This is a genomic window from Azotobacter armeniacus (assembly GCF_054779355.1).
This window is the reverse complement of sequence record NZ_BAAGYK010000050.1, coordinates 1-57,671: the sequence shown is the minus strand read 5'-3', so window position 1 is coordinate 57,671 and position 57,671 is coordinate 1. Positions and strand designations below refer to the sequence as shown.

Annotated in this window: 47 protein-coding genes, 3 tRNA genes and 2 pseudogenes; 29 read left to right on the top strand and 23 right to left on the bottom strand. The window is 61.1% G+C overall.

Annotated elements, in window-relative coordinates; translation table 11 throughout:
* Positions 1-12: 12 nt before the first annotated feature.
* Together ACYVD0_RS10885 and ACYVD0_RS10880 are read left to right on the top strand one after the other, a co-directional pair.
* Complete coding sequence (locus tag ACYVD0_RS10885) at positions 13-306, top strand: hypothetical protein (RefSeq protein ID WP_460426839.1); 294 nt, start codon at positions 13-15, stop codon at positions 304-306.
* A gap of 65 nt (positions 307-371) precedes the next feature.
* Positions 372-1,319 (top strand): L,D-transpeptidase family protein, encoded by a 948-nt coding sequence (locus ACYVD0_RS10880; protein WP_460426838.1) that lies wholly within the window; start codon positions 372-374, stop codon positions 1,317-1,319.
* Between the two features lie 111 nt (positions 1,320-1,430).
* On the opposite strand, the gene ACYVD0_RS10875 is transcribed toward ACYVD0_RS10880, so the two are convergent.
* A complete protein-coding gene (locus tag ACYVD0_RS10875) occupies positions 1,431-1,685 on the bottom strand; it encodes an Lpp/OprI family alanine-zipper lipoprotein (protein ID WP_460426837.1) in 255 nt (84 codons plus the stop codon).
* A 403-nt stretch (positions 1,686-2,088) separates the two neighbouring features.
* Between ACYVD0_RS10875 and ACYVD0_RS10870 the strand changes: the two genes are divergently transcribed.
* Positions 2,089-2,355: a GNAT family N-acetyltransferase gene (locus ACYVD0_RS10870; protein WP_460426836.1), complete on the top strand. Its 267-nt coding sequence runs from the start codon at positions 2,089-2,091 to the stop codon at positions 2,353-2,355.
* A 67-nt stretch (positions 2,356-2,422) separates the two neighbouring features.
* On the opposite strand, the gene ACYVD0_RS10865 is transcribed toward ACYVD0_RS10870, so the two are convergent.
* Positions 2,423-3,499: a 3-deoxy-7-phosphoheptulonate synthase gene (locus ACYVD0_RS10865; protein WP_460426835.1), complete on the bottom strand. Its 1,077-nt coding sequence runs from the start codon at positions 3,497-3,499 to the stop codon at positions 2,423-2,425.
* Positions 3,500-3,882: 383 nt separating this feature from the next.
* Between ACYVD0_RS10865 and cysB the strand changes: the two genes are divergently transcribed.
* Positions 3,883-4,857, top strand: a complete 975-nt coding sequence (cysB, locus tag ACYVD0_RS10860) for an HTH-type transcriptional regulator CysB (RefSeq protein WP_460426834.1) — start codon at positions 3,883-3,885, stop codon at positions 4,855-4,857.
* A gap of 19 nt (positions 4,858-4,876) precedes the next feature.
* On the opposite strand, the gene ACYVD0_RS10855 is transcribed toward cysB, so the two are convergent.
* From ACYVD0_RS10855 to rloA, 5 genes are all read right to left on the bottom strand, one after another.
* On the bottom strand, positions 4,877-5,611 hold the full coding sequence (locus ACYVD0_RS10855; protein ID WP_460426833.1) for a phosphoadenylyl-sulfate reductase: 735 nt from the start codon (positions 5,609-5,611) through the stop codon (positions 4,877-4,879).
* A 119-nt stretch (positions 5,612-5,730) separates the two neighbouring features.
* Positions 5,731-7,065, bottom strand: a complete 1,335-nt coding sequence (gene pabB / locus ACYVD0_RS10850) for an anthranilate synthase component I family protein (RefSeq protein WP_460426832.1) — start codon at positions 7,063-7,065, stop codon at positions 5,731-5,733.
* Between the two features lie 96 nt (positions 7,066-7,161).
* Positions 7,162-8,145 carry an alpha-L-glutamate ligase-like protein gene (locus tag ACYVD0_RS10845; protein WP_460426848.1) on the bottom strand — a complete coding sequence of 328 codons (984 nt, stop codon included), beginning with the start codon at positions 8,143-8,145 and terminating at the stop codon, positions 7,162-7,164.
* Positions 8,146-8,151: 6 nt separating this feature from the next.
* Entirely contained in the window at positions 8,152-9,678 is a 1,527-nt protein-coding gene (gene rloB, locus ACYVD0_RS10840; RefSeq protein ID WP_460426831.1) for an inactive transglutaminase family protein, read from the bottom strand.
* Positions 9,679-9,683: 5 nt separating this feature from the next.
* Positions 9,684-10,220 carry an ATP-dependent zinc protease family protein gene (gene rloA / locus ACYVD0_RS10835; protein ID WP_460426830.1) on the bottom strand — a complete coding sequence of 179 codons (537 nt, stop codon included), beginning with the start codon at positions 10,218-10,220 and terminating at the stop codon, positions 9,684-9,686.
* A 279-nt stretch (positions 10,221-10,499) separates the two neighbouring features.
* On the opposite strand from rloA, the gene ACYVD0_RS10830 reads away from it, so the two are divergent.
* From ACYVD0_RS10830 to prpD, 4 genes are all read left to right on the top strand, one after another.
* Entirely contained in the window at positions 10,500-11,222 is a 723-nt protein-coding gene (locus tag ACYVD0_RS10830; protein ID WP_460426829.1) for a GntR family transcriptional regulator, read from the top strand.
* On the top strand, positions 11,219-12,109 hold the full coding sequence (gene prpB, locus ACYVD0_RS10825; protein ID WP_460426828.1) for a methylisocitrate lyase: 891 nt from the start codon (positions 11,219-11,221) through the stop codon (positions 12,107-12,109). Before ACYVD0_RS10830 ends, prpB begins: the two co-directional genes overlap by 4 nt.
* A 43-nt stretch (positions 12,110-12,152) precedes the next feature.
* Entirely contained in the window at positions 12,153-13,280 is a 1,128-nt protein-coding gene (gene prpC, locus ACYVD0_RS10820) for a 2-methylcitrate synthase (RefSeq protein WP_460426827.1), read from the top strand.
* A 71-nt stretch (positions 13,281-13,351) separates the two neighbouring features.
* Positions 13,352-14,836, top strand: a complete 1,485-nt coding sequence (gene prpD / locus ACYVD0_RS10815) for an MmgE/PrpD family protein (RefSeq protein WP_460426826.1) — start codon at positions 13,352-13,354, stop codon at positions 14,834-14,836.
* 113 nt (positions 14,837-14,949) lie between these two features.
* On the opposite strand, the gene ppsR is transcribed toward prpD, so the two are convergent.
* Positions 14,950-15,768, bottom strand: a complete 819-nt coding sequence (gene ppsR, locus ACYVD0_RS10810) for a pyruvate, water dikinase regulatory protein (protein WP_460426825.1) — start codon at positions 15,766-15,768, stop codon at positions 14,950-14,952.
* A 160-nt stretch (positions 15,769-15,928) separates the two neighbouring features.
* On the opposite strand from ppsR, the gene ppsA reads away from it, so the two are divergent.
* The 6 genes from ppsA to ACYVD0_RS10780 all read left to right on the top strand — a co-directional run bounded on the left by ppsA (position 15,929) and on the right by ACYVD0_RS10780 (position 22,485).
* Positions 15,929-18,304, top strand: a complete 2,376-nt coding sequence (gene ppsA, locus ACYVD0_RS10805; RefSeq protein ID WP_460426824.1) for a phosphoenolpyruvate synthase — start codon at positions 15,929-15,931, stop codon at positions 18,302-18,304.
* Between the two features lie 589 nt (positions 18,305-18,893).
* Positions 18,894-19,382 (top strand): RraA family protein, encoded by a 489-nt coding sequence (rraA, locus tag ACYVD0_RS10800; protein ID WP_460426823.1) that lies wholly within the window; start codon positions 18,894-18,896, stop codon positions 19,380-19,382.
* A gap of 197 nt (positions 19,383-19,579) precedes the next feature.
* Positions 19,580-19,825 (top strand): CrfX protein, encoded by a 246-nt coding sequence (locus tag ACYVD0_RS10795; protein ID WP_460426822.1) that lies wholly within the window; start codon positions 19,580-19,582, stop codon positions 19,823-19,825.
* A 1-nt stretch (position 19,826) separates the two neighbouring features.
* Positions 19,827-20,651: a mechanosensitive ion channel family protein gene (locus ACYVD0_RS10790; RefSeq protein WP_460426821.1), complete on the top strand. Its 825-nt coding sequence runs from the start codon at positions 19,827-19,829 to the stop codon at positions 20,649-20,651.
* Positions 20,652-20,737: 86 nt separating this feature from the next.
* Positions 20,738-21,328, top strand: coding sequence for an RNA polymerase sigma factor SigX (gene sigX / locus ACYVD0_RS10785; protein WP_460426847.1), 591 nt, complete (start codon positions 20,738-20,740; stop codon positions 21,326-21,328).
* 101 nt (positions 21,329-21,429) lie between these two features.
* Complete coding sequence (locus ACYVD0_RS10780; RefSeq protein ID WP_460426820.1) at positions 21,430-22,485, top strand: OmpA family protein; 1,056 nt, start codon at positions 21,430-21,432, stop codon at positions 22,483-22,485.
* 151 nt (positions 22,486-22,636) lie between these two features.
* Here ACYVD0_RS10780 and cobA read toward each other — a convergent pair whose 3' ends face one another.
* The 6 genes from cobA to ACYVD0_RS10750 all read right to left on the bottom strand — a co-directional run bounded on the left by cobA (position 22,637) and on the right by ACYVD0_RS10750 (position 32,505).
* On the bottom strand, positions 22,637-23,374 hold the full coding sequence (gene cobA / locus ACYVD0_RS10775; protein WP_460426819.1) for a uroporphyrinogen-III C-methyltransferase: 738 nt from the start codon (positions 23,372-23,374) through the stop codon (positions 22,637-22,639).
* A 133-nt stretch (positions 23,375-23,507) separates the two neighbouring features.
* Entirely contained in the window at positions 23,508-26,219 is a 2,712-nt protein-coding gene (locus ACYVD0_RS10770) for a nitrate reductase (RefSeq protein ID WP_460426818.1), read from the bottom strand.
* 110 nt (positions 26,220-26,329) lie between these two features.
* Entirely contained in the window at positions 26,330-26,656 is a 327-nt protein-coding gene (gene nirD / locus ACYVD0_RS10765) for a nitrite reductase (NAD(P)H) small subunit (RefSeq protein WP_460426817.1), read from the bottom strand.
* Positions 26,657-26,757: 101 nt separating this feature from the next.
* Complete coding sequence (gene nirB / locus ACYVD0_RS10760) at positions 26,758-29,208, bottom strand: nitrite/sulfite reductase domain-containing protein (RefSeq protein WP_460426816.1); 2,451 nt, start codon at positions 29,206-29,208, stop codon at positions 26,758-26,760.
* Between the two features lie 271 nt (positions 29,209-29,479).
* Positions 29,480-31,153, bottom strand: coding sequence for a protein kinase domain-containing protein (locus tag ACYVD0_RS10755; protein WP_460426815.1), 1,674 nt, complete (start codon positions 31,151-31,153; stop codon positions 29,480-29,482).
* A 140-nt stretch (positions 31,154-31,293) separates the two neighbouring features.
* Complete coding sequence (locus ACYVD0_RS10750) at positions 31,294-32,505, bottom strand: MFS transporter (protein ID WP_460426814.1); 1,212 nt, start codon at positions 32,503-32,505, stop codon at positions 31,294-31,296.
* Between the two features lie 506 nt (positions 32,506-33,011).
* Here ACYVD0_RS10750 and ACYVD0_RS10745 point away from each other — a divergent pair.
* Complete coding sequence (locus ACYVD0_RS10745; protein WP_460426813.1) at positions 33,012-33,938, top strand: 1-phosphofructokinase family hexose kinase; 927 nt, start codon at positions 33,012-33,014, stop codon at positions 33,936-33,938.
* A gap of 132 nt (positions 33,939-34,070) precedes the next feature.
* Here the strand turns inward: ACYVD0_RS10745 and ACYVD0_RS10740 are convergent.
* Positions 34,071-34,217 (bottom strand): annotated as a pseudogene (locus ACYVD0_RS10740) (protein kinase); the annotation flags it as partial.
* A 109-nt stretch (positions 34,218-34,326) separates the two neighbouring features.
* Complete coding sequence (gene alaC, locus ACYVD0_RS10735) at positions 34,327-35,571, bottom strand: alanine transaminase (protein ID WP_460426812.1); 1,245 nt, start codon at positions 35,569-35,571, stop codon at positions 34,327-34,329.
* A 219-nt stretch (positions 35,572-35,790) separates the two neighbouring features.
* On the opposite strand from alaC, the gene ACYVD0_RS10730 reads away from it, so the two are divergent.
* On the top strand, positions 35,791-36,090 hold the full coding sequence (locus ACYVD0_RS10730) for a hypothetical protein (RefSeq protein WP_460426811.1): 300 nt from the start codon (positions 35,791-35,793) through the stop codon (positions 36,088-36,090).
* Between the two features lie 32 nt (positions 36,091-36,122).
* Here ACYVD0_RS10730 and ACYVD0_RS10725 read toward each other — a convergent pair whose 3' ends face one another.
* From ACYVD0_RS10725 to acnB, 3 genes are all read right to left on the bottom strand, one after another.
* A complete protein-coding gene (locus tag ACYVD0_RS10725; protein WP_460426810.1) occupies positions 36,123-36,701 on the bottom strand; it encodes an ANTAR domain-containing response regulator in 579 nt (192 codons plus the stop codon).
* On the bottom strand, positions 36,683-37,936 hold the full coding sequence (locus ACYVD0_RS10720) for a CmpA/NrtA family ABC transporter substrate-binding protein (RefSeq protein ID WP_460426809.1): 1,254 nt from the start codon (positions 37,934-37,936) through the stop codon (positions 36,683-36,685). The genes ACYVD0_RS10725 and ACYVD0_RS10720 overlap by 19 nt, the downstream gene beginning before the upstream one ends.
* 244 nt (positions 37,937-38,180) lie before the next feature.
* Positions 38,181-40,790, bottom strand: a complete 2,610-nt coding sequence (gene acnB, locus ACYVD0_RS10715; protein ID WP_460426808.1) for a bifunctional aconitate hydratase 2/2-methylisocitrate dehydratase — start codon at positions 40,788-40,790, stop codon at positions 38,181-38,183.
* Positions 40,791-41,172: 382 nt separating this feature from the next.
* On the opposite strand from acnB, the gene ACYVD0_RS10710 reads away from it, so the two are divergent.
* Entirely contained in the window at positions 41,173-41,649 is a 477-nt protein-coding gene (locus ACYVD0_RS10710) for a DUF1289 domain-containing protein (RefSeq protein WP_460426807.1), read from the top strand.
* Positions 41,650-41,724: 75 nt separating this feature from the next.
* Positions 41,725-42,327, top strand: a complete 603-nt coding sequence (locus tag ACYVD0_RS10705) for a MiaE family protein (protein ID WP_460426806.1) — start codon at positions 41,725-41,727, stop codon at positions 42,325-42,327.
* Positions 42,328-42,614: 287 nt separating this feature from the next.
* On the opposite strand, the gene lpxH is transcribed toward ACYVD0_RS10705, so the two are convergent.
* Positions 42,615-43,340, bottom strand: a complete 726-nt coding sequence (gene lpxH, locus ACYVD0_RS10700; RefSeq protein WP_460426805.1) for a UDP-2,3-diacylglucosamine diphosphatase — start codon at positions 43,338-43,340, stop codon at positions 42,615-42,617.
* Between the two features lie 5 nt (positions 43,341-43,345).
* On the bottom strand, positions 43,346-43,840 hold the full coding sequence (locus ACYVD0_RS10695) for a peptidylprolyl isomerase (protein WP_460426804.1): 495 nt from the start codon (positions 43,838-43,840) through the stop codon (positions 43,346-43,348).
* Between the two features lie 156 nt (positions 43,841-43,996).
* On the opposite strand from ACYVD0_RS10695, the gene ACYVD0_RS10690 reads away from it, so the two are divergent.
* On the top strand, positions 43,997-45,667 hold the full coding sequence (locus ACYVD0_RS10690) for a glutamine--tRNA ligase (protein WP_460426803.1): 1,671 nt from the start codon (positions 43,997-43,999) through the stop codon (positions 45,665-45,667).
* On the top strand, positions 45,667-47,052 hold the full coding sequence (gene cysS, locus ACYVD0_RS10685; protein WP_460426802.1) for a cysteine--tRNA ligase: 1,386 nt from the start codon (positions 45,667-45,669) through the stop codon (positions 47,050-47,052). The genes ACYVD0_RS10690 and cysS overlap by 1 nt, the downstream gene beginning before the upstream one ends.
* 76 nt (positions 47,053-47,128) lie before the next feature.
* Here the strand turns inward: cysS and folD are convergent, their stop codons facing one another.
* Positions 47,129-47,983 (bottom strand): bifunctional methylenetetrahydrofolate dehydrogenase/methenyltetrahydrofolate cyclohydrolase, encoded by an 855-nt coding sequence (gene folD, locus ACYVD0_RS10680; RefSeq protein WP_460426801.1) that lies wholly within the window; start codon positions 47,981-47,983, stop codon positions 47,129-47,131.
* Between the two features lie 269 nt (positions 47,984-48,252).
* On the opposite strand from folD, the gene ACYVD0_RS10675 reads away from it, so the two are divergent.
* From ACYVD0_RS10675 to ACYVD0_RS10635, 9 genes are all read left to right on the top strand, one after another.
* Positions 48,253-48,329 (top strand) — tRNA-Arg (locus ACYVD0_RS10675).
* A gap of 35 nt (positions 48,330-48,364) precedes the next feature.
* Positions 48,365-48,440, top strand: a tRNA-His gene (locus tag ACYVD0_RS10670).
* Between the two features lie 56 nt (positions 48,441-48,496).
* Positions 48,497-48,581: transfer RNA gene (locus ACYVD0_RS10665), tRNA-Leu, on the top strand.
* Positions 48,582-48,716: 135 nt separating this feature from the next.
* Positions 48,717-50,027, top strand: coding sequence for a trigger factor (tig, locus tag ACYVD0_RS10660; RefSeq protein ID WP_460426800.1), 1,311 nt, complete (start codon positions 48,717-48,719; stop codon positions 50,025-50,027).
* A gap of 103 nt (positions 50,028-50,130) precedes the next feature.
* Complete coding sequence (gene clpP, locus ACYVD0_RS10655; protein ID WP_090624747.1) at positions 50,131-50,751, top strand: ATP-dependent Clp endopeptidase proteolytic subunit ClpP; 621 nt, start codon at positions 50,131-50,133, stop codon at positions 50,749-50,751.
* Positions 50,752-50,853: 102 nt separating this feature from the next.
* Entirely contained in the window at positions 50,854-52,134 is a 1,281-nt protein-coding gene (gene clpX, locus ACYVD0_RS10650; protein WP_460426799.1) for an ATP-dependent Clp protease ATP-binding subunit ClpX, read from the top strand.
* A 129-nt stretch (positions 52,135-52,263) separates the two neighbouring features.
* Positions 52,264-54,657 carry an endopeptidase La gene (gene lon / locus ACYVD0_RS10645; RefSeq protein WP_460426798.1) on the top strand — a complete coding sequence of 798 codons (2,394 nt, stop codon included), beginning with the start codon at positions 52,264-52,266 and terminating at the stop codon, positions 54,655-54,657.
* A 134-nt stretch (positions 54,658-54,791) separates the two neighbouring features.
* Positions 54,792-55,064, top strand: coding sequence for a nucleoid-associated protein HU-beta (hupB, locus tag ACYVD0_RS10640; protein WP_012700946.1), 273 nt, complete (start codon positions 54,792-54,794; stop codon positions 55,062-55,064).
* A gap of 226 nt (positions 55,065-55,290) precedes the next feature.
* Positions 55,291-57,165 (top strand): peptidyl-prolyl isomerase family protein, encoded by a 1,875-nt coding sequence (locus ACYVD0_RS10635; RefSeq protein ID WP_460426797.1) that lies wholly within the window; start codon positions 55,291-55,293, stop codon positions 57,163-57,165.
* Positions 57,166-57,436: 271 nt separating this feature from the next.
* On the opposite strand, the pseudogene ACYVD0_RS10630 reads toward ACYVD0_RS10635, so the two are convergent.
* Positions 57,437-57,671: pseudogene (locus tag ACYVD0_RS10630) on the bottom strand (hypothetical protein); the annotation flags it as partial.

The following is a 57,671-nucleotide window of genomic DNA, read 5'->3' as shown; positions in this document are numbered from 1 at the left end:
CTGGAGCCCTCGATGCCTCGTCCCGCCTGGTCCTTGCATGCCTATTACCTGATCGAGCCGGATGAGCAACTCGATCTATTCGCCTGTCGCGAGGTACGTTTGCATCTGGCCGGCCGTCAGCTGGAGCTGGGCGGCCAGATCGATCGGACCCTGTGCGGCGGCCTGCTGCCAGCACAGCCACGCTGGCGCGGCCTGACCAAGCCGCTACTGCGCGATGACCGGCTTTGTCCGGCATGCCGGGCCGCCCTGGAGGCACAGCGCCGGGGTGATTGCGTGGGCTGGTCGATTCCCTGGGTCCTTGGCTAAACGGGCCGATGATGCTGTACAATCACGAATTCTCACTTGGGCTCCCCATGCCAAGGACTGTCCCGATGTTTGCGCGTGTTGCTGCTTCCCTATCTTTCTCGACGCTGCTGAGTGCTCCTCTGGCGGCCTTGGAGTTGCCGCTCCCTCCGCCTGGCGAGGATGTGGTCGGGCAGGTACAGGTCATCAAGGCCAAGTACGAGGACACCTTCGCCGATATCGGTCAGGCCAACGACATCGGCTACCTGGAAATGGTCGCGGCCAACCCAGGCGTGGATCCCTGGCTGCCGGGGGGGGGGACCGAGGTGCTCCTGCCGACGCGCTACATATTGCCGCCCGGTCCCAGGGAGGGAATCGTCATCAATTTGGCCGAGTACCGCATGTATTATTTTCCCAAGGATCAGAATGTGGTGCATACCTATCCTTTGGGAATCGGGCGTGAGGGTTGGGGTTCTCCTGTCGCCGAAGCTCGCATCACCGGCAAGATCAAGGACCCGGCATGGTATCCACCGAAATCGATTCGCGAGGAGCATGCCGCCGACGGCGATCCGCTGCCGGCCATAGTTCCAGCTGGTCCGGACAATCCGTTGGGGCCTTTCAAGTTCACCTTGAGCTTGTCTGGCTATCTGATCCATGGTTCGAACAAGAAATTCGGTATCGGCATGCGAGTCAGCCATGGCTGCTTCCGCATGCTGAACCACAACGTGCTGGAGCTGGCGAGCATGGTGCCGGTGGGCACCAAAGTGCGCATCATCAACGAGCCATACAAGTTCGGCATCTCGGGTGGCAAGGTTTACCTCGAGGCCCATGCTCCGCTAGAGGACGAGCCGGTGAAGTCTTCCGTGGTGGACAAGCATGCGGCGCTGGTTGACGAGTTGCTCAAGCGCAATGACTTGCTGGGCCAGTGGCGGCTGGATTGGGAAGTTGTACGAGAAGTCGTGGCGGCGGAAGATGGCTTGCCGGTTGAAATATCCGGGAAGTCGGGTCTGGTCAGCACTAATGGAATGGATATCTGAGAACTGCCCGTGGTTTGAGCGAGTTGACAGCGCAGCACCGATCTTATTTGAGGTCTTCAAATAAAAAGCCGACCCGCTTGTGGGTCGGCTTTCTTGTCTCTAAAGGAACAATTACTTGCGGCTGGCTTTTTCCAGCATGCGCAGGGCGCGCTCGTTGGCTTCGTCAGCGGTCTGTTGAGCGCGCTGAGCGGCTGACAGAGCTTCGTCGGCCTTGCGGTAGGCTTCGTCAGCACGAGCCTGGGCGCGAGCAGCTGCATCTTCGGTGGCGGTGATGCGAGCTTCACTTTCTTCTTTGGCGGCGCTGCTGCAACCTGCGGCCAGCAGGGCGGCCAGGGTCAGAGCGGAAATTTTCAGAGCGTTGTTCATTGTGTTCCCCTTTTGAGGTGGCTTTCATCTTAAAAGCAATTTCCCGTGCGAGGGAAATTCGCCGAGCAACATACTACCTATAACTTTTAGTAAGTAAACTGAGCATGCACAAGACCGCTATGTTTTTTTGAGGCGGCTTCAAGGAATTCATGAAATTGACTAAAAATTATCCAAAAATTGTGTATGCAAAAGGATCTATCGAGGCTTGAGGGCGCTTAATGGATTATTCTTGTACCATCACTGCTCATCGGATAAACAGGTGGCTCTCCTCGACGCGTGCTACACCGAAAACGAAAAGCAGTTGCCCACGTTCGTGCGAGGCCGGTGCAGGGTGTTTCTTCGGTGGGGAAAGAGCGTAAGGTACGAAGCGTACAAAAATAAGACAAGCTTAAGGGGAAACGGAATGAGCGAGGCATTATCCATTCACCATGATCAGGCCGGACATCAATTCGAGGCTATCATAGATGGGCATCGCGCCTATCTGGCCTATATGGACCTGGGGAAGAATACCTTGGATATCTACCGTACCTATGTTCCCACTTCCTTGCGCGGTCGCGGTATCGCGGCTGCCTTGACTGCCGAGGCGCTAGACTATGCCAAACGCATGGGTTACACGGTGATTCCGTCCTGCTCGTACGTCGAGCGCTACATGGAGCGCCAGCAGCATTAGCCTTGAAAGGGCTGGCACGAACAGCAAAACGCCGGGTGATCATCCCCGGCGTCGTTGTTTCTGGTGGTCAGGGGCGTTTCCGTTTCGACAGGACATCCTTGAGCTTGGTGTGCATGTCGCGCACTGCCGTGACCGTAGCTTCCCAGTCGATGCAGGCATCGGTGACAGAAATCCCGTACTTGAGGTCGCTCAAGTTTGCGGGGATCGACTGGCTGCCCCAGCCCAGATTGCTTTCCACCATCAGGCCGATAATGGATGAGTTGCCTTCGAGGATCTGGTTGGCGACGTTGGCCATTACCAGGGGCTGCAGGGCTGGATCCTTGTTCGAGTTGGCATGGCTGCAGTCCACCATGATATTCGGCAGGATGCCAGCCTTGTTCAGCTCCTGCTCGCAGATGGCAACGCTGACTGAGTCGTAGTTGGGCTTGCCGTTGCCTCCGCGCAGAACGACATGCCCGTAGGTATTGCCCTTGGTGGCAACGATGGAGACGCTGCCCAACTGGTTTATACCCAGGAAGCGGTGGGGCCTGGACACCGACTGAAGTGCATTAATCGCTACGGTCAGGCTGCCATCCGTGCCGTTCTTGAAGCCGACGGCAGACGACAGGCCGGAGGCCAGTTCGCGATGTGTCTGGGACTCCGTTGTGCGGGCGCCGATGGCCGACCAGCTGAACAGATCCTGCAGGTACTGCGGAGAGATCGGATCCAAAGCCTCGCCTGCGGTCGGCAGTCCCGTTTCGGCGATATCGAGTAGCAGCTGGCGAGCGATGTGCAGCCCCTCTTCGATCTTGAAAGTGTCGTCCAGATAGGGGTCATTGATCAGGCCTTTCCAGCCAACGGTGGTGCGGGGTTTCTCGAAGTAGACGCGCATCACCAGGAACAGGGTATCGGAGACCTCTGCGGCAAGGATCTTCAGCCGTTCCGCGTACTCATGCGCCGCCTTGACATCATGGATGGAGCATGGCCCGACAACCACGAACAGACGATGGTCCTTACCATCGAGAATGTTGCGGATGACTTCGCGACCGTGGGAGACGGTGTTCATGGCGGCGGCACTCAAGGGAATATCGGCCTTGAGCTGATCTGGGGTGATCAGGGGGTCGTTGGAGACAATATTTATGTCATTTATCGGTAAATCGGCCATTGGGTTACTCATCAGGTCACTGTGCCAGCCGCCAGCATCCCCGCGCGGCGGGGCACGGCATGTGAGGCAATGGGAAAGAAGGAACCTTAACGCGTTATGCGCAGCGTCGACAATGGGCTTTTGGAGAATACCGAGAGAGAATGAAAGGGAGGGCGTCGGTTTCCCCCTGCATGGGCAGAGCTGCCGTGATACGGATTCGGCTCCTGCCGTGCACCTGTTCCGTGCAGGTGCGCCCTCCGTGCGCTTGGCGGTGATTGGTCGATTGAGCGCAGGAAAGCTATTGAGGTGACGAGGCGTCTGGCTTTATTCGGTAAACTATCAATAATGGTTATAAAAATGCTGTCATTTTGCGGGCGTTCGTTATCTTGGTTTGAGGGACAGCCATGAAGCTTCAGCAACTGCGTTACATCTGGGAAGTTGCGCACCACGATCTCAACGTCTCAGCTACCGCCCAAAGCCTCTACACGTCGCAGCCCGGCATCAGCAAGCAGATCCGTCTCCTCGAGGACGAACTGGGGGTGGAGGTTTTCGCGCGTAGCGGCAAGCACCTGACGCGGGTGACACCGGCTGGCGAGCGGATCATCACCACCGCCGGGGAAATCCTGCGCAAGGTGGAAAGCATCAAGCAGATCGCTCAGGAATTCTCCAACGAGAAAAAGGGCACCCTGTCCATCGCAACGACGCATACACAGGCGCGCTATGCTTTGCCTCCGGTGATCAGTGCTTTCATCCAGCAGTACCCGGAAGTTTCTCTGCACATGCATCAGGGCACGCCGATGCAAATCGCTGAAATGGCGGCCGATGGAACCGTCGACTTCGCCATCGCCACCGAGGGACTGGAACTGTTCAGTGACCTGATCATGATGCCCTGCTACCGCTGGAACCGTTGTGTGGTGGTGCCTCACGGGCATCCACTGACCAAGTTGCCCAAGCTGACGCTGGAGGCGGTGGCCGAATATCCGATCGTCACCTATGTATTTGGCTTCACCGGGCGTTCCAAGCTGGATGAAGCCTTCCTCAGTCGCGGCCTGACCCCCAGGGTGGTATTTACCGCCGCCGACGCCGATGTCATCAAAACCTATGTGCGGCTCGGGCTTGGTGTGGGCATCGTGGCCCGGATGGCGATAGATGAGAAGCTCGACGGCGATCTGGTTGTTCTCGATGCCAGCGAGCTCTTCGAGTCCAGCGTGACCAAGATCGGTTTCCGCCGTGGTACTTTCCTGCGCGGGTTCATGTGCGACTTCATCGAGAAGTTCGCTCCGCACCTCACCCGATCGGTCTTGAGCAAGGCCATGCAATGCCACAACAGGGCCGAGCTGGACGAACTGTTCGAGGGGGTCGAGCTGCCAGTGTACTGACGGGGCGGACCGCCGCGGATCAGCTCTTGCCGGTCAAGTTGCCGGCGTGCAGTCCACATTCCTTGTGGGTGGCTTCCTCCCACCACCAGCGGCCCTCGCGCTCGTGCTGGTTGGGCAATACCGGACGGGTGCAGGGTTCGCAGCCGATGCTGATGTAGCCCCGCTCATGCAGAGGGTTGTAGGGGACCTCGAGCATGCGGATATAGCCCCAGACCTCTTCGCTGCTCATCTGTGCCAGCGGATTGAACTTGTACAGGGGGCTGTCCGCCGAGGAGAAGGCGCCATCCACCTCGAATTCGGCCACCAGGCTGCGGGTGCCAGGGCTCTGGTCGCGGCGCTGCCCAGTGGCCCAGGCGCTTACCGTGGCCAGTTTGCGCCTGAGTGGCTTGATCTTGCGGATGCCGCAGCATTCGCCATGACCGTCCTTGTAGAAGCTGAATAGCCCCTTTTCCCTGACCAGGGGTTCAAGCAGGTGGGCCTCGGGCGAGAGTACTTCGATGGCAATGCCATAGTGCTCGCGCACCTGCTCGATGAAACGGTAGGTCTCGGGGTGCAGGCGGCCGGTATCCAGGGTGAAGACCCTGACATTCTTGTTGAGCTTCCAGGCCATATCGACCAGCACGACGTCCTCGGCGCCACTGAAGGAGATCCACAGCTCTTCGCCGAAATGATCGAAGGCAGTCTGCAGGATTTCCTGGGGCGATTTGCCGGCGCAGGCAGCGGCCAGCTCGGCGGTATTCACGGCTTGCTTCATCAGGCGGTTTTCCTAGTATCGTGAGCGGCTGGGGATTGTGCGTCGCAAATACTAGCAAAGGGAAGTTTTCCCCCTAAATAATCGATCTCGAGTGGCGAATTCATTTTCGTTATGAGCGATTACAACTCGCGGAGGGTTTCCAGCAGCGTCCGCACTTTGGTGATGGACTCCTGATATTCCGCTTCCCAGTCCGAGTCGGCAACGATGCCGCCGCCGCCCCAGCAACTGATCCGTCCATTCCGGGCCAGCAGGGTGCGGATGATGATCGAGCTGTCGAGCTCGCCGCGCACATCCAGATAGAACAGTGAGCCGCAGTAGGCCGAGCGGCGCTTGCCTTCCAGTTCCTCGATGATCTGCATGGCACGGATTTTTGGCGCGCCGGTGATGGATCCCCCCGGAAAGCTGCCGGCGAGCAGGTCCAGGGCATCCTTCCCGAGAGCCAGTTCACCGCAGACACAGCTGACCAGATGGTGCACGTTCGGATAGCTCTCCAGGACGAACAGTTCGGGAACGCGCACCGAGCCGGGCTGGCAGCTGCGGCTCAGGTCATTGCGCAGCAGGTCGACGATCATCAGGTTTTCGGCGCGGTCCTTGGGGCTGTTGCGGAGCTCGTCGGCGAACAGCCGATCTTCCTCGGCGTTGCGACCGCGCGGTCGGGTGCCTTTGATCGGCCGGGTTTCTACCTGTCCATGCGTGATTCGCAAAAAGCGTTCCGGCGAGAAGCTGAGAATGGCGCCACCCTCACCCAGGGACTGGTATCCAGCGAAGGGCGTCGGGCAGGCTTGACGCAGGGCCTTGTAGGCTGCCCAGGGATCGCCACGGAAGGATGCTTGGAAGCGCTGGGCGAAGTTCACCTGATAACAGTCCCCGGCCTGGATGTAGGCGAGAATGCGCTCGATGGCCAGGCGGTAGTCGTCGGAGGTCAAGTCTGGTGTGAAATCCGCATCGAGGTGGAATTCTGCTGCTTGGATTTTGGCTGGTACAACAAATAACTGCTGCAGACGCTCGCATTCGGTGCTGTCCAGGCTGGGATGACAGACCAGTTCGGTAGTTCTCGAATGATGATCGCTGATCAGCGCCCAGGCATATAGGCCGAGCTCGGCATCGGGAAGCTCCTGATCATCGTGGGCCGTAGCGGGCAGACGCTCCAGGCGACGGGCAAAGTCGTAGGACAGGTAGCCCATCAGGCCGCCGGCAAAAGGAAGCCCGCGTACCTTTGCGTAGCCCAGGCTCGCAGTCGCCTGGCGCAGGCGGTGGAGGAAGTCGCTGCCGGTTTCGCCGGGCTCGGGGCTGAGCCGGGCCAGGGGCCAGGCGCTGAGCAGGTCGTAGCGCCCCCGCTGCGACGCCGGCTGGCCACTGTCGAACAGCACGGCGCCGGGTGCCTGGCGGATTCTCTCGAAGTAGATGGCTGGATCGGCACTATAGGGAAGAGCATGGGTACGGCAACTGGGCATGCGGGTGCGTCGATTGTGGCAAAGTCTGATTGTAGCGCCAGAGGGGCCAGACTGCCGGCCTCCCAAGGTAATCCGCCCCCGTAAGGGGGCGGGGGATCAGACGGCGGTGGCAGAGACGTGGCCGAACAGCTCCTGGGAAAAGCGCACACGCTCTTCGGGCGTCTCCTGGATGTCGTGCTCCTTCAATTCGGCCAGGCGGGCCTCAATCGCGTGAGTGCGAAGAGCCAGACCACCATCATTGGCTATCTGGATGTTTAGCCCGGGACGAGCGTTGAGTTCGAGGATCAGCGGCCCCTTGATCTCGTCTAGCACCATGTCCACGCCGATGTAGCCGAGACCGCAGAGCTCGTAGCAACCGGCTGCCAGCTTCATGAAGCCGCCCCAGTCGGGCAATTGCACGCCGTCCACCGGATTGGTGGTGTCCGGATGCTTGGCGATCTTGTTGTTCAGCCAAGTGCCGCGCAAGGTGATGCCTGTGGCCAGATCGACACCGACGCCGATGGCGCCCTGGTGCAGGTTGGCCTTGCCGCTGGACTGGCGGGTCGGCAAGCGCAACATGGCCATCACCGGGTAGCCCATCAGCACAATGATACGGATGTCCGGTACGCCCTCGTAGCTGATGCTCTTGAAGATCGGATCCGGCTTGACCCGGTACTCGATTAGCGCCCGGTCCCGGTGTCCGCCGAGGGAGTAGAGGCCGGTGAGGATGCTGGAGATGTGATGTTCGAGCTCGTCATGGGTGACGATCTTGCCGGAAACCGTCTTGTAGCGGCCTTCGAAGCGGTCGGCGATGACCATGATGCCGTCGCCGCCGGCCCCCTGGGCCGGCTTGATCACGAAGTCGCTGTGCTCGCCAATGATTTGATCGAGCGTCTCGATTTCCTTCTCGGTCTCGATGATCCCGTAGAGCTCGGGTACATGAATGCCGGCTTCGATGGCGCGATGCTTGGTGATGATCTTGTCGTCGACGATGGGATACAGGCTGCGCTTGTTGTACTTCAGCACATAGTCCGCATTGCGCCGGTTGATGCCCATGATGCCCTTGGCTTCCAGGGCCTTCCATCTCTTCCACAGGTTGATCATGACTCAGTCCTTCAGGAAGGCCTTGAAGCGGAACAGCTCCGTCAGGCGGTAGCCACGGTAGCGCCCCATCGCCAGCATGAAGCCAACCAAGATCAGCAGCACCGTCGGGAAGGTGAAGATGAAGTAGGTCAGCTGCGGAATGTTCATCAGCAGGTGGGCCAGCGAGGCGGCGATGATGGTGCCGAGGGCGACCTTGAAGGCATGGCCGCCGCCGCGCTCTTCCCAGGTGATCGACAAGCGCTCGATGGTCATGGTCAGGATCACCATTGGGAACAGTGACACCGACAGGCCGCGCTCGAGACCGAGCTTGTGGCTGAACAGGCTGATGATGGCGATCAGCACCACCACGAAGGTCAATACCACCGACAGGCGTGGAAGCATCTGCAGCTTGAGGTGTTCGAGGTAGGAGCGCAGAGACAGGCCGAGGGCGGTGATCAGGGTGAACAGGATGATGCCGAAGCCCACCTGGGTTTCGCGGAAGGCCAAGGCAATCAGGACTGGAGTGAAGGTGCCAAGGGTCTGGATGCCGATCAGGTTGCGCAAGATCAGGATTAACAGCACGCCGATCGGAATCATGACTATGATCTGGTAGGTCTGCTGGGTTTCCAGCGGCAGGCCGTACAGGGTGTATTCGAGGAAGTCGGCGTCGGTATTCTGGTCGGTCATCTTGGCCAGGCCGATGGCGTTCAGCTCGCTATTGTTCAGGGTGAAGTTGACCTGGGCCTGCTTGCCGCCATCCACGCTGATCAGGGGCTCGTCGCCGGTCCACCAGATCAGGCGGTCAGCCGGCAGGCCCTGTTCGCCGCTGTCCGGGTTGAAGTACAGCCATTTCTTGCCATTGAAGCTGCGAATCCAGAGTTCGGGGCTGATCGCCTGGTCGGCGATCAGGCGCAGGGTATGTACGCGCTCCATCGGCACGTGGGCGAAGGACAGCAGGAGCTCAACAATGCGGACCCGATTCGAAGTCGAAGTATTGCCGGCAGAGAGCAGCTTGACATTGTCGTCGTTGAGGTTGTTGACCCGTTTGATGGTCTCGCCGATGAAAGTTTCAACGTCGGCCGAATGCTCGCGGATGGGTGCCAGTAGGGCTTCGGCGGCAATCTTTTCGGCACCCTCCAGTGGGATGCTATCGCGGAAAATCGGCCCCTTGGGCTTGGGCAAGTCGCCCGTATAGCGCTTAGTGAGGGCCAGGCGATAGTAGAGGGTCTGCTTGCCGCTGGCGCGCCGCGCCGACCAGGTCACCCGGCGGTTGTTGTCGACCTGGTTGACGCTCACCCCATAGTTGTTGGAGATGAAGCTCTCATTGAGGCTGACGTAGTCCTGGTTGAGTGGCGGAGCGAACATCTGCACTTTCACTGGCTCGCGGGGATTGGCCTGAAATTCGACGCGAGCATCGATGTTCCACAGGTCGTCGGTCTCGTCTTCGGTCACCGGGATGCCCAAGACGAAGATCTGATGCGCCGTGACCAGAACTCCGATCGATACCAACAGGACGATCAGTATTTTCAAATGCAGGTTGAGAGCGCGCATGCATATTACTCGGCGGAATTTGCAACAGTGGTGCAGCCGGGCTTGCCGGTTGCATATTTAATGCCCGGATCGACCAGAGCGCCGAAGCGTGCGAGTGCGTCGGAGCCGATCAGCAGCGGATATTGAAATGCACTCCGGTCGGTCAGGTTTACCTCTATGGTGCGCAGGCTATCGCCCATGCAGAAGTCCAGCTCGACGACCGGACGAGCTGTGTAGGTCTTGCTTTCTTCCTGGTCATAGTCGCCAGATCGGCGCTTGATCTTGCTGATTCGTGCCAGCGGCCGCTCGATGGGATGTGCGTGGCTATCGTCGATGGCCAGGTAGAAGCGTACCCAGGTTTCGCCGTTGCGCTTGAAGCGGCTGATATCGCGGGCACTGAGCGACGCTGTCTCGGCCCCCGTGTCCAGCTTGGCCACGACCTCCAGCTTGAGTTCAGGCAGCAACACGTATTCGTTCAGACCAAAGATGGTCTTCTCGGCGGCAGAGAGCAGGCCGGGAATGAGCAGCAGACAAGACAGAAGGGCAAGGGGCTGGAATCTCATAGGTCCTATAGACGGAAGCAATCAACGATTCAGGCATCGGCTTGGCGAGTGGATCCAACATGCCTATGTGCAGCGTGCGGATGTGGGCAAGGCCCCGGCCGCACGCGGCGCGCATTCTAGCACGGGTTTCCCACATCGACAGATCCGTTACCCCGGGTCTGCGAGAGGTGCGGAGAGAAGCACGCCTTGCAACTATTGTCGACAATGGTATGTTTTTATTTGACATATAGATCTGTGCAGCCTATTTTCTGCACAATAAAAACACAAAGTGTCGACAATATGCTAGATGCTACTTACTCATCCCAAAGTATCCCGAACGACTCCGAGACGCTCTCCGAGCATGTCTTCCGGCGCATCCAGGCGGCGATCGTGAAGGGCGAGATCGCCCCGGGCAGCAAGATCTCCGAGCCCGAGTTGGCGCGGACCTACGGCATCAGTCGTGGTCCCCTGCGCGAGGCCATCCATCGCCTGGAAGGGCAGAAGCTGCTGGTTCGGGTGCCCCATGTGGGGGCCAGAGTGGTTTCGCTCAGCCACCAGGAACTGATCGAGCTCTATGAAATCCGCGAATCCCTAGAGGGTATGGCCTGCCGGCTGGCGGCCGAGCGCATGACCCAGGCCGGGGTCGATGAGCTGCGCCGGGTGCTGGATACCCATGAGCGCGATGCAGCCTTCCAGGCCGGTGTCGGCTACTACCAGCAGGAGGGCGATTTCGATTTCCACTATCGGATTATCCAGGGTAGCGGCAACCAGACGCTGATGCGCATGCTCTGCGGGGAGATGTATCAGCTGGTGCGTATGTACCGCATCCAGTTCTCCTCCACGCCCAACCGGCCGCGCCAGGCCTTCAACGAACACCACCGGATTCTCGATGCCATTGCCGATCACGACGGCGAACTGGCCGAGCTGCTGATGCGCCGGCACATTGCTGCATCCCGGCGCAACATGGAGCGTCACTATGAGGACGCTCAGGTGAATACAGCCAATAAAAGGGGTAAGTCATGACTCAGACGTCTGCCGGGCAACGTTTCCGCGATGCCGTCGCCAGCGAGCACCCGCTGCAGGTGGTTGGTGCCATCAATGCCAACCATGCGCTGCTGGCCAAGCGCGCCGGCTTCAAGGCCATCTACCTGTCAGGTGGCGGGGTGGCGGCCGGTTCTCTGGGCTTGCCGGACCTGGGCATCACCGGCCTGGACGACGTGCTGACCGATGTACGCCGTATCACCGACGTGTGCGACCTGCCGCTGCTGGTCGACGTCGATACCGGCTTCGGCTCCTCGGCCTTCAATGTTGCCCGCACCGTCAAGTCGATGATCAAGTTCGGTGCCGCCGCCATCCATATCGAGGATCAGGTGGGGGCCAAGCGCTGCGGTCACCGGCCGAACAAGGAAATCGTCTCCCTGCAGGAGATGGTCGACCGGATCAAGGCGGCGGTGGATGCCCGTACCGACGACAGCTTCGTGATCATGGCACGCACCGACGCGCTGGCAGTGGAAGGCCTGGAGGCGGCATTGGATCGCGCCGAAGCCTGCATCGAGGCGGGTGCCGACATGATCTTCCCCGAGGCCATCACCGAACTGGCGATGTACAAGACCTTCGCCGACCGAGCCAGGGCACCGATCCTGGCCAATATCACCGAATTCGGTGCCACGCCGCTGTATACCACAGAGGAGCTGGCCTTGGTCGACGTGTCCCTGGTGCTCTACCCGCTGTCGGCGTTCCGCGCCATGAACAAGGCGGCCGAGAACGTCTATATCGCGATTCGCCGCGACGGTAGCCAGAGGAATGTGGTCGACACCATGCAGACCCGCATGGAGCTCTACGATCGCATCGACTATCACACCTACGAGCAGAAGCTCGACGTGCTGTTCGCTCAGAAGAAGAACGGCTGAAACCTTGTTGTCGCATCCAGAATAAATTCAAGAGGAGAGAGCAATGGCTGAAGCAAAAGTATTGAGTGGTGCCGGTCTGCGTGGCCAGGTCGCCGGCCAGACTGCATTGTCCACCGTCGGTCAGGCGGGAGCTGGATTGACCTACCGTGGTTATGATGTGCGTGAACTGGCCAAGGACGCGCTGTTCGAGGAGGTGGCCTACCTGCTGCTGTACGGCGAGTTGCCGACCCATGCCCAGCTGGATGCCTACCTGACAAAACTGCAGGGCCTGCGTGACCTGCCCCAGGCGCTGAGGGAAGTGCTCGAGCGCATTCCGGCCAACGCTCATCCCATGGATGTGATGCGCACCGGTGCTTCCGTTCTCGGGACCCTGGAGCCGGAGCTCGACTTCGATCAGCAGCACGATGTCGCCGATCGCCTGCTGGGCGCCTTCCCGGCCATCATGACCTACTGGTATCGCTTCACCCATGAGGGTGTGCGCATCGACTGCGTCACCGATGAGGTGACCATCGGCGGTCACTTGCTGGCCTTGCTACATGGCAAGAAGCCCTGCGATCTGCATGCCAAGGTGATGAACGTGTCGCTGATCCTCTACGCCGAGCACGAGTTCAATGCCTCCACCTTCACTGCCCGGGTCTGCGCCTCGACCCTGTCCGACCTATACTCCTGCGTCACCGGCGCCATCGGCTCGCTGCGCGGCCCGCTGCACGGCGGCGCCAACGAGGCGGCCATGGAGCTGATCGAGCGCTTCGGCTCACCCGGTGAGGCAGTGGCTGAGCTGCTCAAGATGCTCGAGCGTAAGGACAAGATCATGGGCTTCGGCCATGCCATCTATAAGGATTCCGATCCGCGCAACGAGGTGATCAAAGGCTGGTCGAAGAAGCTCGCCGAGCACGTAGGTGACAAGGTCTTGTACCCGATTTCTGAAGCCATCGAGCGGACCATGTGGGAGCAGAAGAAGCTGTTCCCCAACGCCGATTTCTTCCATGCCTCGGCCTACCACTTCATGGGCATCCCCACCAAGCTATTCACCCCGATCTTCGTCTGCTCGCGGGTTTCCGGCTGGACCGCCCACGTATTCGAGCAGCGCGCCAACAACCGCATCATCCGCCCGAGCGCCGAGTACATCGGGGTCGCCGAGCGTCCCTACGTTCCTCTGGACAAGCGCTGACTCTATCTCAGGGGCCGGCCTGCTACGGGCTGGCCCTGACAACTCTTTCCCTGCAATCTCTAGGAAAAACCATGAGCGCCAACGTCGACCTCAACAACCGCCCTGATTACGACAAGGTTCTGCAGGACATCGCCGATTATGTCCTGAACTACAAGATCACTTCGAAGGAAGCCCTGAACACCGCCCGCAACTGCCTGATCGACACCCTCGGTTGCGGCCTGCTGGCCCTGCGCTTCCCCGAGTGTACCAAGCACCTAGGCCCGATCGTCGAGGGCACCGTGGTGCCGAATGGCGCTCGCGTGCCGGGCACCAGCTTTCGTCTCGATCCGGTCAAGGCGGCCTGGGACATCGGCTGCATCGTGCGCTGGCTGGACTACAACGACACTTGGCTGGCGGCCGAGTGGGGGCATCCGTCCGACAACCTCGGCGGCATCCTGGCTGTAGCCGACCATCTCTCGCAGAGGCGCGTGGCCCAGGGCGAGGCGCCACTGACCATGCGCGCCGTACTGGAAGCCATGATCATGGCTCACGAGATTCAGGGCGTGATCGCACTGGAAAACTCCTTCAACCGCGTCGGCCTGGACCACGTCATGCTGGTCAAGGTAGCTTCTACCGCCGTCTGCGCCAAGCTGATGGGCGCCCATCGCGAGCAGTTGCTGTCCGCGCTGTCCCATGCCTTCGTCGACGGCCAGGCACTGCGCACCTACCGTCACGCGCCGAACGCCGGCTCCCGCAAGTCCTGGGCTGCCGGTGACGCCTCCAGCCGCGGTGTGCGCCTGGCCGACATCGCCATCCGTGGCGAAATGGGCATCCCGGGCGTGTTGACCGCTCCGCAGTGGGGCTTCTATGACGTGCTGTTCAGCCATACCAATAAGGATCTGGCGACCAAGCCGGAAGACAAGCGCCACTTCAGCTTCCTGCAGGGCTTTGGCTCCTACGTGATGGAGAATGTGCTCTTCAAGATCAGCTTCCCGGCCGAGTTCCATGCCCAGACTGCCGCCGAAGCTGCGGTGAAGCTGCATCCGCTGGTCAAGAACAAGCTGGATCAAATCGAGAAGATTGTCATTACCACTCATGAGTCGGCGATCCGCATCATCTCCAAGGTCGGTCCGCTGGCCAATGCCGCCGACCGTGACCACTGCATCCAGTACATGACCGCCGTGCCGCTGGCTTTCGGTAACCTGGTGGCCGAGCAGTACGAGGATGACTTCCACGCCGCAAACCCAATCATCGACGAGCTGCGCGAGAAGATGGTGATTGTCGAGGACGAGCGCTATAGCCGCGAGTATCTGGAAGCCGACAAGCGTTCCATCGCCAACGCCATTCAAGTGTTCTTCAAGGATGGCAGCAGCACCGAGCAGGTCGCTGTCGAATACCCAATCGGCCACCGCCGCCGCCGAGAGGAGGGTATCCCGCTGCTGGAGGAGAAGTTCAAGGCCAACCTGGCAACCCGTTTCCCGAGTCAGCGCTGCGTGCAGCTCTTCGAGCTGTGCAAGGACCAGGCTGCGCTGGAAAGCACCCCGGTCAACCGCTTCGTCGATCTGTTCATGATCTGATCTTCAGAGCACAGGCGGTAGTGACACGAAAAAGCCGGGGCCTGATGGCTCCGGCTTTTTTCAGATTTGTTGTGGCGAGGGTTTGCCGCACGGTATCCCGTTTTGGCGTGCAGCTATTTCAGGCGCCGCTCCACACCCTTCTCGACAAGAATTTTTGCCGAGATCTCTTCTACCGAGAACTGGGTGGAATTGATGTGGGGAATATTTTCGCGACGCAGTAGTTTTTCCGCCTCACGTACCTCGAACTCGCACTGGGCGAAGCTGGAGTAGCGACTGTTGGGTTTGCGCTCGTTGCGAATAGCGGCCAGGCGTTCGGTGTCGATGGTCAGGCCGAACAGCTTGTCCCGATAGGCTTTGAGGGCTGTCGGCAGCTGCAGGCGCTCCATGTCTTCTTCCGTGAGTGGGTAATTGGCGGCACGGATGCCATACTGCATGGCCATGTACAGGCAGGTTGGAGTCTTGCCGCTACGGGAGACGCCCAGCAGGATCAGATCGGCCTTGTCGTAGTAGTGGGTACGGGCGCCGTCGTCATTGTCGAGGGCGAAGTTCACCGCCTCGATGCGCTCCATGTAGTGAGTGTTGTGGCCGATGGAGTGTGATTTGCCTACGGAGTAGGAGGAGTGGGAAACCAGCTCATGCTCCAGTGGAGCGAGAAAGGTCGAGAAGATATCGATCATGAATCCGTTGGATTTGGCCAGAATGTCACGGATCTCTTGGTTGACGACGGTGTCGAAAATGATCGGCCGGGCGCCATCCTTCTCTGCCGCAGTATTGATCTGCTGCACCATGCCGCGTGCTTTTTCCGTCGTGTCGATGTAGGGGCGCGTGAGTTTGGTGAAGGAGATGTTCTCGAACTGCGCCAACAGGCTCTGGCCAAGGGTTTCCGCGGTGATGCCAGTGCCGTCGGAGATGAAGAAAGCGGTTCGTTTCATTGCACCCTTGGCCTTAAGGATATGACGATAGTTAGGCTATGATAAGCCCCAGCATTGCTAGGTATTCCTTGCCCGACATTGTCACTTATTTCCCTGGGTCAAGCCAGAATTGTGCGGAAAGATCCCCCTGAGCTTCCCAACCCTTAGTGGAGAATTCATCTTGGTAGAATACGTAGTTTCCCTTGATAAGCTCAGCGTCCACGATGTGGAGCGAGTAGGGGGCAAAAACGCATCCCTGGGCGAAATGATCAGCAACCTGTCCGGCGCCAGCGTATCGGTTCCCGGGGGCTTCGCCACTACCGCCCAGGCCTACCGTGACTTCCTCGAGCAAAGCGGTCTGAACGAGCGTATCCATGCAGCACTCGACGCGCTGGATGTGGATGATGTGAATGCACTGGCCAAGACCGGCGCGCAGATACGCCAGTGGGTGATGGAAGCCGATCTGCCTGCCCTGCTCGATGCCGATATTCGCAAGGCCTTCGCTGAAATGGCGGGCGGCAACGATCATCTGGCCGTGGCAGTGCGTTCCTCCGCTACTGCGGAAGACCTGCCTGACGCCTCCTTTGCCGGTCAGCAGGAAACCTTCCTCAACATTCGGGGCGTGGACAACGTGATCCGCGCGGCGAAGGAAGTCTTCGCCTCCCTGTTCAACGACCGTGCTATCGCGTACCGGGTACACCAGGGTTTCGACCACAAGCTGGTTGCCCTGTCTGCCGGCGTGCAGCGCATGGTGCGTTCGGAAACCGGCACCGCCGGGGTGATGTTCACTCTGGATACCGAATCCGGTTTCCGTGATGTGGTATTTATCACGGGTGCCTACGGTCTCGGCGAAACCGTGGTACAGGGCGCGGTGAACCCTGACGAGTTCTACGTGCACAAGCCGACCCTGGAAGCCGGTCGCCCCGCCATTCTGCGCCGCAACCTGGGCAGCAAGGCGATCAAGATGGTCTACGGCGAAGAGGCGAAGGCCGGCAAGTCGGTGAAGACTGTCGAGGTGAGTGGCGAGGATCGTGCCCGCTTCTGCATCAGCGACGCCGAAGTCACCGAGCTGGCCAAGCAGGCGCTGATCATCGAGAAGCACTATGGTCGTCCGATGGACATCGAATGGGCCAAGGATGGTGATGATGGCAAGCTCTATGTCGTCCAGGCCCGTCCGGAAACCGTGAAGAGTCGAGGCAGCGCCACCGTGATGGAGCGCTACCTGCTGAAGGAAACGGGCAACATCCTGGTCGAGGGGCGTGCTATCGGCCAGCGCATCGGTTCCGGCCCGGTCAAGGTGATCCACGATATCGCCGAAATGGACAAGATTCAGCCGGGCGACGTGCTGGTCTCCGACATGACCGACCCGGACTGGGAGCCAATCATGAAGCGCGCCAGCGCCATCGTCACCAACCGTGGCGGGCGTACCTGTCATGCAGCGATCATCGCTCGCGAGCTGGGCATCCCGGCGGTCGTTGGTTGCGGCAACGCCACCAGCGTGCTGCAGGATGGCCAGGGCGTGACCGTCTCCTGCGCCGAGGGCGATACCGGTTACATTTTCGAAGGCGAACTCGGTTTTGATATCCGCAAGAACTCCATCGATGCCATGCCGCAGCTGCCGTTCAAGATCATGATGAACGTCGGCAATCCGGACCGGGCCTTCGATTTCGCCCAGCTGCCGAACGAGGGCGTTGGTCTAGCCCGCCTGGAGTTCATCATCAACCGCATGATTGGCGTGCATCCCAAGGCGCTGCTGAACTTCGTCAGCCTGCCGCCGGAAATCAAGGCCAGCGTCGAGAAGCGCATCGCCGGCTATGACGACCCGGTCGGCTTCTATGTTGCGAAGCTGGTCGAGGGCATCAGTACCCTGGCCGCGGCTTTCTGGCCGAAGAAGGTCATCGTGCGCATGTCCGATTTCAAGTCCAACGAATACGCCAACCTGATCGGCGGCAAACTCTACGAGCCGGAAGAAGAGAACCCAATGCTTGGCTTTCGTGGTGCCTCGCGCTACATCAGCGAATCCTTCCGCGATTGCTTTGAACTGGAATGCCAGGCGATCAAGAAGGTGCGCAACGAGATGGGGCTGAGCAACGTCGAGATCATGATCCCCTTCGTGCGCACTGTGGGCGAGGCCAGTCAGGTCATCGACCTGCTCGGCAGCCATGACCTCAGGCGTGGAGAGAATGGTCTGCGCGTAATCATGATGTGCGAGCTGCCGTCCAACGCGCTGCTGGCCGAGGAGTTCCTCGAGCACTTCGATGGTTTCTCCATCGGCTCCAACGATCTCACCCAGCTGACCTTGGGCCTGGACCGCGATTCAGGCATCGTCGCTCACCTGTTCGATGAGCGGAACGCCGCTGTGAAGAAGTTGCTGTCCAGCGCCATCCAGGCCTGCAACAAGGCCGGCAAATACATTGGCATCTGCGGCCAGGGGCCGTCGGATCACCCGGATTTGGCCAAGTGGCTGATGGAGCAGGGAATCGACAGTGTATCGTTGAACCCGGACTCGGTGCTCGATACCTGGTTCTTCCTGGCCGAGGGCCAATTGGCGAGCTGATTCCAGATGCTGTGCGGTGATCGAAAAAAGGGTGGGCTGGTTCCCGCCCTTTTTTCGCTTGTGGATTTGTATATTCGACGTATGTCGTTTCCATTTGCATCTTTATCCTTCGTTCCGGCATTTCATCTCGTGAAGCTCACCGCTAAGATATGCCGCCAAATGCGCCCGCAATCATGCCACTATCGATGGAGGCGTCATGTCCGTTGCACTCGAGCAGTTGCTGAACCTGCACGGCGGTTGTCGGCGAGCCTTCGGATCGCCGAACGCAATCTTTTGCCGCTGATCGTCGACGATCACCCCTGTTGTTGGCGAACTGCTGCCCGCATCCGGGTGCGGACTGTAGGATGCAACCCTGGGCGGCTGGGCGGCTGGGCGGCTGGGCGGCTGGGCGCTGCGCTGTCGCCGGCGCGGCATCGAGTTCGACTTGGCCAGCGGCCGGGCTCTGTCCGGGGCTGGTATTGTTCAAGCTGGGTTACGAAGGAGATCGCATCGGCGTCGGTCTCTGAGCTTTTCTGGCTTACCCAGGCCCTTGGGCAATGGCCAATGGGCGGTCATCTACCCTGTTGTAATTCTTCAGAGGAGTTTCGCCATGCAATATATTACCCCGGATCTGTGCGACGCTTATCCCGAGTTGGTGCAGGTAGTCGAGCCGATGTTCAATAATTTCGGTGGTCGCGATTCCTTTGGTGGCGAAATCGTCACAATCAAGTGCTTCGAGGATAACTCGCTGGTCAAGGATCAGGTCGATACCGATGGCAAGGGCAAGGTGCTCGTGGTAGATGGTGGCGGTTCACTTCGCCGTGCCTTGCTGGGCGACATGCTCGCTGAAAAGGCAGCTCGCAACGGCTGGGAAGGACTGGTCGTTTACGGTTGCATTCGCGACGTGGACGTGATTGCCCAGACTGAGCTTGGTGTCCAGGCGCTGGCCACCCACCCAATGAAAACCGACAAGCGCGGCATTGGCGATTTGAACGTTCCGGTGACCTTCGGTGGCGTTACCTTCCGACCGGGCGAGTACCTGTATGCCGACAACAACGGCATCATCGTCTCCCCGCAGTCTTTGAAAATGCCGGAGTAATTGCCTCTCGAGCCTGCCGCCCACCCCTTGGCCGGGTGGGTCCGTTCCTGCGCGCAGGGAGCGTGTAAGCCTCCCGCTTTCCCTGCTGTTGAGGTCCGTCGCCGCCCGGCGATGTAGATTGTTCGATATTTGGGTGGATTCGGATGTGACCTGCCGGCGGGCGACCTCGTCTAGGCGTTACATCCAGAGAGGTGCGCATGCACGATCCATTCGAAGAGTCCTTACGCGACCTGCTCAAGTCTTCGGCGTTCACCCATGATGACAACGCAGCATTGGGGCGTGTCCTGAAAATGGCTAACCGTCAGGCGGGTGCGGGCGATCTGTTCGCCCTCATGGGGCACTGGTTCGAGGCACTGATGCTCGGGCTGAACAGCGGATCGCCCCATATCATGCCTGTCTCTCGTCGTAGCACTCTAGATTCTTCTGCAGACAAGGCTGACTGAAATGGAACTCGACCCCTGGACTCAAAGCCTGGTTGCTGCAATGAAAGCGCTTTGGACTAAGGTAGCCAACTTCATTCCCACGTTGTTCGTTGCCCTGATTGTGGTGTTGCTCGGCTTCATCGTGGCCAAGCTGCTCGATACGCTGCTGTCCAAGCTGCTGGCGAAGGTGGGGCTGGATCGTCTGATGTCGGGTACCGGACTGACCCGGCTGCTGGTCAGGATCGGCATTCAGGTGCCGGTCTCGACCCTGATCGGCAGAATCGTCTATTGGTTCGTGTTGCTTGTGTTCATGGTCTCGGCTGCTGAATCCCTCGGCCTGGCGCGAGTCTCCGCGACCTTGGACGTACTGGCTCTCTATCTACCCAAGGTTTTCGGCGCGGCACTGATTCTGCTCGCCGGATTGCTGCTGGCGCAGCTGGTCAACGGTCTGGTGCGTGGCGCGGCAGAAGGCGTCGGGCTCGACTATGCCAGCGGGCTCGGGCGCGTTGTGCAGGGTCTGGTCATCATTATCAGCATTTCCGTAGCGATCGGCCAGCTGGAGATCAAGACCGACCTGCTCAATACGGTCGTAGCCATCGTGCTGATCTCCGTGGGCGTGGCGGTTGCCCTTGCGCTGGGCCTGGGTAGCAGAGAGGTTGCCGGCCAGATCATCGCCGGTATCTATGTCCGCGAGCTCTATCGGGTAGGGCAGGCGGTCAGGATCGGCGATCTCGAGGGGCAAATCGAGGAGATCGGCACGGTCAAGACGATTCTGCTGACCACCCACGGCGAACTGGTTTCGCTGGCCAACCGTTCTCTGCTGGATGAACGGGTTAGCAGTCGCTAACGCGAAGATCTGGTAATCTATGCCGCCAATTTGAACCTGAGGTCTGCGCTTTGGTGGCCGTGACCCGACTGCCAGCCTTTCTTGTCTTGAACACAGACCAATCACTTTCTTCGCGATACGATCCTAAGGAACTGTCCGACGAGGAGTTGGTTGAGCGTGCACATGCCGAGCTTTTCCACGTTACCCGGGCCTATGCAGAATTGATGCAGCGCTATCAGCGCACGCTGTTCAATGTCTGTGCCAGATACTTGGGTAATGAGCGGGATGCCGATGATGTTTGTCAAGAAGTTATGCTCAAGGTTCTCTATGGTTTGAAGAACTTCGAAGGCAAGTCGAAATTCAAAACTTGGCTTTATAGTATCACGTACAACGAATGCATCACCCAATACCGGAAAGAGCGAAGAAAGCGACGCCTGATGGACGCTCTGAGTCTCGATCCGCTGGAAGAAGCTTCGGAAGAAAAGGCGCCGAAACTGGAGGAGCGTGGCGGTCTTGACCGCTGGTTGGTACATGTCAATCCGATCGACCGGGAAATATTAGTGCTTCGATTTGTCGCAGAGCTGGAATTCCAGGAGATTGCCGACATCATGCATATGGGATTGAGTGCCACTAAAATGCGCTACAAGCGGGCTCTAGACCGGTTGCGGGAAAAATTTTCGGGGCTTGCTGAACCTTAGCTTGACAGCTAGCCTCTTAACGAATAGCGATCTCAGCCATCTAGTTGAAAATAAACTTCGAGATTGTCTTGACCGTCAAACACCACGATGGGGAAAAACGGATGAAACTGAAAAACACCTTAGGTGTCATAATTGGCTCAGCGGTCGCCGCATCTTCATTCAGCGTGCTGGCTCAAGGCCGGGGCGCAGTTGAGGTGGAAGCTTTCGCCAAGCATTACTTCAGCGACGAAAGCTCTCGTGACTTCGAGAATAGCGAGGCCGAGCTGTATGGAGCATCCATTGGTTACTTTTTGACCGATGATGTGGAGTTGGCCCTGTCGCATGGCGTCTACAGGGATGTGACCACCGATGATCCGGTGGGTAATCGGGGTCACAAGGATATCAAGGGTGAGCTGACTTCCCTCGATGCCATCTATCACTTCGGCGAGCCAGGTGTAGGCCTGCGTCCCTACGTTTCCGGCGGTTTCGCCCATCAAAGCATTGGTCAGGCCCGCGGTGGGCGCAACGAGAGCACTTACGCCAACCTCGGTGCCGGTCTGAAGTGGTACTTGACCGATATGCTTTATGCCCGGGCCGGTGTAGACGGCATGTATAACTTCGACGACGACCAAACCGAATGGCAGGCCGGCGTGGGCATCGGCCTGAACTTCGGCGGCAGTGCCGGCAAGCAAGAGCCGGCTCCGGAGCCGGTGGCTGAAGTCTGTCCCGACGCCGACAACGACGGTGTCTGCGATAATGTCGATCGTTGCCCGGATACCCCCGCCAACGCCACCGTCGATGCCGATGGCTGCACCGCTGTCGCAGAAGTGGTTCGTGTCGAACTGGACGTCAAGTTCGACTTCGACAAGACGCAGGTCAAGGAAGAAAGTTACGCCGATATCAAGAACCTGGCTGACTTCATGAACCAGTACCCGCAGACCATCACCACCGTGGAAGGTCACACCGACTCCGTCGGTCCGGACGCCTACAACCAGAAGCTGTCCGAACGTCGCGCCAATGCAGTGCGTGACGTTCTGGTCAACGAGTACGGCGTGCAAGGTAACCGCGTGGACTCCGTGGGCTACGGCGAATCCCGCCCGGTGGCCGACAACGCTACCGAGTCCGGCCGTGCGATCAACCGCCGAGTGGAAGCGGAAGTGGAAGCTCAAGCCCAGTAATTCCGCCAGAGCTTCAAAAAACCCGGCATTGCCGGGTTTTTTTTCTACGAAAAAGAAGGGGGACAAGCTAGCCCTTTGGTTTTAGCGTCAACCGAGCATCAGGCCTGAGCCCAAGAGGGGCTCAATCTGGCTTTCGACGGGCTCGAGACGCTCAGGCACTTCGAGCCGTGAGTAAAGGCTGGGCGACTGCGGCGACCTCGCCGATCACCAGTATCGCCGGGCTTTTCAGGCGGAAAGTGGCGGCATCCTGTTGCATGGCGCCGAGGCTGCTGCGGCATTCGCGCTGCTGCGGCAGGGAAGCATTCTCGATCATTGCTACCGGCATGTCGGAGCGCATACCGCCAGCCAACAGGCCGTCGCGGATGTCGGCTAGCTTGGCTACGCCCATGTAGATGACCAGAGTAGTGCCGCCTTGGGCCAAAGCCTGCCAGTTGAGGCTGTTGTCGTCCTGGGTGTGGGCGGTGACCAAAGTCACACCACGGGCGACGCCGCGCAGGGTCAGGGGAATGCCGCACTGGGTGGCGCCAGCCAGACCCGCAGTGATGCCGTTGACGATTTCCGTGGTGATGCCGTGTCTGGCCAGCCAGTCGGCTTCCTCGCTGCCTCGACCGAAGATGCACGGGTCGCCGCCCTTCAGGCGTGCCACGCTCTTGCCCTGGCGGGCATAGCGCAGCATCAGGCGGTGGATGAAGTCCTGCGGCGTGGAGCGGCAGCCGCCGCGCTTGCCGACGCGGATGACGCGGGCCTGCGAGCAGTGTTCGAGCACATCCGGATTGACCAGGTCGTCGATCAGCACCACTTCGGCCTCGCCGAGGGCACGCACGGCCTTGAGGGTCAGCAGTTCCGGGTCGCCGGGGCCGGCACCGATCAGCCAGACTTTTGCGCTCATGTTCCACCTCTCTTGTATCGCTCTTGCAGGGTGAGTCAGACCGAGGGTCGCAACCCGCCAACCGGCTGTGAGGCCGGCAATGGCGATGCCTGTCGGCATCGTTGGTGGATTACGCCGCACCCTACGGTTTGTGTCAGGCCTTGGCCGCCACCGGCTGCGCCAGCAGCCGCTTGATTTCCGGTACACAGGAGCCGCAGCTGGTGCCGCAGCGCAGTTCCTGCTTGAGGCCGTCGAGGTCGAGGCCGCTTTCGATGCCAGCGCGGATTGCCGCTTCGCTGACGTTCATGCAGCTGCACATCGTCTTGCCTTTGCTCGCGCCGGCATTGCCCGGCGCCGTGCTGAGCGGGGCGAGCAGCCAGCGACGCAGTTCGGCATCGGCCTTGCCCTCGCTCCACAGCGCCTTGAGCCAGTCGCGCGCCGCGGTTTCACCGGCCAGGCGGAGGGCAGTGATGCGGCCGTCCTCGATGCGCACGCGCTTGCCCACGGTGCGGCGGGGGTCGTCGTAGGCCAGTACCGGGCCCTGGTCCAGACCGAGCAGCACGTCGATTCTGGCCAGCAGGGCAGCTTCGGGCGGCACGGCGCTGGCGGCCTTGACCAACAGGGCCGGGCGCTCGCGGCCGGTAAGAGTCAGGCTGGCGTAGGCGAAGTCCTCCAGCAGTGGACGCAGCTCGGCGAAGCGCTGCTGCACATCGCCCTCGACCAGGGCGAACAGCTGCCACGGCAGTTCGGCCCTCTCCACCTCGACCCCGGCGTGCTTGAGTTCGGGCTGCCTGGACAGCGGGTCCAGTGCGGGCAGGGTCAGCACGTTGGTGCCCAGGCCCTTGAGGAAGCGGTCGCCCCAGTGCATCGGTAGGAAGGCCTGGCCGGGACGCACGGACTCGTCGGCCTGTACCGGCAGGATCAGGCTGCCGCGGCGGCTGCGCAACTTGATCAGGTCGCCGCTGGCGAGGCGCCGGCGGCGCAGCTCGTCCGGATGCAGGCTGAGCGTGGCCTCCTCGACGTGACCGAACAACTGGGCGACGGTGCCGGTGCGGCTCATGCCGTGCCAGTGGTCGCGCAGGCGGCCGGTGTTGAGGATCAGGGGATAGCGCGCCTCGCGCTTTTCCTGGGGGGCACGAAACGGATCGGCATGGAAGCGGGCGCGACCGCTGGCAGTGGGGAACACCCCGTCGGTATACAGGCGCGGCGTGCCGCCGGTGGCGCCGGCCGGGAACGGCCACTGCTGCGGGCCGAGGTCGTCGATCAGGGCATGGCTGAGGCCGGACAGGTCGAGGTCGCGGCCGGCGGTGAGCTGCTTGTATTCCTCGAACAGTGCGGCGGGGTTGGCGAAGTCGAACAGGCTGGGCTGACCCGGGCGCAGATGCTGTTCCAGGCGGCGGGCGAAGTCGCAGGTGATCGCCCAGTCCGCTCGCGCCTCGCTCGGTGCCGGCACGGCGCGGCGCACATGGCTGACGCGCCGCTCGGAATTGGTCACGCTGCCTTCCTTCTCGCCCCAGCCGGCGGCGGGGAGCAGCAGGTCGGCATAGCGGCAGGTCTCGGTGGTGGCGTAGGCCTCCTGCAGCACCACGAAGGGGCAGGTGGCCAGCGCCTCATGAATCCGGCTCTGATCCGGCAGGGACTGTGCCGGGTTGGTGCAGGCGATCCACAGTGCCTTGATCTTGCCTTCGCGCACCGCCTCGAACAGCTCGATGGCAGTCAGGCCGGGAGTCTCCGGCAGGTTGTCGACGCGCCAGTAGTCGGCGACCTCCATGCGGTGCTCGGCATTGCCGGCCTCGCGGTGGCCGGGCAGCAGGTTGGACAAACTGCCGGTCTCGCGCCCGCCCATGGCGTTGGGCTGGCCGGTGAGGGAGAAGGGGCCGGCGCCGGGCTTGCCGATCTGCCCGGTGGCCAAGTGCAGGTTGATCAGCGCACTGTTCTTGGCGCTGCCGCTGCTGGACTGGTTAAGGCCCATGCACCATAGCGACAGGAAACTGGGCGCCTTGCCGATCAGTTCGGCGCAAGCCTGCAGGCTGTCCACGGAAATGCCGCAGATGTCCGCCACTGCCGCCGGGCTGTAGTCGCGCACCAGCTTCTTCAGTTCGTCGAAGCCTTCGGTGTGGGCGTCAATGTAGGCGCGGTCGATCCAGTCCTCCCACAGCAGGATGTGCAGGATGCCGTGGAGCAGCGCCACGTCGGTGCCCGGCAGGATCGCCAGGTGCAGATCGGCCAGCTCGCAGGTGTCGGTGCGCCGCGGGTCGATCACGATGATCTGCATTTCCGGGCGGCGTGCCTTGGCTGCTTCCAGGCGGCGGAACAGCACCGGGTGGGCATAGGCCATGTTGCTGCCGGCGATCAGCAGGCAGTCGCTTTGTTCCATGTCCTCGTAGGAGCAGGGCGGGGCGTCAGCGCCCAAGCTGCGCTTGTAGCCGACCACTGCCGAGGACATGCACAGTCGCGAATTGCTGTCGATGTTGTTGGTGCCCACCAACGCCCGCGCCAGCTTGTTGAAGGCGTAGTAGTCCTCGGTCAGCAACTGCCCGGAGATGTAGAAGGCCACGCTGTCCGGACCATGCTCGCGGATGGTTTCGGCGAACACTGAGGCCGCATGATCCAGTGCGCTGTCCCAGTCGGTGCGCGCACGGACCAGGTCCTTGCCCAGGCGCAGCTCCGGATGGAGCGCACGGGCGGCCAGGTCGCCGGTCAGGTGCAGGGTCGAGCCCTTGCTGCACAGCCGGCCGAAGTTGGCCGGGTGCTGCGGGTCGCCCTGCACGCTGCTGATGCGCTCGCCGTCGTGCTCGATCAGCACGCCGCAGCCGACGCCGCAGTAGCAGCAGGTGGAGGCGGTGGTCTGGGTCGGCCGGGTCATGGCAGTCGCTCCGTGTTGTTTGGGGTCGTAGGGTGGACAATGCTTTGCTTGCCCAGCGGTTCAGTGGTGTCGTTGCTGGAAAAGCCTGCGGCGTTTTCCACCCTACGGGGTCAGGCGCAGTCTTTCAGGGACTTCAGGGCCAGCAGCACGCGGCCATCCTCGACCTTGACCGGGTGCTTGTGCGAGCAGCCTACATCCGGCTCCAGGGCCTCGCCGCTTGCCAGGTCGATCTGCCAGTTGTGCAGCGGGCAGGCGACGCGCTTGCCATAGATCAGTCCCTGCGACAGCGGCCCGCCCTTGTGCGGGCAGCGGTCGTCGAGGGCGAACACCTCGTCGCTTGCGGTACGGAAGATGGCGATGTCGCCCTTGGGGCCGGCGACGATGCGTGCGCCGAGCACGTTGATCTCTTCCAGTGCGCAGATATCCAGCCAATTCATCGGTATTCCTCGCTCAATTCATTGCAGGTTTGCTGCAGGAGCGGATCCATCGGCGCCTGGCGCAGCACTCGCAATTCGCTCCGGCGGATGGGCCTCGCCCGTCAGACGGTTTCCAGTTCCCTGACCGGGATGCGCTCGAATTCCTTCTTCAGCGCAGGGGTTTCGATCTGTTGCTGCCACGGGTCCTGCTCGAAGGACAGGGCGAACAGCAGGCGCTGGTGCAGGGCCTTGCGCCGCTCCTCGTCTTCCAGTACGGCCTGTTTGATGTGTTCCAGGCCGACGCGGTGCATGTAGTGCACGGTGCGCTCCAGGTAGAAGGCCTCCTCGCGGTAGAGCTGAAGGAAGGCCAGGCTGTATTCCATGACTTCCTCGGCGGTCCTGACCTTGACGAAGAACTCGCCGGCCTCGGTCTTGATGCCGCCGTTGCCGCCGATGTACAGCTCCCAGCCCGAATCCACGCCGATGATGCCGACGTCCTTGATCCCCGATTCGGCGCAGTTGCGCGGGCAGCCGGAAACCGCCAGCTTGACCTTGTGCGGCGACCACATGCCGAACAGTGCGTGCTCCAGGTCGATGCCCATCTGCGTCGAGTTCTGGGTGCCGAAGCGGCAGAACTCGCTGCCGACGCAGGTCTTCACGGTGCGGATGGACTTGCCATAGGCGTGGCCGGAGGGCATGTCCAGGTCCTTCCAGACGCTCGGCAAATCTTCCTTCTTCACGCCCAGCAGGTCGATGCGCTGGCCGCCGGTGACCTTGACCATGGGCACGCTGTACTTCTCGGCCACGTCGGCAATGCGGCGTAGCTCGGAGGGGGTGGTCACGCCGCCCCACATACGTGGCACCACCGAGAAGGTGCCGTCCTTCTGGATGTTGGCGTGGGCGCGCTCGTTGATCAGACGCGACTGTGGATCGTCCTTGGCCTCGCCCGGCCAGGTGGAGATCAGGTAGTAGTTCAGTGCCGGGCGGCAGGTGGCGCAGCCGTTGGGGGTGCGCCATTCCAAGGCCTTCATGGCCTCACCCAGGCCGGTCAGGTGCTGCTCGCGAATCGCCTGGCGTACTTGGCCGTGGTTGAGATCGGTGCAGCCGCACACCGGCTTCTCGCTCTTGGGCTTGACATCCGCGGCGCCGCCGACGGTGTTGATCAGGATCTGCTCGACCAGACCGGCACAGGAGCCGCAGGAGCTGGCCGCCTTGGTGTGCTTCTTCACCTCGTCCACGGAAAGCAGTCCGTTTTCCTGGATCGCCTTGACGATGGTGCTCTTGCACACGCCGTTGCAGCCACAGACCTCCAGCTCGTCGCTCATCGCCATGGCCTTGTCCTGGCCCTGATGGCCGGCATCGCCGAGGGCGTTCTCGCCGAACATCAGGAGGTCGCGGATCTCGGCGACGTTGTGGTTCTCGCGGATCTGGCGGAAGTACCAGCCGCCGTCGGCGGTGTCGCCGTACAGGCAGGCGCCGACCAGCACGTCGTCCTTGACCACCAGTTTCTTGTAGACGCCACCGATGGGGTCGGAGAGGGTGATGGTCTCGGTGCCTTCCTCGCCCATGAAGTCGCCGGCGGAGAACAGATCGATGCCGGTGACCTTGAGCTTGGTGGAGGTCACCGAGCCTTCGTAGCAGGCGTTGCCGAGCTGGGCCAGGTGGTCGGCGCAGACTCGAGCCTGTTCGAACAGCGGCGCCACCAGACCATAGGCGATGCCTCGGTGGTTGGCGCATTCGCCGACGGCATAAATGGCCGGGTCGGAGGTCTGCAGGCTGTCGTCGACCTGGATGCCGCGGTTGCAGGCCAGGCCCGCGCGCTCGGCCAGTTCGGCGTTGGGACGGATGCCGGCGGCCATCACCACCAGGTCGGCGGGAGTCTCCTCGCCGTCGCTGAAGCGTGCAGCGGCGACCCGGCCCTGGTCGTCGTCGAGCAGGGCAGCGGTGTTGGTGTTCAGACGGAACTTGATGCCGCGTGCTTCCAGGGCACGCTGCAGCAGCTTGCCGGCGGTCTTGTCCAACTGGCGGTCGAGCAGCCAGTCGCCGAGGTGCACCACGGTCACCTCCATGCCGCGCAGCTTGAGGCCGTTGGCCGCTTCCAGGCCGAGCAGGCCGCCGCCGATCACCAGCGCGTGGCGGTGGGTCCGGGCGGTTTTCATCATCATCTGGGTGTCGGCGATGTCGCGGTAGCCGATCACGCCCTGCAGATCCTTGCCGGGGATCGGCAGGATGAAGGGGGTGGAGCCGGTGGCGACGAGCAGGCGATCGTACTCGGTCACGCTGCCGTCTTCGGCGATTACCTGGCGATTCTGCCGGTCGATGTCGACCACTTTGCAGCCAATGCGCAAGTCGATGCCGTTGTCCCGGTACCAGTCCAGATCGTTGAGGATGATCTCCTCGAAGGTCTGTTCGCCGGCCAGCACCGGAGAGAGCAGGATGCGGTTGTAGTTCGGGTGTGGTTCGGCGCCGAACACCGTGATCTCGTAGAGATCGGGGGCGAGCTTGAGCAATTCTTCCAGAGTGCGTACGCCGGCCATGCCGTTGCCGATCATCACCAGCTTGAGTTTTTCCATCGCTCTTCTCCGTTACGGAAAGCGGAAAACAAAAAAGGCGTCCCGCCGGTTATCCAGCGAGGACGCCTTTGTCCATTCCCGTTCTGTCGGGAAGCACTGCCCTCCACGTTGAAGGCAGTGCCATGTAATCTGTTGAGCATTTTCAAAGCAGGAAATATGCCAATTCCATGTGCTGCTGATTTACAAGGGGTTTTCCGAGTTCAAGTCTGGTTTGATCCATTTGATCGTGCATGTTTTTGGGGCATTTTGCTCGCTTTTAGTGCTTTAAGGGTTAGCGGGTGGCGACCAGCAGGGCGAACAGCGCCAGATTGAGCAGCAGGGAGAGCAGGGCGATGCCGCGCCAGACCTTCAGCGGCTCGCACTCCAGCCAGGGACGGAGACGCAGCTCCTGGGGTCGCCGCTCGCCCTGTTCCAGCTCGAGCAGCCATTCCTCGGCGGTTTCGAAGCGTTGCTGTGGATCGGCAACCAGCGCCCGGCGCAGGCTTTCGTCGAGCCAGGCGGGCAGGTCCGGACGGTAGCGGCTGGCCGGGGTCGGCGTGCCGAAGCGCGGATGCTGGAAGGCTTCGATCTCACCGTAGGGATAGTGGCCGGTGAGCAGGACATAGAGGGTAACGCCGGCGGCATAGAGATCCTGGCGGGCGTCGGGCGCGGCGCCGGCAAAGGCTTCCGGAGCAATGTAGCTGGGCGTGCCGGGCAGGCTGTGGGCCTCGTCGCGGGACAGACCCGGACAGTAGGCCAGGCCGAAGTCGAGCAGACGCAGCTCGCCGTCCTCGCCCCACAGCAGGTTCTCCGGCTTGATGTCGCGGTGCAGGATGTTGCGCCGATGCAGCATGCCGAGGGCACGCAGCAGGCGGGGTGCGAGGTCCAGCCACTGGGCCAGCGCCAGCGGGCCGTGCGCGTTCAGGTGCTCGGCCAGGGTGCGGCCGGGATATTCCCGCTGCACGTAATAGAGGTGCTGGCGCTGTGATAACAGGGCGACCTCGGGAAAATAGCGGCCCGCTACCCGGCGCAGGAACCATTCCTCCTGCAGTAGGGCCTGGCCGGCCTCGACCTCGTTACTCCGGGCTGGCGGCAGGGTCTTCAGCAGCCAGCGGCGGTCATGGCTGTCGTGTACCCGGTAGACCAGGGACTGGCGCGACTCGGCCAGCAGGCCGTCGACCCGCCAGCCCTCGAACAGTTGGCCCTCGCGCAGCGCGGGTGGCGGTGGCCAGTGCTGCAGCTGCGCTAGGTTATCGGCCAGCGAGCCTTCCGGTAGGCGCTCGACGCGCAGCAGCAGGGCACTGGCATTGTCCGGGCTGCCGGCCAGGTGGGCAGCGCGCACCAGCGCCCGGGCCGCGGCCGGCAGATCGTGCTCATCGGCGAGAAGGCGGCGAATGCCCGGATCGCCGAGGGCTGCCCAGACACCATCGCTGACCAGCAGGAAGGCGTCGCCCTCCTGCAGGTCGCCATCCCGATAGTCGACCAGCAGATGCTGGTCCAGGCCCAAGGCGCGCTTGAGCACATGGCGCATCTCGGGCTGTTCCCAGACATGCTCTTCGGTCAGCCGTTCCAACTGCCCGTCGCGCCAGCGATAGGCCCGGCAGTCGCCGACATGGGCGAGGGTGAAACGCCGCCCGCGCAGGACTAGCGCGGTGAGGGTGGTGAGCAGCGGCTGACCGCCGCCGTTGGCCTGCAGCCAGCGGTTCTGCGCCAGCAGCAGGCGATCCAGCGCCTGTGCCACCGCCCAGGTTTCCGGGGTGGCGTAGTAGTCCATGGCCAGGGCCTGCAGGGTGGTACGCGCCGCCAGACCACCGTCGGCGCATTGGCTGACGCCGTCGGCCAGGGCGAACAGGTAGCCCTTGCTCGCCGCCAGGGTCGGCGCCGGGGTGACCACGCGGAGGGCGTCCTGGTTTTCCGGGCGGGGGCCGGCGGCGCTTGCTTCGCCGATGCTGAGTTGCAGGGGCATGGGCGACCTCCTGGGCTGGTATCGAAGTGCAAGGCGGCCGGATGCGAAAAAGGCTCCCACGCGGGGGAGCGTAGGAGCCATCGGTCCGTAGGGTGGTGTTGAGCGCAGCGATATTCATCGTTCGCTGCGCCCTGGCCAGATCAGACCCGTGCGGCGGTCACCGCGGCGCTGCCCCAGGTGGTGCGCCAGCGCTTCTTCACCCCGTGCAGGCCGAACCAGGCGACCACAGCCAGGCCGGCGAACAGCCACAGGCCGAGCTGGTAATCGCCGGTGGACTGCTTGATGGTGCCGAGCCCGGCAGTCAGAGCGAAGCCGCCGATGCCACCGGCCATGCCGATCAGCCCAGTCATCACCCCAATTTCCTTGCGAAAGCGCTGCGGCACCAGCTGGAATACCGCGCCGTTGCCGGCGCCCAGGCTGAGCATGGCGACCACGAACAGGGCCAGCGCGGCAGTCGAGCTGGGCAGGTTGAAGCCGACTACGGCAATGCACAGGGCGGCCAGGGTGTACATCATCAGCAGCGAGCGGATACCGCCGATGCGGTCGGCCAGGGCGCCGCCGAGTGGGCGCAGCAGGCTGCCGGCGAACACGCAGGCAGCGGTATAGTAGCCGGCCTTTACCGGGTCGAAGCCGTACTGATCGTGGAAGTAGCCGGGCAGGGTGCTGGCCAGGCCGAGGAAGCCGCCGAAGGTCACGCTGTAGAACAGCATGAACCACCAACTGTCGCGGTCGGCGAGGGCCTTCAGGTAGTCGGCGACGGCCTTGGGCTGCGGGCGTTCCGGAGCGTTCTTGGCACAGGCGGCGAAGATGATCAGGGTCAGCACCAGCGGGATCAGTGCCAGGCCGAACACGTTGTTCCAGCCGAAGGCAGCAGCCAGTCCGGGGGCGAACAGGGCGGCGAGCACCGTGCCGGAGTTGCCGGCGCCGGCGATGCCCATGGCTTTGCCCTGGTGTTGCGGCGGATACCACTGCGAGGCCAGCGGCAGGGCCACGGCGAAGGAGGCACCGGCGATGCCGAGGAACAGGCCGAGCAGCAGGGCCTGCGCGTAGCTGTGGATGCCCATGATCCAGGCCACCGCCAGGGCGACGATGACGATCACCTGACCGAGGATGCCGGCGCTCTTCGGCGAGCTGCGGTCGGCCAGCAGGCCCATCAGGAAGCGCAGCACGGCGCCGGAGAGGATCGGCGTGGCGACCATCAGGGCGCGCTGCTGGGTGGTCAGCCCGAGGTCGGTGGCGATCTGCACGCCCAGCGGGCCGAGCACGTACCAGATCATGAAGCTCAGGTCGAAATAGAGGAATGCGGCGAACAGCGTGGGGGTGTGGCCGGCCTTCCAGAAACTCGTATTCATCGAACACCTCATCGGTGGCAAGAAACTCCGGTGGGTTGGCAGGCGAGGCGCATGCCTGGACCGGAGCCACAACAGGTTGAAAAGGGGCGGGCCACGAGGGCCTTCGTTCACCGCCCCAGGCGCTGGGGCCGAAACGCAAAAGGCGCCACACCACTACTCGCCTGAGCGAGGTGATGCGACGCCTTTGTCGTTCAACAGGCAACCGCCGTTGGCTGCCCTGTGGAAATTGTGAAAGCAGGGAGTGTGCCAAAATCCGGAAAGCCCTGTCGTTCCTGCGCCGGGGAGCGCCAAAGCCCCTTTTGCTGTGGGGGTTTTTTGAGTCAAAAGAGGGCGTATTCGAGTTTGGATGCGCCGCAATGGGGCGAGCCTGGTCTTGTGGAGCGTCTGCATTCGGGCCATCCACCACAGCTCCCCCCTCAAGATTCGACGAAATTTTGAGAGTTGTCGGAAAAGAGCTGTGCTCTGGTTAAATATACGGTCCGCCGAATTCTCTGTTGGAGCGCTTCATGCCGCGCATCGCCACCCTGACCCTCAACCCCGCGGTGGATGTCTCCACGAGCATCGCGCGCCTTGCGCCGACCAGCAAGCTGCGCTGCAGCCTGCCGCGCTATGAGCCGGGCGGCGGCGGTATCAATGTGGCACGGGTGGTCCAGAACCTTGGCGGCGACACTGTGGCGGTCTATCCGGCCGGCGGTCCGTTCGGCGAGATGCTGCAGCGTGCGCTGGAGGGGCTAGGCCTACCTCAGCTACGGGTACCGATCATCGGCGATACCCGCGAAAGCTTCAGTGTGGATGAGGGCGAAACCGGCCTGCAGTACCGCTTCGTCCTGCCCGGACCGGTCCTGACCCTGGCGGAGCGGCAAAGTTGCCTGGAGGCCATCGCTGCGCTCGCACCGGCGCCGTCCTATGTGGTCGTCAGTGGCAGCTTTCCACCCGGCATGGAGCTGGCCTTCCACAACGAGATCACGGACTTGGCGCGGCGCATGGGCGCGAAGCTAGTGCTCGACTACTCGGGAGAGGCCCTGCACCATGCGGTGGAGTGCGGCGGCATCCATCTGCTCAAGCCGAGCCTGAACGAGCTTTCCACGCTGGTGGGCCGGCAGCTGGACAATGAAGCCGAACAGGAGTCGGCGGTGCGCGGGCTGGTCGAGCAGGGCGCCGTGGAGATCGTCGTTCTGTCCCGCGGTGCCGCAGGCGCGCTGCTGGCGAGCCGGGAGGGGGTGGAGCGCTTCCACGCCTTCGAGGTGCCGTTGTGCAGCGCGGTGGGCGCCGGCGACAGCGTGGTCGGCGCCACGGTGCTCGCCCTGAGCCACGGCTGGAGCCTGCATGATGCGGTGCGCTACGGGATGGCCGCCGCTGCCGCGACCCTCATGCGTCCGGGGACCGGGTTGTGCCGGGCGGAGGATGTGGAAAGGCTGTTCCGGGAGGAGTGAGCCGAGCCCAAGCCTTTTTCATCGGATGGCAAGACAGGCGCTCAGGGTCGCGAAGTCCGATCGCCGATCCACCTGCGCGGTCATGCACTGCTCTTGCAGCTGCCGCAGGCACTGCTGGCGCACGGGCTGCTCGTCCGCCGGCAGGCTGGTCAGGCGGTTGCCCGAGAGATTGAGGATTTCCAGACTGTCCGCCAGAGCGAAGATTTCGTCGGGGAGTTCATGCAGGTCGGCGGAGAGATCCAGGCGCGTGCTGCCGGCCAGTTGTTCGAGGATGGACATGGGCAGTTGGACATTTGGTTTTTGGTCGGGCAAGAGGTGTGGGGCGGGTGGCCGGTCACGCTGAAGGCAACGGATAGACAGCCCCGTCGCTGGACAGGGCTGATCTGGCTCAGTGGCTGGCGTCGACCTTGCGTGCCTTCTCCGGTGCGGCTTCGAGCAGGCTGTCAGCACGGAACATGGCCTTGATGCCGCGGATCGCCTGGCGGGTGCGGTCGAGGTTCTCGATCAGGGCGAAGCGTACATGGTCGTCGCCGTAGTCGCCGAAGCCCAGCCCTGGCGAGACGCAGACCTTGGCCTCGGCCAGGAGCTTCTTGGCGAACTCCAGAGAACCGAGATGGGCGTAGGCTTCGGGGATCTTCGCCCAGATGTACATGGAGGCCTTGGGCTTCTCCACCTTCCAACCGATCTCGTGCAGGCCCTTGACCAGCAGGTTGCGCCGCTCGCGGTATTGCTCGGCGATGTCGCGCACGCATTGCTGGTCGCCTTCCAGGGCGGCAATGGCCGCCACCTGCAGCGGGGTGAAGGTGCCGTAGTCATGGTAGCTCTTGATCCGCGCCAGGGCGCCGACCAGTTCGGCATTGCCAACCATGAAGCCGATGCGCCAGCCGGCCATGTTGTAGCTCTTCGACAGGGTGAAGAACTCCACGGCGATGTCCTTGGCGCCCGGCACCTGCATGATCGACGGCGCCTTCCAGCCATCGTATACGATGTCGGCGTAGGCCAGGTCATGCACCACGAGGATGTCGTACTGCTTGGCCAGGGCCACCACACGCTCGAAGAAGTCCAGCTCCACGCACTGGGCGGTGGGGTTGGAGGGAAAACCCAGGATCATCATCTTCGGCTTGGGAATCGCCTCGCGAATCGCCCGCTCCAGCTCGGCGAAGAAATCCACACCGGGCACCAGCGGCACCGAGCGCACCTGAGCGCCGGCGATCACCGCACCGTAGATGTGGATCGGGTAGCTGGGATTGGGCACCAGCACGGTGTCGCCGTGGTCGAGGGTGGCCAGCATCAGGTGCGCCAGGCCCTCCTTGGAGCCGATGGTGACGATAGCCTCGCTGTCCGGGTTTATCTCCACAGCGTAGCGCTCCTGGTACCAGCGCGATATGGCACGGCGCAGGCGCGGGATGCCGCGGGAGGTGGAGTAGCCATGGGTATCCTCGCGCCGGGCGACCTGCACCAGTTTCTCGACGATATGCGGCGGGGTGGCGCCGTCGGGGTTGCCCATGCTGAAGTCGATGATGTCCTCGCCACGGCGGCGGGCGGCCATCTTCAGTTCGGCGGTGATGTTGAATACGTAGGGGGGGAGACGATCGATGCGCGCGAAGCGGCGCCCTGAATGGGAGTCGGTCATGTTTGCCTCGGATACGTAAGCGCCCGGAACCGTCCGAGCGACGTTGGCCAGTGCGCTGGCCTGCGTGCGGAACATACGCGGGTGGCCAGCAAGCTGGCAAGCCTGACTTTGTGATGAATGAGTGGGGGTGCGCGGCTGGCGCCGCAATGCAATCGAAGCTGGGTTTCGGCACGGGCGTTTTGGTAGATTTCCCCCGCATTCTCAACAAAGGTGAAATCCATGAAACCAGTCAGCAGCAGGTCATCCACGCAGCGCTCGTCCGGCAGCGAATTTCTCGAAACCCGGTTCGGCAGCAAGGTGCTCAACGTCACGGTCACCATGAAGCCGGACCGGCTGGTGGCCGAGCAGATGATGCCCGAGGGCGACGAGGTGCAGGTGGCAATGCTGCAGAATCCGTTCGCGGTGACCCGCGACCTGACTAACCTCTTGAGCGCAGCGAAATCGGACGATTCGCTGGTGATCGTCTGTGCCAACGACAAGATCTACCGGGCGGGCCTGAAATTCCTCGGCCTGGCCTGATGGCGAGCGAGGGCAGGGGCTGTCTGCTCCCCTCAGCTGCCCAGCATGTCGTGCATGGCGATGACCTGTTCGGCGACCTGGATCAGCTTCTGCTGGCGGCTCATGGCCTGGCGGCGCATCAGGGTGTAGGCCTCTTCCTCGTTGCAGCTCTTCATCTTCATCAGCAGGCCCTTGGCCAGTTCGATGCGCTTGCGCTCGGCCAGCTGCGCCTCGCGGGCCTGCAGCTGGGCACGCAGGGCCTGATCGCTCTCGAAGCGGGCCATGGCCACGTCGAGGATTGGCTGCAGGCGTTGGGTCTGGATGCCTTCGACGATGTAGGCGCTGACCCCGGCCTGAATGGCCTGGCGCATCACCTTCGGATCGTGCTCGTCGGTGAACATGACGATCGGCCGCGGTTGGTCGCGGCTGACCAGCACTACTTGTTCCATCACGTCGCGGCCGGGCGACTCGGTGTCGATGAGGACTACGTCGGGGCGTACGGCCTCGACCCGCGCCGGCAGGTCGATGGTCAGGCCGGATTCATCGATGACCTCGAAGCCGGCTTCGACCAGGGCGCTTCTCAGACGGCCGACCTTCTTCGGTGTGTCGTTGATCAGGAGGATGCGCAGCATGGGGATGTTCCTTGGTCATCGGCCGAGGATGATTGCGCCTCGCTCAGCGCGTGGAGGGCAAAGCTGCGGGCGTAGGCCGCAGGATCGGAGCCGTCCCAGCGCTTGCCGTCCAGCAGGGTGACGCTGCGCATGGGCGAGGCGGGCTGCGGGATGCCGAGGGCGGCGGCGGCGTCGCGATACAGCTCGAGCTGCTGCACCTGGCTGGCGATGGCGAGGTAGTCGGGATCTTCGCGCAACAGCCCCCAGCGACGGAACTGGGTCATGAACCAGAGGCCGTCGGAGAGATAGGGCAGGTTGACCTCGCCGCCGCCATGGAAGCGCAGGGCATGACTATCCCGCCAGGCATGGCCGTTGCCGTCCTCGTAGTTGCCGAGAAAGCGCGCCTCGATTACCCGGCGTGGCGCAGCCACGTACTCGTCGGCGCTGATCAGCTGCGCGGTACCGGTCTTGTTCTCTTCGCTGGCGTCGATGAAGCGGCTCGCCTCCAGCACAGCCATGACCAAGGCACGGGCGGTGTTGGGGTACTGTTCGACGAAGGCGCGGGTGCAGCCGAGGACCTTCTCCGGATGGTCCGGCCAGATCGACTGGCTGGTGGCGATGGTGAAGCCCATGCCCTGGTCTATGGCGTGGGCCCCCCAGGGTTCGCCGGCACAGAAACCGTCGATGCGGCCGGCGCGCAGGTGTTCGACCATCTGTGGCGGCGGTATTACCAGGGTGTTCACGTCCTCGAGAGGATGGATGCCCAGGCTGGCGAGCCAATAGTAGAGCCAGAGAGCATGGGTACCGGTGGGAAAGGTCTGGGCCAGGGTGAGTTTTGCACTGCTTCGGTGCACATGCTGGGCCAGTGTCTCGCTGCTGCACACGCCAGCCTGCCGAAGCGGCGTCGACAAATTGATGCTCTGGCCGTTCTGGTTGAGGCCCATCAGCACTGCCATGTCGGTTGCCGGTGCGCCGCCGATGCCGAGCTGCATGCTGTAGATCAGTCCGTACAGCCCCTGGGCGGCGTCCAGCTCACCGCTGAGCAGCTTGTCGCGCAGGCTCGACCAGGAAACCTGGCGCTTGAGGTTGAGGCTCAGTCCGTAGGGGGCGGCGAAGCCCTGGGTGGCGGCGACGATCAGCGACGCGGAGTCGGTGAGCGGCATGAAGCCCAAGTTGATCGAGCTCTTCTCGGGGGCATCGCTGCCCGCGACCCAGGCCTGGACATCCGCTCTGGAGGTGGTTTGGTGATCTGTCATGGTGTCTTCCGGCGCTGAGCAAAAAGGCGTCGCTCGGCGGCTGCCTGGGGCAGGGCCGAAAGCGACGCCATTGTCGGTGATGGGGTCCCGCCGTTGGGACCACCGATGCTGCTGGGCTCGAAGCAAACGATATGCCAAGGCCCGAGGCATCGGCCTTTCGACCTGTCGCGCACTCTAGCGCAGGACCGCGGAAAAGAAGAAGCCCCGCACGAGGCGGGGCTTCTTCATTCCGCGCGGGTGAGGCTTAGACCTGCAGGACCGGGAGTTCGGCCTTGGCCGCAGCTTCCTTGTACTCAGCGATCTGGTCGAAGGACAGGTAACGATAGATATCGGCAGCCATGGTGTCGATGTTCTTCGCGTATTCCATGTACTCCTCGACGGTCGGCAGCTTGCCAAGGATCGAGGCGACCGATGCCAGTTCGGCGGAAGCCAGGAATACGTTGGTAGCATCGCCCAGACGATTCGGGAAGTTGCGGGTCGAGGTGGAAACCACGGTCGAACCGGTCTGTACGCGGGCCTGGTTACCCATGCACAGCGAGCAGCCCGGCATTTCCATGCGCGCACCGGCCTTGCCATAGATGCCGTAGTAGCCTTCCTCAGTCAGCTGGTGAGCGTCCATCTTGGTCGGCGGAGCCAGCCACAGACGGGTCGGGATGCCACCCTTGACCTTGTCCAGCAGCTTGCCGGCTGCGCGGAAGTGACCAATGTTGGTCATGCAGGAACCGATGAAGACTTCATCGATCTTCTGACCGGCAACGGTGGACAGCAGACGGGCGTCGTCCGGATCGTTCGGGGCGCAGAGGACCGGCTCCTTGACGTCGGCCAGATCGATCTCGATCACGGCGGCGTATTCGGCGTCCTTGTCGGCTTCCAGCAGTTGCGGCTTGGCCAGCCAGGCTTCCATCGCCTGAGCACGACGCTCCAGGGTGCGCGGATCGCCGTAGCCTTCGCCGATCATCCAGCGCAGCATGGTGATGTTGGACTTCAGGTACTCGGCGATGGCCTTTTCCGGCAGCTTGATGGTGCAACCGGCAGCCGAACGCTCGGCGGAGGCGTCGGACAGCTCGAAGGCTTGCTCGACGGTCAGGCTGTCCAGACCTTCGATCTCGAGGATGCGGCCGGAGAAGATGTTCTTCTTGCCTTTCTTCTCGACGGTCAGCAGGCCGGCCTGGATGGCGTAGTAGGGGATGGCATGCACCAGATCACGCAGGGTGATACCGGGCTGCATCTTGCCCTTGAAACGCACCAGAACGGATTCCGGCATGTCCAGCGGCATCACGCCGGTGGCGGCGGCGAAGGCCACCAGGCCGGAACCGGCCGGGAAGGAGATGCCGATCGGGAAGCGGGTGTGCGAGTCACCACCGGTACCCACGGTATCCGGCAGCAGCATGCGGTTCAGCCAGCTGTGGATGATGCCGTCGCCCGGACGCAGGGACACGCCGCTGCGGTTCATGATGAAGTCCGGCAGGGTGTGGTGGGTCTTGACGTCGATCGGCTTCGGATAGGCGGCGGTGTGGCAGAAGGACTGCATCACCAGGTCGGCGGAGAAGCCCAGGCAAGCCAGGTCCTTCAGCTCGTCGCGGGTCATCGGGCCGGTGGTGTCCTGGGAGCCGACGGTGGTCATCTTCGGCTCGCAGTAGGTGCCCGGACGCACGCCCTTGCCTTCCGGCAGGCCGCAGGCGCGGCCAACCATCTTCTGCGCCAGACTGAAGCCCTTGCCGCTGTCGGCCGGTGCTTCCGGCTTCTTGAACAGGGTGGACGGAGCCAGACCCAGTTCGGCGCGGGCTTTTTCGGTCAGGCCGCGGCCGATGATCAGCGGGATACGGCCACCGGCGCGGACTTCGTCCAGCAGCACCTCAGTCTTCAGCGAGAAGGTGGTGACCAGCTCATCGCTGTCGTGACGACGCACTTCGCCCTTGATGGGGTAGACGTCGATCACGTCACCCATCGCCAGGTTGGTGCAGTCGAATTCGATCGGCAGAGCGCCGGCATCTTCCATGGTGTTGTAGAAGATCGGGGCGATCTTGGTGCCGAAGCAGAAGCCGCCAGCGCGCTTGTTCGGCACGTAGGGGATGTCATCACCGAAGAACCATAGCACCGAGTTGGTAGCGGACTTGCGGGAAGAACCGGTACCGACCACGTCACCGACGTAGGCAACCGGGAAGCCTTTGGCTTTCAGGGCCTCCATCTGCTTGATCGGGCCAACGGAACCCGGAACGTCCGGGTTGATGCCGTCGCGGGCCATCTTCAGCATGGCCAGAGCGTGCAGCGGGATGTCGGGACGTGACCAGGCATCCGGAGCCGGCGACAGGTCGTCGGTGTTGGTTTCGCCAGTCACCTTGAACACGGTCAGGGTGACTTTTTCCGGAACGGCCGGACGGGCCAGGAACCACTCGCCTTCGGACCAGGATTCCAGCACGGCCTTGGCGGCGGCATTGCCTTTCTTGGCTTTCTCGGCCACATCATGGAAGGCGTCGAACATCAGCAGGGTGTGCTTGAGTTGCTCGGCGGCGACGCTGGTCAGCTCGGCGCTGTCCAGCAGCTCGACCAGGGTGGCGATGTTGTAGCCGCCCTGCATGGTGCCCAGCAGTTCGATGGCGCGGGTCTTGCTGATCAGCGGGGAAGTGGCTTCGCCCTTGGCGATGGCGGAGAGGAAACCGGCCTTGACGTAGGCTGCTTCGTCCACGCCCGGCGGAACACGGTTGGTGATCAGGTCAACCAGGAATTCTTCTTCACCGGTCGGCGGGTTCTTCAGCAGTTCGACCAGACCAGCGGTCTGCTCGGCGTTCAGCGGCTGGGGCACGACGCCCTGAGCGGCACGCTCTTCTACGTGTTTGCGATAGGCTTCAAGCACAGTTTTACCCTCATCAGTGGTCCCAGGGGTTTCCGGGACACTCATCCTGGGAATCTCCGCACGCAAGCGCTTCGCCGCCTTATGGGCGGCACGGCCAAGGTTGCGACGATCCCCCTCCAGAAGCTGTTTTCAAAGTTTTACGCCGAGAGAGAACTGGCACTTGGCACCCTCTGGCAGGGTGCCTGCGCCTGTGCCGTTCCGCTCGGATCAACTGTGCTCGTGACGCTTTGAAAACAGCTTCGACTGGACAGTGGTGCCAAAAAGGCATTGAGAGTTTACTGGAAAGCAGTGGTCAAGTTAAAGCCACTGCGGATGACCGAGCCTAGACAAAGGGCTAAGATACTATCTTGTTATTCGCTTTTCCCTGGTTTCCCCTTCGATCATGTCCTATCAGCGCATCAAGACGCCCTGTGTCGGTCTCTGCTCAACAGTCTATGGCGATCTGGTCTGCCGGGGCTGCAAGCGCTTTCACCACGAGGTGGTGAACTGGAACCAGTATGACGAAGAGGGAAAACGCGCCGTCTGGCGGCGGCTGGAAACCCTGCTGGTGCAGGTGGTGCAGGCCAAGCTGGGGGTGTTCGATGAGCAGCGGCTGCGCCAGCAGTTAGAGCAGCGGCAGATCCGCTTCGTGGCTGAGCAGTCGGCGTATTGCTGGGCCTATCGCCTGATCGCCCGCGGTGCCCGGGCGATCAACCAGCTCGAGGCCTACGGCATCGTCCTGCAGCCGGAGTTCCGCGACTGGGAGTTGCCGGCCCTGCGCGATGCCATCGACCGGGAATTCTTCCTGCTCTCCCAGGCCCATTACGAGCGCTACATCGCCCCGCGCTTCCTGCGCGAGGGCGTGCAGAGGCGTATCTGAGGCAGGTGCGGTCGGCTCCTCGGCGACGGGTAGGGGCCGTATAATGCCCAGTTTTCCAAGACCAGCCAGATTGCCATGTCCCTGCTTCCCGAGATCGAGAGCTTCCTGCTCTGCCCGACCCCCCAGACCTGGATCGACCAGGCACTGCAGCATCCCGAGATCCTGCTGATCGATCACGCCAACTGCGAGAAGAAGGCGGCCGGCACGGCGTTGACTCTGCTGTTCCGGCATGTCGACAAGGAGGACCTGCAGTACAAGCTGTCGCGCCTGGCCCGCGAGGAGCTGCGCCATTTCGAACAGGTGGCCGAGCTGATGAAGAAGCGCGGCGTCCTCTACCGGCCGCTCAGCGCTTCGCTCTACGCCCAGCGCCTGCATGCGCATATCCGCAAGAATGAACCGGGTCGTCTGGTGGACACCTTGATTGTCGGCGCCTACATCGAGGCTCGCTCCTGCGAGCGCTTTCATCGCCTGGCACCCTTCCTCGACGAGGAGCTGGAACGCTTCTACGTCTCGCTGCTCGCCTCGGAGGCGCGGCACTATCAGGACTACCTGGGAATGGCCCGCCAGTACGCCGGTGAGCCGATCGACGAGCGTGTGGCGTTCTTCGCCGAGATCGAGCGCCAGGCAATCCTTACCCCGGATACGGAGTTCCGCTTCCACAGCGGCGTGGCGGCTTGACGACCGTCGCTCTCAATAAGTCAATGCCCGTTCGGACCGGTTTAACTTCCTTTGCCGCCCCCTGCTTGTAGTGCTCGCCCGCAGCGTCGGCTATTGGCCCTGGGCCTGGCTTAGCCAGTTCTGCAGGTTGGCAGGTCGGCCAGGGGCAGGCGGGCAGCCCTCAATGATTTTGGAGGCGCCTTCATGACGGCTTGCCGCCTGCTTGCCAAGGGGGCGGAGTAGGGCGGGGATGCACGAGAGGGTGGCCGGCATACCCAAGCGATGGGCGTTGGCCTCGGGTTCGGGGCTTAGTCAAGCGGGAAGGGGGCTAGGCGGTAGCCCAGGGCATCAACTTCCAGTACCCAGCCCTGTCGGCTCCAGTCACCGAGGACGATACGCCGGGCGTCTTGGCCGTCGACCTGCAGTTCATGCACGGCAGGGCGGTGGGTGTGGCCGTGGATCAGGGTCAGCACGCCATGGGCGGCCATGATCCGCGGTATCTCCTCAGGAGTGACGTCGACGATCTCGGTGGCTTTCTGGCGGACCTGCAGGCGACTGGCATCACGCAACTTGCGTGCCAGCTGCTGGCGCTTGGAGAGGGGCAGGTGGCGCAGGAGCCATATCGACAGCGGGTTGCGCAGGCGCCGGCGAAAGCGCATGTAGGCAATGTCGCGGGTGCACAGGGTGTCGCCATGCATCAGCAGCACAGGCGTGCCGTTCAGCTCGATGCGGCTGGGGTCGCGCAGGAGAGTACAACCGGCCTGGCGGCAGAACGAGCGGCCGACGAGGAAGTCGCGATTGCCGTGCATCAGGAAGATCCGCGTGCCCTGGTCCGCCACTTCGCGCAAGGCTTCGGCGATGGAACGCTGGAAGGGCGTCATGGCGTCGTCGCCGATCCAGGCTTCGAAGAGGTCGCCGAGGATGTACAGCGCTTCGGCCTGGCTGGCACGTTCCTTCAGGAAACGCAGGAGCGCCCGGCTGATGTCCGGGCGTTCCTCGTCGAGATGCAGATCCGAGATCAGCAGTGTAGTCATCGAGATTATTCGACGATCTCGGCCTTCTCGATGATTACGTCGTCCATCGGCACGTCCTGGTGGCCAGCGCGGGAGGTGGTGGGGGCGCCCTTGATCCGGTCGACCACGTCCATGCCTTCAACCACTTCGCCAAAAACTGCGTAGCCCCAGCCCTGGGTGGTCGGCGCCGTATGGTCGAGGAAGCCGTTGTCCTTGACGTTGATGAAGAACTGCGCGCTGGCCGAGTGCGGGTCCATGGTACGAGCCATGGCGATGGTCCCGCTCTTGTTGGACAGGCCGTTGTTGGCCTCGTTCTTGATTGGCGCACGGGTCGACTTCTGCTTCATGCCCGGCTCGAAACCTCCACCCTGAATCATGAAGTTGCCGATCACGCGGTGGAAGATGGTGCCGTCGTAGTGGCCCTCCTTCACGTACTGCTCGAAGTTGGCCGCAGTTTCCGGCGCCTTGTCGGCGAACAGTTTCAGGGTGATGGTGCCGTGGTTGGTGTGCAGCTTGATCATGGCTGAGTTCCGCTGGGTGGGTGAGGGATGCCTAGACCTCGCCGGCTGATGGTCGTTGCTACCGGGTCTCTGTCAGGGGCATGACGGGTCCGCTATGATAAGCCCTTTGCATTGGCCGGCCTACCCTGGCTGGCGTCGACATGTTTCAAGGATCCCATGAGCAAGCCCGAGACTCCCGCCTCTGCCGCGAACTTCCTCCGCCCGATCGTCCAGGCCGACCTGGAGTCGGGCAAGCACGCCAAGATCGTTACCCGCTTCCCCCCGGAGCCCAATGGTTACCTGCATATCGGTCATGCCAAGTCGATCTGCCTGAACTTTGGTTTGGCCAAGGAGTTCGGCGGCGAGTGCAACCTGCGTTTCGACGACACCAATCCGGCCAAGGAAGACCAGGAATACATCGACGCGATCAAGAGCGACGTGCAGTGGCTGGGCTTCCAGTGGGCCGGTGAAGAGCGCTACGCATCCAACTACTTCGAGCAGTTGCACGACTGGGCCATCCATCTGATCAAAGCCGGCAAGGCCTACGTCTGCGACCTGTCGCCGGACGAAGCGCGCGAATACCGCGGTAGCCTGACCGAGCCGGGCAGGAACAGTCCGTATCGCGAGCGCAGCGTGGAGGAGAACCTCGACCTATTCGCGCGCATGAAGGCCGGCGAGTTCCCCGACGGTGCCCGTGCGCTGCGGGCGAAGATCGACATGGCCTCGCCGAACATGAATCTGCGTGACCCGATTCTCTACCGCATCCGCCACGCCCATCACCACCAGACCGGCGACAAGTGGTGCATCTATCCGAGCTACGACTTCACCCACGGCCAGTCGGACGCGCTCGAGGGCATCACCCACTCGATCTGCACCCTGGAGTTCGAGGATCATCGTCCGCTCTACGAGTGGTTCCTCGACAACCTGCCGGTGCCGTGCAAGCCGCGCCAGTACGAGTTCGCCCGCCTCAACCTGAACTACACCATCACCAGCAAGCGTAAGCTCAAGCAGCTGGTCGATGAAGGGCATGTCAACGGTTGGGACGATCCGCGTATGTCGACTCTCTCCGGCTACCGTCGCCGCGGCTACACCCCGGCCTCGATCCGCCATTTCTGCGATCTGATCGGCGTCAACCGTGCTGGCGGCATGGTGGACATCGGTATGCTGGAGTTCGCCATCCGTGAGGATCTGGACGCCAATGCGCCGCGTGCGATGTGCGTGCTCAAGCCGTTGAAGGTGGTGATCACCAATTATCCGGAGGGTCGGGTCGAGAGCCTCGAACTGCCGTGCCATCCCAAGCAGGGCATGGGCGTGCGCGTGCTGCCGTTCTCCCGCGAGCTGTACATCGACGCCGGCGACTATGAGGAAAACCCGCCCAAGGGCTACAAGCGCCTGGAACCGAACGGCGAGGTGCGCCTGCGCGGCAGCTATGTGATCCGTGCCGACGAGGCAATCAAGGATGCCGAGGGCAACATCGTCGAGCTGCGCTGTTCCTACGACCCGGACACCCTCGGCAAGAACCCGGAAGGCCGTAAGGTCAAGGGTGTGATCCACTGGGTGCCGGCCGAAGGCAGCGTCGAGTGTGAGGTACGCCTGTACGATCGCCTGTTCAAGGCTGCCAATCCGGAGAAGGTCGAGGAGGGCGGCAGCTTCCTCGACAACATCAACTCCGATTCGCTGGTGGTGCTCAAGGGCTGCCGCGCCGAACCGTCGCTGGCTCAGGCGCAGGCGGAGGATCGTTTCCAGTTTGAGCGCGAAGGCTACTTCTGCGTCGACCTGAAGGACTCCGAGCCGGGCGCTCCGGTGTTCAACCGCACCGTCACTCTGCGTGACTCCTGGGGGCAGTGATGACGCTTTCCATCTACAGCACTCTGAGCAAGAGCAAGGACGCGTTCAAACCGCTGGAAGGCAACAAGGTACGCATGTACGTATGCGGCATGACCGTGTACGACTTCTGCCACATTGGCCATGCGCGGGTGATGGTGGCGTTCGACGTGGTCGCCCGCTGGCTGCGCTATCGCGGCTATGAATTGACCTACGTGCGCAACATCACTGACATTGACGACAAGATCATCAAGCGCGCCAACGAGAACGGCGAGGCCTTCGATGCCCTGACCGCGCGCATGATCGCCGCCATGCACGAGGACGAGGCGCGCCTCAACGTGCTGCGCCCGGATCTGGAGCCGCGCGCCACCGACCACATCACCGGCATGCACGCGATGATCCAGACCCTGATCGACAAGGGCTTTGCCTACGCCCCGGGCAACGGCGACGTCTACTACCGGGTCGGCAAGTTCGAGGGCTACGGCAAGCTGTCGCGGCGCAAGATCGAGGATCTGAAGATTGGCGCGCGCATCGAGGTCGACGAGGCGAAGGAGGATCCGCTGGACTTCGTCCTGTGGAAAGGCGCCAAGCCGGGCGAGCCAAGCTGGGAGTCGCCTTGGGGCGCCGGGCGTCCGGGTTGGCACATCGAGTGCTCGGTGATGTCCACCTGCTGCCTGGGCGAGACCTTCGACATCCACGGCGGCGGCCCGGACCTGGTATTCCCCCACCACGAAAACGAGATCGCGCAGAGCGAGGCGGCCACCGGCAAGCTCTACGCCAATGCCTGGATGCACGCCGGCGCAGTGCGCGTGGACGGCGAGAAGATGTCCAAGTCGCTGGGCAACTTCTTCACTATCCGTGAGGTGCTGGAGAAGTACCATCCCGAGGTGGTGCGCTACCTACTGGTGTCCAGCCACTACCGCAGCCCGATCAACTACTCCGAGGACAGTCTGCGCGAGGCCAAGGGCGCGCTGGATCGTTTCTACAACGCACTCAAGGGCCTGCCCGACGCGGCTCCAGCCGGTGGTGAGGAGTACGTTACGCGCTTCGCTGCAGCGATGGACGACGATTTCAACACCCCGGAAGCTTGCGCCGTACTGTTCGAGCTAGCCCGCGAGGTCAATCGCCTGCGCGAATCGGACCTGCGGGCTGCAGCTGCCCTGGCGGCGCGTCTGAAGGAGACGGCTGGTCTGCTCGGCGTGCTGCAGCTGGAGCCGGAAGCCTTCCTCCAGGCCGGTGCCGAAGGCAAGGTGGATGCTGCCGAGGTGGATGCTCTGATCGCCGCTCGCTTGCAGGCACGCGCCGATAAGAACTGGGGCGAGTCCGACCGCATCCGCGACCGGCTCACCGCCATGGGTGTGGTGCTGGAGGACAGCAAGGGTGGGACCACGTGGCGTCTGGCCGAGTGAGAAAAGCAGGACGCCTGAGCGCGCCTGCAGATGAAAATGGCACCCTTGGGGTGCCATTTTCATTTGGAGCGCCAGGTCACTGGTGCAGCTGTTCAGCTGCGTACAGTGTGTTTTCCAGAAGGCAGGCGCGGGTCATGGGGCCGACCCCCCCGGGGACGGGGGTGATCCATCCGGCGCGCTCGGCAGCCGCGGAAAACTCCACGTCACCGACCAGTCTGCCGTCATCTAGTCGGTTAATACCAACGTCTATGACGATGGCGCCAGGCTTGATCCATTCGCCCTTGACCAAGCCTGGCTTTCCGGCTGCGACCACCACCAGATCGGCACGCCCCACATGCTCGGCCAAGTTGCGGGTGAACCGATGAGTGACGGTCACGGTACAGCCGGCCAATAGCAGTTCCAGTGCCATTGGGCGGCCGACGATGTTGGAGGCACCGACTACCGTGGCATCCAGGCCATACAGGTCTGCGCCGGTGCTCTGCAGGAGCGTTATGATGCCTTTGGGGGTGCAGGGCCGCAGCAATGGCATGCGCTGGGCGAGGCGGCCGATGTTATAGGGATGGAAGCCATCCACGTCTTTGTCCGGGCGGATGCGCTCAAGCAGCAGGGAGGCGTCAAGGTGCTTTGGGAGCGGCAGTTGCACCAGGATGCCGTCGATCGCCGAATTCTCGTTCAATCGATCGATCAAGGACAGGAGTTCGTCCTGGCTGGTGCTGGCAGGAAGGTCGTAGGCTTGAGAATGAAAGCCCACTTCTTCGCAATCCTTGCGCTTATGAGACACATAGACTTGGGAGGCCGGGTCAGTACCCACCAGGATGACTGCCAGGCCGGGGGCGTGCAGGTCCTGCTGGCGTCGTTCGGCGACACGTTGGGCGATCTGCTGGCGAAGACTGGCGGCGATCGCTTTGCCGTCGATCAGTTTTGCGGTCATGACGCTTGCTTAACCATGAGGTTGATAAGACGAAGCGCATTCTCTCATGGTGAGGCTGGTGGGCCAATGCGAACAATCGGGTGCCGTCGGCACCCCTTACATCTTGCTGATTTATTTAAAAATATTGTTGACAGAGAGTTGCCTGTTCTATAAGATTCGCCCCGCTTGTCAAGCACAGCCTGTCGCTGGGTTGGAGAGCGAGGTCGAACTAAAGTTCGCTCCGTGGAAAGCTTCGAGTTTGCACTCTGCTCAGAATGCAGATAAAAAAAGCGCCCGTAGCTCAGCTGGATAGAGCATCCGCCTTCTAAGCGGATGGTCGCAGGTTCGAGTCCTGCCGGGTGCGCCATTAGGCGGTTCGGCGTCAAGCAGTAGCAAGATATGGTGGGCGTAGCTCAGTTGGTAGAGCACAGGATTGTGGCTCCTGGTGTCGTGGGTTCGATTCCCATCGTCCACCCCATATTCCAAACGCCAGGCGTGAAGCCTGGCGTTTTCGTTTCTCAATGGCTTGGCCACGCGGATGTGGTGGAATTGGTAGACACACTGGATTTAGGTTCCAGCGCCGCAAGGCGTAAGAGTTCGAGTCTCTTCATCCGCACCATTTCCTGTATTCCTGTTCTCTCCCGTATGCTGCCTGCTCTCTGTAGGGTGACTTCTGCAATTTGACCCACTAGAATGCATGCCCTTGATTGGGGCCGCTAACGGTCGGCTAACGTCTGTGCAACGAGGAATATCCATGCAAGTTTCTGTTGAAAGCACCTCTGCTCTTGAGCGCCGCCTGACGATCGGTGTGCCGGCCGAGCGCATCGAGACCGAAGTCAACAAGCGTCTGCAGCAGACTGCTCGTCATGCTAAGATTCCGGGCTTCCGTCCTGGCAAGGTGCCGATGAGCGTGATTCGCCAGCGTTACGAAGAGTCGGCTCGTCAGGAGGCCTTGGGCGACCTGATTCAGGCTAGCTTCTATGAGGCGGTGCTTGAGCAGAAGCTGAAGCCGGCCGGTGCTCCTTCCGTTGAGCCGAAGGTCTTCGAAAAAGGCAAGGATCTGGAATACATTGCCATCTTCGAGGTTTATCCCGAGTTGGAAGTTGCTGGCCTGGAAGGTATTGCTGTCGAGCGTCTGCAAGCCGAAGTCGCTGAGTCCGATATCGACAACATGCTGGAAATTCTGCGCAAGCAGAACACGCACTACAAGCAGGTTGAGCGTGAGGCGCAGGATGGTGACCAGCTGGACATCGATTTCGTTGGCAAGATCGATGGCGAGCCTTTCGCTGGTGGTTCTGCCAAGGGTACGCCGCTGGTGCTGGGCTCCGGGCGGATGATTGAGGGCTTCGAGGCGGGGCTGGTCGGTGCAAAGGCTGGCGAGGAGCGCCTTCTGTCTCTGACCTTCCCCGAGGACTATCAGAACCTGGATCTGGCGGGCAAGACTGCCGAGTTCGCTGTAACCGTCAATGCTGTGTCCGAGGCAGAGTTGCCCGAACTGAATGCAGAATTCTTTGCCTTGTTCGGCGTCACTGAGCCGAACCTGGACGCCTTCCGTGTCGAAGTCGGCAAGAACATGGAGCGTGAATTGAGCCAAGCGATCAAGTCCAAGGTGAAGGCTCAGGTAATGGATGGCCTGCTGGCAGCCAATCCGATTGAGGTGCCCAAGGCGCTGATCGAGAGTGAAGTGAATCGCCTGCGCGTCCAGGCGGTGCAGCAGTTCGGCGGCAATATCAAGCCGGAACAGCTGCCGGCGGATCTGTTCCAGGAGCAGGCCAAGCGTCGTGTCGCGCTGGGGCTGATTGTTGCCGAGATGGTCAAGCGGTTCGAGATCAAGCCAGATGAGGCGAAGGTGCGGGCTCTGATCGAGGAAATCGCTTCCGCCTATCAGGAGCCGGAGCAGGTTATTGCTTGGTATTATGGTAATGAGCAGCAGCTTGGTGAGGTCCGTTCGGTTGTGCTGGAGGAGCAAGTTGTAGATACTGTCCTCCAGAAGGCCAACGTAACCGACAAAGCGGTCTCTTACGAAGAAGCTGTCAAGCCGGCGGAAACTCCGCAAGCTGCCTGATCTTCCCTCGTGTGAGCACATCCATAAGCCAGCCTTCGTGCTGGCTTACTCGCATTTTAAGACCTGACCATTAGGGAGCGCTCAGGATATGACCAATCATCTCATGCAAATGCCTGAAATCCAGGCCGCTGGCGGCTTGGTGCCGATGGTGATCGAGCAGTCCGCCCGCGGTGAGCGTGCATACGACATATATTCGCGTCTCTTGAAGGAGCGGGTGATATTCATGGTTGGCCAAGTAGAGGATTACATGGCGAACTTGATCGTGGCTCAGCTGTTGTTCCTTGAGGCGGAGAATCCCGACAAGGATATACATCTCTACATCAACTCGCCCGGTGGCTCCGTGACTGCTGGTATGTCTATTTACGATACCATGCAGTTCATCAAGCCTGACGTTTCCACTATCTGCATCGGTCAAGCCTGCAGCATGGGCGCCCTGTTGCTGGCTGGTGGTGCTGCCGGCAAGCGGTACTGCCTGCCGCATTCGCGGATGATGATCCACCAGCCTCTGGGCGGCTTCCAGGGGCAGGCCTCGGACATCGAGATCCATGCTCGGGAGATCCTCACCATTCGTGAGCGTTTGAACAAAATTTTGGCACATCATACCGGTCAGCCCATTGACGTGATCGCCCGCGACACGGATCGTGACAACTTCATGAGCGGTGAGGAAGCGGTCAAATATCGGCTTATCGATCAGGTTCTCACGCATCGTCAGCTGGTGGGCTGAGCCCATCTCGGGGCGGTCTGAAATTGCGACCACCCTTGGGCTTGAAAATGCCCGCATTTGCCTTCATCTTGTGTTGCAAGCCTACCGGATTGGATTGATCGAATGACTGACACCCGTAACGGCGAGGACAGTGGCAAACTGCTTTATTGCTCCTTCTGCGGCAAGAGCCAGCATGAGGTGCGTAAGTTGATTGCTGGGCCCTCGGTCTTTATTTGTGACGAGTGCGTCGACCTGTGCAATGACATTATCCGAGAGGAAGTGCAAGAAGCCCAGGCCGAAAGTAGTGCGCATAAGCTACCCGCACCCAAGGAAATCAGTACCATTCTCGACCAATATGTCATTGGTCAGGAGCGTGCCAAGAAGGTTTTGGCAGTGGCGGTATACAACCATTACAAGCGCCTGAACCAGCGTGACAAGAAAGATGATGTCGAGCTGGGCAAGAGCAATATCCTGTTGATCGGGCCGACGGGTTCCGGCAAGACGCTGCTGGCTGAAACCTTGGCGCGTTTGTTGAATGTTCCCTTCACGATTGCTGACGCCACCACCCTGACCGAGGCGGGTTATGTCGGTGAGGATGTCGAGAACATTATTCAGAAGCTGCTGCAGAAGTGCGATTACGACGTCGAAAAGGCCCAGATGGGTATCGTCTATATTGACGAAATCGACAAAATCTCGCGCAAGTCTGACAACCCGTCCATCACGCGGGATGTTTCGGGTGAGGGGGTTCAGCAGGCGTTGCTCAAGCTGATCGAGGGAACCGTAGCTTCCGTTCCGCCACAGGGTGGGCGTAAGCATCCGCAGCAGGAGTTTCTGCAAGTCGATACCCGCAATATTCTCTTTATCTGCGGCGGTGCCTTTTCCGGGCTGGAAAAGGTGATCCAGAACCGCTCAACGAAGGGGGGGATCGGTTTTAATGCCGAAGTGCGAAGTCCCGATGCTGGCAAGAAAATTGGCGAGGCGCTTCGTGATGTTGAACCGGATGACCTAGTCAAGTTCGGCTTGATTCCCGAGTTTGTCGGTCGCTTGCCGGTCATTGCCACGCTTGATGAGTTGGACGAGGCGGCCTTGGTGCAGATTCTCACGGAGCCGCGGAATGCATTGACTAAGCAGTACGGCAAGCTGTTTGATATGGAAGGGGTGGAGCTTGAGTTCCGTCCGGACGCACTGCGGGCCGTGGCCCTGCGAGCTCTCGAGCGCAAGACGGGAGCGCGCGGATTGCGCTCCATCCTCGAAGGCATCCTGCTTGATACCATGTACGAGATCCCCTCTCAGCCTGGCGTCAGCAAGGTGGTTATCGATGAAAGCGTCATCGCTGGTGCTTCAAAGCCCCTGCTGATCTATGAAAACGTGGAGCCGCCTGCTAAGGCCGCACCTGATGCTTGATCCGGAAAGGGGCCTGCGGGCCCCTTTGCATTTCTACTGCAGCGCTTGTTTTTTCCTAAGGCTACCCCCATCTTAAAATCAGGGTATGCCCGTCACTCTCCGGTCCTGAGCCTACGTAGAGCCTAAATCATGAATATGATCGAATTACCTCTTCTGCCGCTGCGTGATGTCGTCGTATATCCCCACATGGTAATTCCGCTGTTCGTGGGACGCGAAAAGTCCATCGAAGCCCTTGAGTCTGCAATGAGTGGGGACAAGCAAATCCTCCTGTTGGCACAGAAGAACCCGGCAGACGATGATCCGGGACAGGAGTCCCTCTATCGGGTTGGCACCGTTGCGACAGTCCTGCAATTGCTGAAGCTTCCTGATGGTACCGTCAAGGTCCTTGTCGAAGGCGAGCAGCGCGGAACCATCGAACGCTTCGTTGACGCTGATGGACACAGCCGGGCAGAGCTTTCCCTGGTCGATGAGGCGCCGATCGCTGAGCGGGAGGGAGAGGTTTTCATCCGTAGCTTGCTTGGCCAGTTTGAGCAGTATGTTCAGTTGGGCAAGAAGGTTCCTGCCGAAGTTCTGTCGTCCCTAAACAGCATCGATGAGCCGGGCCGACTGGTTGACACCATGGCTGCGCACATGGCGCTCAAGCTTGAGCAGAAGCAGGAGATTCTGGAGATTGCCGATCTGTCGTCCCGGGTCGAGCATGTTCTGGCGCTTCTGGATGCCGAGATCGACCTATTGCAGGTGGAGAAGCGTATCCGCGGTCGGGTGAAGAAGCAGATGGAGCGCAGTCAACGTGAGTATTACCTGAATGAGCAGATGAAGGCTATTCAGAAGGAGCTCGGTGATATCGATGAAGGTCATAGTGAGATCGACGACCTAAAACAGCGCATTGAATCCGCTGGACTAACCAAGGAGGCTCTGGCCAAGGCTCATGCTGAACTGAATAAGCTCAAGCAGATGTCGCCAATGTCTGCCGAAGCCACTGTTGTGCGCTCTTATATTGACTGGTTGGTCAATGTGCCTTGGAAAGCCGAGAGCAAGGTCCGGCTCGATCTATCCAAGGCCGAGGCTGTTCTCGATACGGATCATTACGGTTTGGAGGAAGTCAAGGAGCGCATTCTCGAATATCTCGCCGTGCAGAGGCGGGTGAAGAAGCTCAAGGGGCCTGTGCTCTGTCTGGTTGGGCCGCCCGGGGTGGGCAAGACTTCCCTGGCTGAGTCCATAGCGCGGGCTACCAATCGCAAGTTTGTGCGCATGGCACTTGGTGGTGTGCGTGATGAAGCCGAAATCCGCGGTCATCGACGTACCTATATCGGCTCGATGCCTGGGCGGCTGATTCAGAAGATGACCAAGGTCGGGGTTCGCAACCCACTGTTCCTCCTCGACGAGATCGACAAGATGGGCAATGACATGCGGGGCGATCCTGCTTCTGCTCTGCTAGAGGTGCTCGATCCGGAACAGAATCATAATTTCAACGATCACTATTTGGAAGTCGATTACGATCTTTCGAATGTGATGTTTGTCTGCACCGCCAACTCCATGAACATTCCGGCACCACTCTTGGATCGCATGGAGGTAATACGTCTTCCTGGCTATACCGAGGACGAGAAAGTCAATATCGTGGTCAAATACCTGTCGCCCAAGCAAACCCAGGCCAATGGCCTGAAAAAGGGAGAGCTGGAGTTCGACGAGGCGGCAATTCGCGACATGATCCGCTACTACACCCGTGAGGCGGGTGTTCGCAGCCTCGAGCGGCAGATCGCCAAAGTCTGTCGCAAGGCGGTCAAGGAGAATGCTAAGGAAAAGCGTTTCAAGGTCACAGTGACAGCCAGTTCGCTGGAACATTTCCTTGGGGTTCGCAAATATCGCTATGGCTTGGCAGAGCAGCAAGATCAGATTGGCCAAGTCACTGGTCTGGCTTGGACTCAGGTCGGCGGCGAACTGTTAACCATCGAGGCGGCGGTTGTGCCGGGCAAGGGGCACTTGATCAAGACTGGATCGCTTGGTGATGTGATGGCCGAGTCCATCACTGCAGCGTTGACAGTGGTACGCAGCCGGGCGAAGAGCCTAGGCATTCCTCTGGATTTCAATGAGAAAAGGGACATTCATATCCACATGCCAGAGGGGGCAACTCCTAAGGATGGCCCTAGTGCGGGTGTGGGAATGTGTACCGCCTTGGTTTCTGCGCTCACGCAAATTCCTGTGAGAGCCGACGTGGCAATGACTGGTGAAATAACATTGCGTGGTCAAGTATTGGCTATCGGTGGATTAAAGGAGAAACTTCTGGCGGCCCACCGTGGTGGCATCAAGATCGTTATCATTCCTGAAGAAAATGTTCGCGATTTAAAAGATATTCCTGAAAATATTAAACAGGACTTGCAGATTAAACCGGTCAAATGGATTGACGAGGTCCTGCAGATTGCGCTGCAATACGCGCCGGAGCCCTTGCCTGACGCGGCTCCCGAGATGGTCGCAAAGGATGAGAAGCGCGAGACTGATCCCAAGGAGAGAGTCAGTACGCATTAGTCGGGGGCTTTCCTTGACATCTTTTTCGAGCGCTTGATATAAAGCGACTTTTTTCGTGTCGGCTAACCATCCAGCACCCGTTTTGCCTGCACCAAGATCAAGAAATAACCCAAATAGAAATAAGGGGACCTAGAGTGAATAAGTCGGAATTGATTGATGCGATTGCTGCATCTGCTGATATCCCGAAAGCTGTTGCTGGCCGAGCGCTGGACGCAGTGATTGAGTCTGTCACTGGCGCCCTGAAGGCCGGTGATTCTGTGGTGCTGGTTGGTTTTGGTACTTTCGCTGTCAAAGAGCGTGCTGCCCGTACTGGTCGCAATCCGCAGACCGGCAAGCCGATTAACATTGAAGCTGCCAAGATCCCTGGCTTCAAGGCTGGCAAGGCCTTGAAAGACGCGGTCAACTGAGCGTCTTTCGAGCATATGGCTCGTCCAGACGAGGGGCTGTCTGGTCTGGTCACGGGGTGGTGGTTCCAGTCAGTTAGCATGCTGGCCTGTTACGCTGGAAACTATGGGCTCCAGTCCCGTCCGCTCTGTCGGTTACGAGAAGGCGCATCTCTGGATGCGCCTTTCTTCTATTATTCAGACTCTACCAGTGTCAAACGGCCTGTCGTAGCCGTTTCTGGGGGGATGTATGCTGCAAGACATCAGGGATAATTCACAGGGGTGGATTGCTAAAACTATTATTGGCGTCATTATCATGCTGCTGGCCTTGACTGGCTTCGATGCCATTCTAAGGAGTACTAGCAACAGCCAGAATGCAGCCGAGGTCAATGGTGCGGAAATCAGCCTGGCTGAACTGAACCGGACGGTGGAGATGCAGCGTCGCCAACTGCTCCAGCAACTTGGCAGAAATTTTGACGCTTCGCAGTTGAACGAGGGGTTGTTGCGTAATGCAGCACTCAGCGGTCTGATAGAGCGCAAACTGTTGCTTCAGGGGGCCGAAGCGGCGAATTTGGCCTTTTCCCAGAGCGCCTTGGATCAGTTGATCCTGCAGACCCCGGAATTTCAGGTGGATGGCAAGTTCGAAGCCAACAAATTCGATCAGGTCATCGCGCAGATGGGCTACAATCGCTCGCAGTTCCGCCAAATGCTGGAGCAAGAGATGCTGATTGGCCAGTTGCGTGCTGGTCTGGCGGGCAGTGGCTTCGTGACTGGTCGCGAGATTGAAGTCTTTGCTCGTCTAGAGCAGCAGACACGTGATTTTGCCACCATGACATTGCCTGCAGACCCGGCGAGCGTAAAACTCGAGGACAGCGCGGTCCAAGCCCACTACGACGGGCACGCCAGTCGTTACATGACTCCCGAGCAGCTCATAGTGGAATATATCGAGTTGAGGCGGGATACTTTCTTCGATCAGGTAGAGGTCAAGGATGAGGACCTGCAGGCGCTTTATCAGCGAGAAATTGCCAACCTTTCGGAACAACGTCAGGCTGCACACATTCTCATTGAGGTGAATAATAATCTGAATCATGAGCAGGCAAAGGCCAGGCTGGAGGAGCTTAAGGCACGCATCGATAAGGGCGAGAATTTTGCCACTCTGGCCAAGGAATTCTCCCAGGATACTGGTTCGGCTAGTAAGGGCGGTGACCTAGGTTATGCAGGACCTGGTGTTTATGATCCAGCATTCGAGCAGGCACTTTATGCCTTGAAAAAAGGTGAGGTGAGCTCTCCTGTACGCAGCGAATTCGGCTGGCACCTGGTTAAGCTGCTGGATGTGCAGGCGCCTGAGATTCCCAGCTTCGATAGCCTGAAGGAAAAACTGGTACATGACCTGAAGTCCGATCAGGTTGAGCAAGCTTTCGTCGAAGCATCCCGTACGCTGGAAAACGCGGCCTTTGAGGCATCAGATCTTGCCCAGCCGGCCCAAGAGCTCGGTCTTCGGGTGAGAACCAGCTCCCCTTTCGGTCGTGAAGGCGGGGAAGGATTGACCGCGAATCGACAAGTTATTCAAGCAGCATTCAGTTCTGAAGTACTTGAGCAAGGCAGCAATAGCGGCGCCATCGAGCTGGACCCGGATACGGTTGTCGTCCTGCGCGTGAAGGAGCATAGGGAACCCCAACAAATTCCGCTTGAGCAGGTGGCTGACAGCATTCGAAGCCAGTTGCTGAAACAGCGTGCAGCTGAGGATGCCAAGAGCAGGGGGGAGATGTTCCTCGGCGAGCTCCGGCAAGGACATACTCCGGTAGAGCAGGCTGAGCAGAGTGAAGGTTGGCAGGTGGTTGAGGCTGCACCGCGCAGTCAGGACGGAATCGATCCGGCTATTCTACAGACTCTTTTCCGTATGTCTAAACCCTCTACCGCGGATAAACCAACCTTTGCTGGAGTGGCGTTACCCAACGGTAACTATGTGCTGATCCGCCTGACGGGGGTCAGCGAGCCGGAGCATCGCTTGTCCGAGGAAGAAAAGGGCATGTACCGGCGCTTCTTGGCTTCTCGTAGTGGCCAACAGGACTTTGCCGCTTACCGTCGTCAACTCCAGTCTAGCGCCGATATCGAACGTTTCTAGGGAAGGTCTTATATGGACGCCTCCCGGAACTCAAGAGGTAGGCCAGCTGGCGTTCAGGTAGGAGCAGTCTTATATTCGGCCTGTTTGTGCAGGCCGAAAAACCTGCTGGCCCTGATGGAATCCGCCGACGAGGCCCTCATCTGAAAATCGAGCTGAGGGCAGCGCCCATAGCTCATATTCCCTACCAGGTTTACCCCGTCACGGTCTGACCTGTTCCGCCATCACGTGCTTACCGCCTGCGCTCCTTGTGAAGCCTGTTGGTTGCCGTTTCTCAATGCCCTGCAGGGCATGCGGTAAAGCGCTCGACCCGGTGCGGAGAGCCCTTGGCCAGCACGGCCCACAGGGTTCTGGCCAGCAAGCGCTCAAGCCACCCGGATTTCTGGCTCCTGGCAAGGATCGAGCGAAAGCGCTCCATGAACCCCATCTTCAACCGAGGTAATGGCCCGCCGATGCTGTGCTCCCGATTTCTTTCTGGAGCCAGCCACCATGATGCGACCCGACGCCAA

Coding starts and splice junctions, on each gene's coding strand:
- ACYVD0_RS10695 (WP_460426804.1), bottom strand. CDS start 43,840: ATGATCAAGCTGCACACCAACCACGGCACCATCACCCTGAAACTGTTC.
- ACYVD0_RS10745 (WP_460426813.1), top strand. CDS start 33,012: ATGCCGCGCATCGCCACCCTGACCCTCAACCCCGCGGTGGATGTCTCC.
- cobA (WP_460426819.1), bottom strand. CDS start 23,374: ATGAGCGCAAAAGTCTGGCTGATCGGTGCCGGCCCCGGCGACCCGGAA.
- ACYVD0_RS10795 (WP_460426822.1), top strand. CDS start 19,580: ATGCACGATCCATTCGAAGAGTCCTTACGCGACCTGCTCAAGTCTTCG.
- clpP (WP_090624747.1), top strand. CDS start 50,131: ATGCAAATGCCTGAAATCCAGGCCGCTGGCGGCTTGGTGCCGATGGTG.
- ACYVD0_RS10635 (WP_460426797.1), top strand. CDS start 55,291: ATGCTGCAAGACATCAGGGATAATTCACAGGGGTGGATTGCTAAAACT.
- ACYVD0_RS10830 (WP_460426829.1), top strand. CDS start 10,500: ATGCTAGATGCTACTTACTCATCCCAAAGTATCCCGAACGACTCCGAG.
- ACYVD0_RS10780 (WP_460426820.1), top strand. CDS start 21,430: ATGAAACTGAAAAACACCTTAGGTGTCATAATTGGCTCAGCGGTCGCC.
- rloB (WP_460426831.1), bottom strand. CDS start 9,678: ATGCGCGCTCTCAACCTGCATTTGAAAATACTGATCGTCCTGTTGGTA.
- prpB (WP_460426828.1), top strand. CDS start 11,219: ATGACTCAGACGTCTGCCGGGCAACGTTTCCGCGATGCCGTCGCCAGC.
- cysS (WP_460426802.1), top strand. CDS start 45,667: ATGACGCTTTCCATCTACAGCACTCTGAGCAAGAGCAAGGACGCGTTC.
- tig (WP_460426800.1), top strand. CDS start 48,717: ATGCAAGTTTCTGTTGAAAGCACCTCTGCTCTTGAGCGCCGCCTGACG.
- cysB (WP_460426834.1), top strand. CDS start 3,883: ATGAAGCTTCAGCAACTGCGTTACATCTGGGAAGTTGCGCACCACGAT.
- lon (WP_460426798.1), top strand. CDS start 52,264: ATGAATATGATCGAATTACCTCTTCTGCCGCTGCGTGATGTCGTCGTA.
- nirD (WP_460426817.1), bottom strand. CDS start 26,656: ATGAATTGGCTGGATATCTGCGCACTGGAAGAGATCAACGTGCTCGGC.
- prpD (WP_460426826.1), top strand. CDS start 13,352: ATGAGCGCCAACGTCGACCTCAACAACCGCCCTGATTACGACAAGGTT.
- lpxH (WP_460426805.1), bottom strand. CDS start 43,340: ATGACTACACTGCTGATCTCGGATCTGCATCTCGACGAGGAACGCCCG.
- rraA (WP_460426823.1), top strand. CDS start 18,894: ATGCAATATATTACCCCGGATCTGTGCGACGCTTATCCCGAGTTGGTG.
- prpC (WP_460426827.1), top strand. CDS start 12,153: ATGGCTGAAGCAAAAGTATTGAGTGGTGCCGGTCTGCGTGGCCAGGTC.
- ACYVD0_RS10855 (WP_460426833.1), bottom strand. CDS start 5,611: ATGAAGCAAGCCGTGAATACCGCCGAGCTGGCCGCTGCCTGCGCCGGC.
- ACYVD0_RS10790 (WP_460426821.1), top strand. CDS start 19,827: ATGGAACTCGACCCCTGGACTCAAAGCCTGGTTGCTGCAATGAAAGCG.
- ACYVD0_RS10730 (WP_460426811.1), top strand. CDS start 35,791: ATGAAACCAGTCAGCAGCAGGTCATCCACGCAGCGCTCGTCCGGCAGC.
- pabB (WP_460426832.1), bottom strand. CDS start 7,065: ATGCCCAGTTGCCGTACCCATGCTCTTCCCTATAGTGCCGATCCAGCC.
- ACYVD0_RS10770 (WP_460426818.1), bottom strand. CDS start 26,219: ATGACCCGGCCGACCCAGACCACCGCCTCCACCTGCTGCTACTGCGGC.
- nirB (WP_460426816.1), bottom strand. CDS start 29,208: ATGGAAAAACTCAAGCTGGTGATGATCGGCAACGGCATGGCCGGCGTA.
- clpX (WP_460426799.1), top strand. CDS start 50,854: ATGACTGACACCCGTAACGGCGAGGACAGTGGCAAACTGCTTTATTGC.
- ACYVD0_RS10705 (WP_460426806.1), top strand. CDS start 41,725: ATGTCCCTGCTTCCCGAGATCGAGAGCTTCCTGCTCTGCCCGACCCCC.
- rloA (WP_460426830.1), bottom strand. CDS start 10,220: ATGAGATTCCAGCCCCTTGCCCTTCTGTCTTGTCTGCTGCTCATTCCC.
- ACYVD0_RS10885 (WP_460426839.1), top strand. CDS start 13: ATGCCTCGTCCCGCCTGGTCCTTGCATGCCTATTACCTGATCGAGCCG.
- folD (WP_460426801.1), bottom strand. CDS start 47,983: ATGACCGCAAAACTGATCGACGGCAAAGCGATCGCCGCCAGTCTTCGC.
- ACYVD0_RS10875 (WP_460426837.1), bottom strand. CDS start 1,685: ATGAACAACGCTCTGAAAATTTCCGCTCTGACCCTGGCCGCCCTGCTG.
- ACYVD0_RS10720 (WP_460426809.1), bottom strand. CDS start 37,936: ATGACAGATCACCAAACCACCTCCAGAGCGGATGTCCAGGCCTGGGTC.
- ppsR (WP_460426825.1), bottom strand. CDS start 15,768: ATGAAACGAACCGCTTTCTTCATCTCCGACGGCACTGGCATCACCGCG.
- alaC (WP_460426812.1), bottom strand. CDS start 35,571: ATGACCGACTCCCATTCAGGGCGCCGCTTCGCGCGCATCGATCGTCTC.
- ACYVD0_RS10755 (WP_460426815.1), bottom strand. CDS start 31,153: ATGCCCCTGCAACTCAGCATCGGCGAAGCAAGCGCCGCCGGCCCCCGC.
- ACYVD0_RS10880 (WP_460426838.1), top strand. CDS start 372: ATGTTTGCGCGTGTTGCTGCTTCCCTATCTTTCTCGACGCTGCTGAGT.
- ACYVD0_RS10865 (WP_460426835.1), bottom strand. CDS start 3,499: ATGGCCGATTTACCGATAAATGACATAAATATTGTCTCCAACGACCCC.
- ACYVD0_RS10870 (WP_460426836.1), top strand. CDS start 2,089: ATGAGCGAGGCATTATCCATTCACCATGATCAGGCCGGACATCAATTC.
- ACYVD0_RS10710 (WP_460426807.1), top strand. CDS start 41,173: ATGTCCTATCAGCGCATCAAGACGCCCTGTGTCGGTCTCTGCTCAACA.
- ACYVD0_RS10725 (WP_460426810.1), bottom strand. CDS start 36,701: ATGCTGCGCATCCTCCTGATCAACGACACACCGAAGAAGGTCGGCCGT.
- ACYVD0_RS10750 (WP_460426814.1), bottom strand. CDS start 32,505: ATGAATACGAGTTTCTGGAAGGCCGGCCACACCCCCACGCTGTTCGCC.
- ACYVD0_RS10690 (WP_460426803.1), top strand. CDS start 43,997: ATGAGCAAGCCCGAGACTCCCGCCTCTGCCGCGAACTTCCTCCGCCCG.